Annotated in this window: 52 protein-coding genes and 1 tRNA gene (1 of these 53 running past the window's edge); 21 read left to right on the plus strand and 32 right to left on the minus strand. The window is 68.3% G+C overall.

The features are described from left to right. From D0C15_RS06795 to D0C15_RS06805, 3 genes are all read right to left on the minus strand, one after another. On the minus strand, positions 1-646 hold the beginning of the coding sequence (locus tag D0C15_RS06795; RefSeq protein WP_116041791.1) for a 2-oxoacid:acceptor oxidoreductase subunit alpha. 1,283 nt of this gene lie to the left of the window's left edge; only the first 646 of its 1,929 coding nucleotides appear in the window; the start codon lies at positions 644-646; the stop codon falls past the left edge of the window. Between the two features lie 132 nt (positions 647-778). After that, positions 779-1,573 carry an enoyl-CoA hydratase gene (locus D0C15_RS06800; protein ID WP_116041792.1) on the minus strand — a complete coding sequence of 265 codons (795 nt, stop codon included), beginning with the start codon at positions 1,571-1,573 and terminating at the stop codon, positions 779-781. 36 nt (positions 1,574-1,609) lie between these two features. Next, positions 1,610-2,056, minus strand: coding sequence for an Lrp/AsnC family transcriptional regulator (locus D0C15_RS06805; protein WP_116041793.1), 447 nt, complete (start codon positions 2,054-2,056; stop codon positions 1,610-1,612). Positions 2,057-2,130: 74 nt separating this feature from the next. On the opposite strand from D0C15_RS06805, the gene ddaH reads away from it, so the two are divergent. Continuing rightward, on the plus strand, positions 2,131-2,979 hold the full coding sequence (gene ddaH, locus D0C15_RS06810; protein WP_342768555.1) for a dimethylargininase: 849 nt from the start codon (positions 2,131-2,133) through the stop codon (positions 2,977-2,979). Between the two features lie 38 nt (positions 2,980-3,017). Here the strand turns inward: ddaH and D0C15_RS06815 are convergent, their stop codons facing one another. From D0C15_RS06815 to D0C15_RS06830, 4 genes are read right to left on the minus strand one after another with little or no spacing between them, the layout of a single operon-like run. Then, positions 3,018-3,899: a metal ABC transporter permease gene (locus tag D0C15_RS06815; protein ID WP_116041795.1), complete on the minus strand. Its 882-nt coding sequence runs from the start codon at positions 3,897-3,899 to the stop codon at positions 3,018-3,020. Beyond that, entirely contained in the window at positions 3,896-4,798 is a 903-nt protein-coding gene (locus D0C15_RS06820; RefSeq protein WP_116041796.1) for a metal ABC transporter permease, read from the minus strand. The genes D0C15_RS06815 and D0C15_RS06820 overlap by 4 nt, the downstream gene beginning before the upstream one ends. Continuing rightward, positions 4,795-5,559, minus strand: a complete 765-nt coding sequence (locus tag D0C15_RS06825) for a metal ABC transporter ATP-binding protein (protein WP_116041797.1) — start codon at positions 5,557-5,559, stop codon at positions 4,795-4,797. The genes D0C15_RS06820 and D0C15_RS06825 overlap by 4 nt, the downstream gene beginning before the upstream one ends. Beyond that, entirely contained in the window at positions 5,556-6,563 is a 1,008-nt protein-coding gene (locus D0C15_RS06830; protein WP_116041798.1) for a metal ABC transporter solute-binding protein, Zn/Mn family, read from the minus strand. Before D0C15_RS06830 ends, D0C15_RS06825 begins: the two co-directional genes overlap by 4 nt. Before the next feature lie 208 nt (positions 6,564-6,771). On the opposite strand from D0C15_RS06830, the gene D0C15_RS06835 reads away from it, so the two are divergent. From D0C15_RS06835 to D0C15_RS06885, 11 genes are all read left to right on the plus strand, one after another. Then, a complete protein-coding gene (locus D0C15_RS06835) occupies positions 6,772-8,007 on the plus strand; it encodes a class I SAM-dependent methyltransferase (RefSeq protein WP_116041799.1) in 1,236 nt (411 codons plus the stop codon). Continuing rightward, positions 8,004-8,798 (plus strand): sugar phosphate nucleotidyltransferase, encoded by a 795-nt coding sequence (locus tag D0C15_RS06840; protein WP_116041800.1) that lies wholly within the window; start codon positions 8,004-8,006, stop codon positions 8,796-8,798. Before D0C15_RS06835 ends, D0C15_RS06840 begins: the two co-directional genes overlap by 4 nt. After that, complete coding sequence (locus tag D0C15_RS06845) at positions 8,798-9,466, plus strand: PIG-L deacetylase family protein (protein ID WP_116041801.1); 669 nt, start codon at positions 8,798-8,800, stop codon at positions 9,464-9,466. The genes D0C15_RS06840 and D0C15_RS06845 overlap by 1 nt, the downstream gene beginning before the upstream one ends. A 5-nt stretch (positions 9,467-9,471) precedes the next feature. Beyond that, on the plus strand, positions 9,472-10,494 hold the full coding sequence (locus D0C15_RS06850) for an NAD-dependent epimerase/dehydratase family protein (protein WP_116041852.1): 1,023 nt from the start codon (positions 9,472-9,474) through the stop codon (positions 10,492-10,494). A gap of 14 nt (positions 10,495-10,508) precedes the next feature. Further along, positions 10,509-11,774, plus strand: a complete 1,266-nt coding sequence (locus D0C15_RS06855; RefSeq protein ID WP_245975607.1) for a DUF4910 domain-containing protein — start codon at positions 10,509-10,511, stop codon at positions 11,772-11,774. Further along, positions 11,771-13,150 carry an MATE family efflux transporter gene (locus D0C15_RS06860; protein WP_425455364.1) on the plus strand — a complete coding sequence of 460 codons (1,380 nt, stop codon included), beginning with the start codon at positions 11,771-11,773 and terminating at the stop codon, positions 13,148-13,150. The genes D0C15_RS06855 and D0C15_RS06860 overlap by 4 nt, the downstream gene beginning before the upstream one ends. Beyond that, a complete protein-coding gene (locus D0C15_RS06865; protein ID WP_116041803.1) occupies positions 13,147-14,103 on the plus strand; it encodes a glycosyltransferase family 2 protein in 957 nt (318 codons plus the stop codon). The genes D0C15_RS06860 and D0C15_RS06865 overlap by 4 nt, the downstream gene beginning before the upstream one ends. After that, positions 14,100-15,329 (plus strand): polysaccharide pyruvyl transferase family protein, encoded by a 1,230-nt coding sequence (locus D0C15_RS06870; RefSeq protein ID WP_116041804.1) that lies wholly within the window; start codon positions 14,100-14,102, stop codon positions 15,327-15,329. The genes D0C15_RS06865 and D0C15_RS06870 overlap by 4 nt, the downstream gene beginning before the upstream one ends. Beyond that, the gene (locus D0C15_RS06875) at positions 15,326-15,895 is read left to right on the plus strand and encodes a dTDP-4-dehydrorhamnose 3,5-epimerase family protein (RefSeq protein WP_116041805.1); all 570 of its coding nucleotides are present in this window, start codon (positions 15,326-15,328) and stop codon (positions 15,893-15,895) included. The genes D0C15_RS06870 and D0C15_RS06875 overlap by 4 nt, the downstream gene beginning before the upstream one ends. Beyond that, positions 15,892-17,217, plus strand: coding sequence for a glutamate-1-semialdehyde 2,1-aminomutase (locus D0C15_RS06880; RefSeq protein ID WP_116041806.1), 1,326 nt, complete (start codon positions 15,892-15,894; stop codon positions 17,215-17,217). The genes D0C15_RS06875 and D0C15_RS06880 overlap by 4 nt, the downstream gene beginning before the upstream one ends. A 63-nt stretch (positions 17,218-17,280) precedes the next feature. Beyond that, entirely contained in the window at positions 17,281-18,774 is a 1,494-nt protein-coding gene (locus tag D0C15_RS06885; RefSeq protein WP_116041807.1) for a right-handed parallel beta-helix repeat-containing protein, read from the plus strand. Here D0C15_RS06885 and D0C15_RS06890 read toward each other — a convergent pair. Then, positions 18,749-19,438: a phosphatase PAP2 family protein gene (locus D0C15_RS06890; RefSeq protein ID WP_245975608.1), complete on the minus strand. Its 690-nt coding sequence runs from the start codon at positions 19,436-19,438 to the stop codon at positions 18,749-18,751. The genes D0C15_RS06885 and D0C15_RS06890 overlap by 26 nt on opposite strands. 126 nt (positions 19,439-19,564) lie before the next feature. On the opposite strand from D0C15_RS06890, the gene D0C15_RS06895 reads away from it, so the two are divergent. Next, a complete protein-coding gene (locus D0C15_RS06895) occupies positions 19,565-19,816 on the plus strand; it encodes a PqqD family protein (protein ID WP_116041808.1) in 252 nt (83 codons plus the stop codon). Beyond that, the gene (locus tag D0C15_RS06900) at positions 19,797-20,252 is read left to right on the plus strand and encodes a lasso peptide biosynthesis B2 protein (protein ID WP_245975609.1); all 456 of its coding nucleotides are present in this window, start codon (positions 19,797-19,799) and stop codon (positions 20,250-20,252) included. Before D0C15_RS06895 ends, D0C15_RS06900 begins: the two co-directional genes overlap by 20 nt. Positions 20,253-20,683: 431 nt before the next feature. Here D0C15_RS06900 and D0C15_RS06905 read toward each other — a convergent pair whose 3' ends face one another. From D0C15_RS06905 to D0C15_RS06970, 14 genes are all read right to left on the minus strand, one after another. Further along, a complete protein-coding gene (locus tag D0C15_RS06905) occupies positions 20,684-21,670 on the minus strand; it encodes a nucleotidyltransferase family protein (RefSeq protein ID WP_162829928.1) in 987 nt (328 codons plus the stop codon). A gap of 131 nt (positions 21,671-21,801) precedes the next feature. Further along, positions 21,802-23,037 carry a glycosyltransferase gene (locus D0C15_RS06910; RefSeq protein ID WP_116041855.1) on the minus strand — a complete coding sequence of 412 codons (1,236 nt, stop codon included), beginning with the start codon at positions 23,035-23,037 and terminating at the stop codon, positions 21,802-21,804. 11 nt (positions 23,038-23,048) lie between these two features. Continuing rightward, complete coding sequence (locus D0C15_RS06915) at positions 23,049-24,281, minus strand: O-antigen ligase family protein (RefSeq protein ID WP_116041810.1); 1,233 nt, start codon at positions 24,279-24,281, stop codon at positions 23,049-23,051. Between the two features lies 1 nt (position 24,282). Continuing rightward, on the minus strand, positions 24,283-25,797 hold the full coding sequence (locus D0C15_RS06920; protein WP_116041811.1) for a right-handed parallel beta-helix repeat-containing protein: 1,515 nt from the start codon (positions 25,795-25,797) through the stop codon (positions 24,283-24,285). A gap of 28 nt (positions 25,798-25,825) precedes the next feature. Continuing rightward, positions 25,826-27,838 carry an alginate lyase family protein gene (locus D0C15_RS06925; RefSeq protein WP_116041812.1) on the minus strand — a complete coding sequence of 671 codons (2,013 nt, stop codon included), beginning with the start codon at positions 27,836-27,838 and terminating at the stop codon, positions 25,826-25,828. Then, the gene (locus D0C15_RS06930; protein WP_116041813.1) at positions 27,838-30,069 is read right to left on the minus strand and encodes a bi-domain-containing oxidoreductase; all 2,232 of its coding nucleotides are present in this window, start codon (positions 30,067-30,069) and stop codon (positions 27,838-27,840) included. Before D0C15_RS06930 ends, D0C15_RS06925 begins: the two co-directional genes overlap by 1 nt. Then, on the minus strand, positions 30,066-32,051 hold the full coding sequence (gene asnB, locus D0C15_RS06935; RefSeq protein ID WP_116041814.1) for an asparagine synthase (glutamine-hydrolyzing): 1,986 nt from the start codon (positions 32,049-32,051) through the stop codon (positions 30,066-30,068). The genes D0C15_RS06930 and asnB overlap by 4 nt, the downstream gene beginning before the upstream one ends. Before the next feature lie 37 nt (positions 32,052-32,088). Continuing rightward, complete coding sequence (locus D0C15_RS06940; protein ID WP_116041815.1) at positions 32,089-33,666, minus strand: Wzz/FepE/Etk N-terminal domain-containing protein; 1,578 nt, start codon at positions 33,664-33,666, stop codon at positions 32,089-32,091. Further along, positions 33,663-35,063 (minus strand): GumC domain-containing protein, encoded by a 1,401-nt coding sequence (locus D0C15_RS06945; protein ID WP_211323105.1) that lies wholly within the window; start codon positions 35,061-35,063, stop codon positions 33,663-33,665. Before D0C15_RS06945 ends, D0C15_RS06940 begins: the two co-directional genes overlap by 4 nt. Before the next feature lie 112 nt (positions 35,064-35,175). Next, entirely contained in the window at positions 35,176-36,393 is a 1,218-nt protein-coding gene (locus D0C15_RS06950) for a glycosyltransferase family 4 protein (RefSeq protein WP_116041816.1), read from the minus strand. After that, positions 36,383-37,696, minus strand: a complete 1,314-nt coding sequence (locus tag D0C15_RS06955; protein ID WP_116041817.1) for a nucleotide sugar dehydrogenase — start codon at positions 37,694-37,696, stop codon at positions 36,383-36,385. Before D0C15_RS06955 ends, D0C15_RS06950 begins: the two co-directional genes overlap by 11 nt. A 77-nt stretch (positions 37,697-37,773) precedes the next feature. Next, positions 37,774-39,030: a BtrH N-terminal domain-containing protein gene (locus D0C15_RS06960; RefSeq protein ID WP_245975610.1), complete on the minus strand. Its 1,257-nt coding sequence runs from the start codon at positions 39,028-39,030 to the stop codon at positions 37,774-37,776. Positions 39,031-39,130: 100 nt separating this feature from the next. Further along, positions 39,131-40,003, minus strand: coding sequence for an LLM class F420-dependent oxidoreductase (locus D0C15_RS06965; protein ID WP_116041818.1), 873 nt, complete (start codon positions 40,001-40,003; stop codon positions 39,131-39,133). Between the two features lie 68 nt (positions 40,004-40,071). Beyond that, the gene (locus tag D0C15_RS06970; protein WP_116041819.1) at positions 40,072-41,034 is read right to left on the minus strand and encodes a YncE family protein; all 963 of its coding nucleotides are present in this window, start codon (positions 41,032-41,034) and stop codon (positions 40,072-40,074) included. Positions 41,035-41,206: 172 nt separating this feature from the next. Between D0C15_RS06970 and htpX the strand changes: the two genes are divergently transcribed. Next, positions 41,207-42,073: a zinc metalloprotease HtpX gene (gene htpX, locus D0C15_RS06975; protein ID WP_116041820.1), complete on the plus strand. Its 867-nt coding sequence runs from the start codon at positions 41,207-41,209 to the stop codon at positions 42,071-42,073. A 4-nt stretch (positions 42,074-42,077) separates the two neighbouring features. On the opposite strand, the gene rfbA is transcribed toward htpX, so the two are convergent. The 3 genes from rfbA to D0C15_RS06990 form a co-directional block, all read right to left on the minus strand. Further along, positions 42,078-42,959 (minus strand): glucose-1-phosphate thymidylyltransferase RfbA, encoded by an 882-nt coding sequence (rfbA, locus tag D0C15_RS06980; protein ID WP_116041821.1) that lies wholly within the window; start codon positions 42,957-42,959, stop codon positions 42,078-42,080. 80 nt (positions 42,960-43,039) lie between these two features. Continuing rightward, positions 43,040-44,203: a sialidase family protein gene (locus tag D0C15_RS06985; RefSeq protein WP_425455365.1), complete on the minus strand. Its 1,164-nt coding sequence runs from the start codon at positions 44,201-44,203 to the stop codon at positions 43,040-43,042. 611 nt (positions 44,204-44,814) lie between these two features. Then, positions 44,815-45,306 carry a YajQ family cyclic di-GMP-binding protein gene (locus D0C15_RS06990; protein ID WP_116041822.1) on the minus strand — a complete coding sequence of 164 codons (492 nt, stop codon included), beginning with the start codon at positions 45,304-45,306 and terminating at the stop codon, positions 44,815-44,817. Positions 45,307-45,426: 120 nt separating this feature from the next. Between D0C15_RS06990 and D0C15_RS06995 the strand changes: the two genes are divergently transcribed. Further along, positions 45,427-45,508 (plus strand) — tRNA-Tyr (locus tag D0C15_RS06995). 102 nt (positions 45,509-45,610) lie between these two features. Here D0C15_RS06995 and D0C15_RS07000 read toward each other — a convergent pair. Continuing rightward, a complete protein-coding gene (locus D0C15_RS07000) occupies positions 45,611-46,246 on the minus strand; it encodes a cob(I)yrinic acid a,c-diamide adenosyltransferase (RefSeq protein WP_116041823.1) in 636 nt (211 codons plus the stop codon). A 28-nt stretch (positions 46,247-46,274) separates the two neighbouring features. On the opposite strand from D0C15_RS07000, the gene D0C15_RS07005 reads away from it, so the two are divergent. After that, positions 46,275-48,071, plus strand: a complete 1,797-nt coding sequence (locus D0C15_RS07005; protein WP_116041824.1) for a BCCT family transporter — start codon at positions 46,275-46,277, stop codon at positions 48,069-48,071. Positions 48,072-48,097: 26 nt separating this feature from the next. Here the strand turns inward: D0C15_RS07005 and D0C15_RS07010 are convergent, their stop codons facing one another. Continuing rightward, a complete protein-coding gene (locus D0C15_RS07010) occupies positions 48,098-48,715 on the minus strand; it encodes a flavodoxin family protein (RefSeq protein WP_116041825.1) in 618 nt (205 codons plus the stop codon). Between the two features lie 61 nt (positions 48,716-48,776). On the opposite strand from D0C15_RS07010, the gene D0C15_RS07015 reads away from it, so the two are divergent. Further along, positions 48,777-49,010, plus strand: coding sequence for a DUF6480 family protein (locus tag D0C15_RS07015; RefSeq protein ID WP_116041826.1), 234 nt, complete (start codon positions 48,777-48,779; stop codon positions 49,008-49,010). A gap of 56 nt (positions 49,011-49,066) precedes the next feature. On the opposite strand, the gene D0C15_RS07020 is transcribed toward D0C15_RS07015, so the two are convergent. Genes D0C15_RS07020 through D0C15_RS07035 form a run of 4 tightly spaced genes read right to left on the minus strand, consistent with a single transcriptional unit; the run spans position 49,067 to position 52,654 of the window. After that, complete coding sequence (locus tag D0C15_RS07020) at positions 49,067-50,302, minus strand: ABC transporter permease (protein WP_116041827.1); 1,236 nt, start codon at positions 50,300-50,302, stop codon at positions 49,067-49,069. Next, positions 50,290-50,994, minus strand: a complete 705-nt coding sequence (locus D0C15_RS07025) for an ABC transporter ATP-binding protein (protein ID WP_116041828.1) — start codon at positions 50,992-50,994, stop codon at positions 50,290-50,292. The genes D0C15_RS07020 and D0C15_RS07025 overlap by 13 nt, the downstream gene beginning before the upstream one ends. After that, complete coding sequence (locus tag D0C15_RS07030; RefSeq protein ID WP_116041829.1) at positions 50,991-52,106, minus strand: peptidoglycan-binding protein; 1,116 nt, start codon at positions 52,104-52,106, stop codon at positions 50,991-50,993. Before D0C15_RS07030 ends, D0C15_RS07025 begins: the two co-directional genes overlap by 4 nt. After that, a complete protein-coding gene (locus D0C15_RS07035) occupies positions 52,103-52,654 on the minus strand; it encodes a hypothetical protein (RefSeq protein ID WP_116041830.1) in 552 nt (183 codons plus the stop codon). The genes D0C15_RS07030 and D0C15_RS07035 overlap by 4 nt, the downstream gene beginning before the upstream one ends. 142 nt (positions 52,655-52,796) lie before the next feature. Between D0C15_RS07035 and D0C15_RS07040 the strand changes: the two genes are divergently transcribed. The 3 genes from D0C15_RS07040 to trxA all read left to right on the plus strand — a co-directional run bounded on the left by D0C15_RS07040 (position 52,797) and on the right by trxA (position 55,121). Next, positions 52,797-53,456 carry a response regulator transcription factor gene (locus D0C15_RS07040; RefSeq protein ID WP_116041831.1) on the plus strand — a complete coding sequence of 220 codons (660 nt, stop codon included), beginning with the start codon at positions 52,797-52,799 and terminating at the stop codon, positions 53,454-53,456. Further along, positions 53,453-54,637: a sensor histidine kinase gene (locus D0C15_RS07045; protein ID WP_116041832.1), complete on the plus strand. Its 1,185-nt coding sequence runs from the start codon at positions 53,453-53,455 to the stop codon at positions 54,635-54,637. The genes D0C15_RS07040 and D0C15_RS07045 overlap by 4 nt, the downstream gene beginning before the upstream one ends. A 112-nt stretch (positions 54,638-54,749) precedes the next feature. Continuing rightward, positions 54,750-55,121 (plus strand): thioredoxin, encoded by a 372-nt coding sequence (gene trxA, locus D0C15_RS07050; RefSeq protein ID WP_116041833.1) that lies wholly within the window; start codon positions 54,750-54,752, stop codon positions 55,119-55,121. Between the two features lie 8 nt (positions 55,122-55,129). On the opposite strand, the gene D0C15_RS07055 is transcribed toward trxA, so the two are convergent. Continuing rightward, positions 55,130-55,834, minus strand: coding sequence for an IclR family transcriptional regulator (locus tag D0C15_RS07055; protein ID WP_116041859.1), 705 nt, complete (start codon positions 55,832-55,834; stop codon positions 55,130-55,132). Between the last annotated feature and the right edge of the window lie 92 nt (positions 55,835-55,926).

A 55,926-nucleotide genomic window follows, 5' to 3' on the forward strand; every position in this document is an offset into this window, starting at 1 on the left:
TGGCCTCGGCGATGTCCGGCTTCTTCGCGAACTTCTCCCGCAGGAACCGCTCGGTGCCCTCGGTCGGCCGGTGGTACATCCAGGACAGCAGCCCGAGCGCGAACATGTTCTTCGCGCGTTCCGCGTCCTTCTTCGAAAGACCGGTCTCCTCCAGTGCGCCCCTGGTCAGCGTCGACATCGCGACGCGGTGCACCTCGAACGCCGACAGCGAGTCGTCCTCGAGCGGATCGCTGTCGTAGCCGACCTTGCCGTTGTTGCGCTTGGTGAACTCGTCGGTGTTCACGATGATCGTTCCACCGCGCGGGACGTCGGCGACGTTCGCCTTCAGCGCGGCGGGGTTCATCGCGACCAGCACATCTGGCCGGTCGCCGGGCGTGAGGATGTCGTAGTCGGCGAAGTGGACCTGGAATGAGGAGACACCGGGAATCGTGCCCTGTGGCGCCCGAATCTCCGCAGGGAAGTTCGGCATCGTGGAGAGATCGTTGCCGAATGCCGCCGCTTCGGAGGTGAATCGGTCGCCGGTCAGCTGCATGCCGTCACCGGAGTCACCTGCGAACCGGATCACCACTCGATCCAGCTGGCTCACTTCGGTGGGGCGGCTGGCCGACAGTGCACCGCTGCCGCTGCCGTTAGCGCTCGTGCTCATGGGTCAGAGAATCCCTCTCTCCCGACTTGGGCGCACCACTGCCCATACCTCGAGATTACGTGCTGTTTTTCCCGCGCGTGCGGCGGTGTGACCCGGCTTACCTGTAACTCATGGTAACAGTCAGCCCTGTGTTCACCGCTGTGAGCCTGGCCTCCGTCCGCCGGAATCGTCTCCACTGATGCGAGATCGCAGCTCGGCCAGCCGTGCGGTGAACTCCGGCGAGTCGAGTGAAACCAACTGTGGCGCCAGCTCGGTGTCCACGGCATCCGCGTGTTTGCGCAATTCCCGGGTCGTGCGCATCGAGGCCTTGATCGTCGTGACCAGATCGCGCGGTGCCTCAGCGGCGGGCCGCGCGAGTTCCCTTGCGGCCGCCAGCAGCCGGTCGTGGTCTCCTTCGACCACCCGCAGTACCAGTCCCGCCCGTTCGGCGGCGCTGGCGTCGAGAATCTCGCCGAGCAGCGTCATCGCCGTGGCCTGCTGGCCGCCGACAGCGCGCTGCAGCATCCAGGTCATCCCGCCGCCGGGGTGCAGGCCGAGTTGCAGGAAGCGCGCGTCGAACCGGGCTCGCGGGCCGGCGAGACGCACGTCGGCGGCCAGTGCCAGGTTGAGCCCGGCTCCGACGGCGGCGCCACCGATCGCGGCGATCGTCGGCAGTGTGCAGCGTGCCACGGAGAGGAAACCCTCGTAGATGGCCCGCAGGCCTTCCTCTTTCGCCTCGCCGAGCGCGCTCAGGTCCGCTCCGGCACAGAAGGCGGGCGGAGTGCCGGTGATGATCACCGCACGGCACTCGTCGTCGCGTTCCGCGGCGGCAACGGCCTCGGTGAGCTGCGCGGACAGGTCGAGGGTGAGCGCGTTGCGCCGGTCCGGGGCGTCCACGGTGATCACCGCGACGCCGCCGGAGTGCTCGCTGAGGATGCGTTCGGTCATCGGCCCATCGTGGCCCATCTCCACTCGGGGCCGGCGTCAGGCCTGCGGATTCGGAGGTCGCTCGAGCAGGGTGGAGAGCACGACGGTCGAAACCGTGCGGTCGATGATCTCCAGTCCGCGCAACCGCTCGAGCGCGGTCTCCAGGTGGTGGATGTCCGCGGCCCGCAGGTGCACGATGGCGTCGGCGGCGCCGGAGACGGTGTAGGCGGCCACCACCTCAGTGAGCGGTTCCAGCCGGGCCCTGATCCGGGCGGGGGCGACGTTTCCCTGGCAGTGGACCTCGACGAACGCCTCCGTTCCCCAGCCGAGCGCCTCCGGATCGACCACCGCGGTGAACCCGCGCAACACTCCCGCGTCCAGTAGCCGGTCGACCCGTCGCTTCACTGCCGGGGCCGACAGGCCGACCACCTTGCCGATCTCCGCGTAGCTGGAGCGGGCGTTGGCCACGAGGCACGAAATGATTCTCTGGTCGATTGCGTTCACACGCAATGTTTAGCACGTGGGTGCGCAAGAGACAGAGATTGCTTGCACAGATCAGGTCTCATACATTTCGAATCATGACGGCTCTCGTATCTTCGGACGTTCGTGTGCCCACGCCTCGCCACTACCTCATGTGCCCGCCGCGGTACTTCGCCGTCGACTACGTGATCAATCCCTGGATGGACCCCACCCAGCCGGTGGACCGCGAACTCGCCCTCGCCCAGTGGACCCGCCTGCGCGACGCCTACTCGAGCTTCGGGCACACCGTGGACGAGATCGAGCCGCAGCCCGGCCTGCCGGACATGGTGTTCGCGGCCAACTCCGGCACGGTCATCGACTCCCACGTGCTCGGCTCCCGCTTCCGGGCACCGGAGCGCGCGGCCGAGGCAGAGCACTTCCGCCGCTGGTTCGTCGAACACGGCTACCGCGACGTGACCATGCCAACCAAGATCAATGAGGCGGAGGGCGACTTCGCCTGGACCGGGCGGTTTCTGCTCGCCGGAACCGGCTTCCGCACCGATCCCGAGGCGCACGCCGAGGCGCAGGAGGCGCTCGGGGTCCCGGTGGTGTCGCTGCGACTGACCGACCCGCGGTACTACCACCTCGACACGGCGCTGTTCGTCCTCGCGGAGGCGACCGACTCCGCGCCCGCACAGGTCGCCTACTACCCGGGGGCCTTCTCGCCGGGATCTCGCCGCGTGCTGTCCAGGCTGTTCCCCGACGCGGTGCTCGCCGACGAGGCGGATGCCTCCTGCCTCGGGCTCAACGGGGTGTCCGACGGCCGCAACGTGGTCCTGCCCGTCGAGGCCACCGCACTGGCCGCCCGCCTCGCCGAGAAGGGATACGAGCCGGTCCTCGTCGACATCTCCGAGCTGCGCAAGGCCGGCGGCGGCCCCAAGTGCTGCACCCTGGAGATCCGCAAGTAACCCCTGCCCCAGTTCGCACTTTCCCGGGAAAGCGCGAGTCAGGCGGCGCGGAGGCGGCGGAGGGCTCGCCAGGCGAGGCCCCGGCGCGGCGCGAGCAGCAGGGCCAGCAGGAACACCACGGCGCTGCTGAGGCCGATCATGCCTGGGATCGACGTGTCGAACTGCACCGCGGCGCGATGCCCGGCCAGGGAGCTGACCCAGCCGACGGCCACGGCCGCCACCAGCATCGCGGGAACCCGGTTGACCAGCAGGCGCGCGGTGGAGGCGGGTACGACGAAGAACGTGATCACCAGGATCGCGCCCACACTGTCGAACGCGACCACGGCGAGGGCCGCGACCGCCACCAGCAGGATCTGCCCGACCGCGCGGCCGCGCAGGCCGCCGAGTTCGGCGAAGTCGGGATCGAACGTGCTCGCCTGCAACGGCCGCCACAACAGCACGACGAGCAGCACGGTCAGTGCGGCGGCGGCCCCGGTGATCACCAGCGACGTGGGCACCGCCACGCCCGCCAGGTCCATCGTGCGCAGCGGCGCGAACGTGATGTCGCCGTAGATCGCCGAGTCGAGGTCGATGTGCGCCCCGGACGCGAACTGCCCGATCCCCAGAATGCCCAGCGAGAAGAGCGCGGGAAAGACCAGCACAAGCGCGGCGTCCGAGCCGACGATCGCCGTGCGCCGGATCCACTCGAAGGCCGCGACGCATGCGACGCCGAACGCGGTGGCGCCGAGAACGGTCACCGGCGACGTTCGTTCCCCGGTGAGCAGGAAGACCGCCACGATCCCCGGCAGCACGGCGTGACTGACGGCGTCCGGCAGCAGGGCCTGGCGGCGCAGGACGAGGAAGGTGCCCAGTAGCGCGCACGCCGTCGACAGCAGCCCGGCGATGAGGATGATCATCAGGTCGTCCGCGGTGAAGATCATGTGGACGCGACCTCCCTCGCGGGGGACTCCCTGCGCCTGCGAGCCCTGGCGAGCACCCCGCGCCGTGGCGCGAACACGATCGACAGCAGGGCGATCAGGGTCGCCAGCAACACGATGACCGGACCCGCGGGCAGTTCGGCCCTGCCGGAGACGACCCCGCCGATGACACCGCACAGCGCGCCGAGCACGCCGGACAGCGGGACCAGTCCGCTCAGCCTGGTGGTGAGCTGTCGCGCCGCCACCACGGGGGCCACCAACAGGGCCACCATGAGGATCGCGCCGACCGTGCGGACGCCGAGCACCACGGCCAGTGCGAGCAGACCGGTGCTCGCGGCGTCGACCGCCCACGTGGGGACTCCGGCGACCGCGCTGAAGCCGGGATCGAACGTCGCCGAGCGCAGCACGCGGAAGCCGATCGTCACGACGGCGAGGGCGAACAGGCCGAGAACCAGTGCGATCACGATGTCCCGTTCGACCATCCCGGCGGCCTGGCCGAGCAGGTAGTAGTTAAGCCCGGACTGCTCGCTGTTGCCGCTGCCCGCGATATGGGTCAACAGCACGATGCCCAGCGAGAGGGAGATGGACAGCACGACGCCGATCGCCGCGTCCGAACGCATCCGACCGACGCGCTCCAGCCCGATCATCAGGAACGCGGCCAGGGCGGCGGCCACCGCCGCACCGACGAGCAGTGCCTCCGGAGCCTTCGTCCCGGTCACCAGGAAGGCGACGGCGATACCCGGCAGGGTGCCGTGGCTCATCGCGTCGCCGAACATGCTCCGCCTGCGCAGTACCACCAGCGGGCCGAGGGCGCCGGCCACGAAACCGACGACCGCCGTCCCGACGACGACCACCGCGTCGGGATAGGACAGTGGCAGCCACTCCAGCAAGGTGCCGATCATGTGCGCAGGAAGAGCGGCGTGAGGCCGAACGCGCGCTCGAGGTTCGCCGGGGTCACGACGGACCGGGCAGGTCCGTCGGCGACCACGGTGCCGGACAGCAGGATCGCGTGGTCGAAGCGTTCCTGCACGATGCGCAGGTCGTGGTGCACGGCGACGACCGAGCGCCCCTGCTCGCAGAGACCGCTCAGCACGTCCAGCAACGCCGACTCGGTGCGTGCGTCCACGGCGGTGAACGGCTCGTCGAGGATGACCAGGTCCGCCTGCTGGGCGAGGGCGCGGGCCAGGAACACCCGCTGACGCTGGCCGCCGGAGAGTTCGTCGATCGGCTGTTTCGCGAGGTCGAGGACGCCGACCTCGTCCATCGCCGCCGCGACGAGCGCGTCATCGTGTTTAGTGAGGCGGCGCAGCCAGCCACGGTGGGGGAAGCGGCCCATTTCCACGACCTCGACTGCCGTGATGGGAAAGTCCTGGGCGACGGTGTCCTGCTGCGGCACGTAGGCCACCCTGCGGCGGACCTGTTTCAGCGGTTCACCGAGCAGGCGCACCCGGCCGCGGACCGCTGGCATCAACCCGAGCGCGGCCTTGACCAGCGTCGACTTGCCCGCGCCATTCGGCCCGACCACCGCGGTCAGCAGGCCCGCCGGAATCTCCAGGGTGACGTCGTCAAGCACCGTCCGGCCCCCGTAGGAGGCGCTGACTCCCGTGAGTGCCAGCGCCGGGGCCGATACGGCGTCCGCCTTCCCCTGTGCCGTCATCGTCATGTCAGCCCCGCAACGAGTTGGGCGGCGTTCGCGCGGATCATGCCGAGGTAGGTCCCTTCCGGTGTGCCGTCGTCGCCCGCGGAATCGGAGTACAGCTCGCCACCGATGCGGACCTCCTTTCCCTGCTGCCGTACGGCCGCGAGCACCGAGTCGAGCATCTGCCGGGGTACGCTGGTCTCCACGAACACCGATGGGACCCCGCTGCCGGCGATGCGCGCGGCGACCCTGCCGACATCGGTTGTCGTCGCCTCGGACTGTGTCGAGATCCCCTGGATCGCCACGACGTTCATGCCGAACGCCCTGCCGAAGTAGCGGAACGCGTCGTGTGAGGTGACGAGCTGCCGGTGCTCCGGGGGGATCTGCTCGACGGCCGCGCGGACCTCATCGGAGAGGGCGAGCACCTGTGACCGGTACTGCTCGCCCCTGTGCCGGTAGTCAGCGGCGTGTTTCGGATCGAGCTCCGCCAGCTGATCGGTGACCGCTTGCACGACGTAGGCCCACAGTTCGGGGTCGAACCACACGTGCGGGTCGTACTCCTCTTCCGGCGCCGCGTCGGCGGGCGGGCTGAGCAGCAGGTCTCGTGGAATGGTGGCCCCGGCGAACAACACCGGCCGCGATCGCCCGATCTCCTCGAGGGTCCGTTGTAGTGAGCCCTCGAGGTACAGCCCGACCGCGAAGACGGCGTCGGCCTGGCGCATTTCGCGCAGGTCACTCGCCTTGGCCTGGTACAGGTGCGGGTCCACGCCAGGTGGCATGAGCCGCACCGTCTCGATGTGCGGGCCGCCGACCTGGCGCACGGTGTCGTCCAGGAAATTCGTCGTCGTCACGATCCTCGGCTTCCCGGTCGTCGCCGATGCCGTTTCGTTTGCCGAGCGCACCGCCTGAACGGTGACGAGGGTCAGCACCAGCACTGCCGTCGCGCAGAGTGCGACGACCGAGAGCGCCTGTCGCCTCCGCGCACTGCGGCGGGCTCGGGCACCGTGCCGCCTGTCCGCGGTGTCCATCGACGACCTCCAAAGTTCGCTGCGCCGAAATTCAGTATACGGGCAAGCGAATACTGGTACGCAAGGCTGGTCGGGTGCCGAGTGCCCGCCAGGTCTCGATTGGGAGTCGGTCCGCTGTCGCTCGCCGTGGCCGTGTAACGAGCCTTCGGCGGGCGGCGAATCAGGTGTTGCACCACATCGCACGTTCGGCGAGCCCTGGAGTGGCTTGATGACAGCATGCAGACTCTGCGGTTCGACGAACCTGGCAAGCGTCGTCGATCTCGGGGCGACCCCGCCATGCGAGCGTTTCCTCACCGCGGAGGATCTCGAGCAGCCGGAGGTCACCTACCCGCTGCATCTGCGGCTCTGCGCCGACTGCAGGCTCGCCCAGATTCCGCCGTTGATCACACCGGAGGAGACGTTCACCGAGTACGCCTACTTCTCGTCGTACTCGGCATCCTGGGTGCGGCACGCTCAGGAGTTCGTATCGGAAGCCGTTCAACGGCTCCAGCTCGGCGCGGATTCGTTCGTCGTCGAGGTCGCGAGTAACGATGGGTATCTGCTGAAGCACGTCGCGGCACAGCGAATCCGTTGCCTAGGGGTGGAACCGTCGGTGAACGTCGGGCAGGCGGCACGCGACGCCGGAGTGCCCACGGTGACTGCCTTCCTCGACAGGGAGACCGGGGAGGCACTGCGTGCCGAGCACGGGCCAGCAGACCTCGTGGTGGCCAACAACGTCTACGCGCACATCCCGGACATCATCGGCTTCACCCTCGGACTCAGGTCGCTGGTCGGCGACCGTGGCTGGGTGTCCATCGAGGTCCAGCACCTGCTCACGCTGGTGCGGCAGAACCAGTACGACACGATCTATCACGAGCACTTCCAGTACTACACCGTCGACTCCGCCACCCGGGCACTCGCGCTCGGCGGGCTGTCCGTTGTGGACGTCGAACTGCTCCCGACGCACGGCGGGTCGATTCGGCTGTGGGCCAGGCCCGACGAGGTGGCAGGCGAGCCGAGCGGGCGGATGCTGGATGTGCTGGCGGAGGAGAAGGCCGCCGGGCTGCACGAGCTCTCGGGCTACACCGAGTTCGCGGCGCGGGTGGCGCGAGTGCGCAGGGAACTGCTGCAGTTCCTGACCACGGCCGCCGAACGTGGCGAGACCGTGGTCGGTTACGGCGCCCCGGGTAAGGGAAACACCCTGCTCAATCACTGCGGGATCCGGCCCGACCTCTTGGCCTACACCGTCGATCGCAACCCGTACAAGCACGGCAGGTTCACTCCGGGAACCCGGATTCCGGTGCTTCCCACCGAGCAGATCGCCCTTGACCGGCCCGACTACGTTCTCGTGCTGCCGTGGAACCTGCGCGACGAGATCACCGAACAACTGTCCTATGTACACGATTGGGGCGGCAGGCTGGTCTTTCCCATACCGGCTCTCGACATCGTGGGGATCCAGAGATGAAAGTTGTCCTGTTCTGTGGTGGTTACGGCATGCGGATGCGTGGCGGCACCCAGCCGGATGTGCCGAAGCCGATGCAGATGGTCGGACCGCGCCCGTTGATCTGGCACGTCATGCGTTACTACGCGCACTTCGGACACACGGAGTTCGTGCTCTGCCTCGGCTACGGTGCCCACCACGTCAAGGACTTCTTCCTCAACTACGAGGAGACGACGTCCAACGACTTCATCCTCTCCGGTGGCAGGGCCCGGCTGCTGTCCACCGACATCTCCGACTGGTCGATCTCGTTCATCCAGACCGGAATCGAGTCCGCGATCGGCGAGCGTCTGCGCCGGGTGCGTGACCATCTCGAAGGCGACGAAATGTTTCTCGCCAACTATGCCGACGTGCTCACCGACGCACCGCTGGCCGAGATGATCGAGCGGTTCGAGAACTCGGACGCGGGTGCTTCGATGATGGTCGTCCCCCCGCAGTCGTCGTTCCACTGTGTGGAGATGGACGAGGGTGGAATGGTCGGTTCGATCACCGCGGTCAGCGAGATGCCGCTGTGGGAGAACGGCGGATACTTCGTGCTGCGCCAAGAGATCTTCGACCACATCCCGGAGAACGGTGACCTTGTGGCCGACGGCTGCGGGGAACTCGCGAAGCGCGGACGGCTGCTCGCCTATCCGTACCGCGGCTTCTGGAAGCCGACCGACACCGTCAAGGAACGCTACGCGTTGGACGAGGGGTATGCCCGGGGCGAACGCCCGTGGGCGCTCTGGGAGAACCGCCCAGCCACTGCGAGCGCCTGATGATCGGGTTGCGGGCAGGCGTGGTGAACAGCATCGTCGTGCTCGGCGCGCACTGTGACGACATCGCGATCGGTGCGGGCGGCACATTGCTCACGCTCTGCTCGGCCGTACCCGGAATCCGGGTCGACGCACTCGTCCTCTCCGGTGGTGGAACCGAGCGGGAGGACGAGGAGCGCGCAGCGCTCGCCGCCTTCTGTCCCGGCGCGGACCTCGAACTCACCGTGCTGAAACTGCCGGACGGACGGCTGCCCGCCCACTGGGACGAGGCGAAGGACGCCATGGAAGAACTGCGGTCACGAACGGACCCGGATCTCGTTCTCGCGCCACGCACCGAGGACGCGCATCAGGATCACCGTGGCCTCGCCACCCTGGTGCCGACCGCGTTCCGGGACCATCTCGTGCTCGGCTACGAGATCGTCAAATGGGACGGCGACCTCGGCAGGCCCGTCGCCTACCAGCCGCTCACCACGGAGGTAGCCGAGCAGAAGGTGCGGCTGCTGCAGGAGCACTACCCCTCGCAGCGGCACCGTCCCTGGTACGACCGAGAGGCGTTCCTCGGACTCGCGCGCATCCGGGGCATCGAATGCCACGCGCACTATGCGGAGGGCTTCTCCGTGACCAAGGCGGTTCTCGATCTGGGAACGGCGCTTCACGCCAGGAAGGGATGAAGACCATGCGTGTGTTGCTGACCGGGCACCAGGGTTACCTGGGCACGGTAATGGCTCCCGTGCTCGCTGCCGAGGGCCATGACATCACCGGTCTCGATTCCGGGCTGTTCGCCGAATGCGTTCTCGGTGACGCACCACTGGATCCACCGGGACACCGCGTCGACCTGCGCGACGTCACCGCGACGCAGCTGTCCGGAGTGGACGCCGTCGTGCACCTGGCCGCGCTGTCCAATGATCCACTCGGCGCGCTCGCTCCGGATCTGACCTACGACATCAACCACAGCGCATCGGTTCGCCTGGCGCGTCTGGCCAAAGACGCCGGTGTGCGCCGGTTCCTGTATGCCTCGACCTGTTCGGTGTACGGCGCTTCCGGCGATGCTGGATTGGTGGGCGAGGACGCGCCACTGCGACCGGTCACCCCGTATGCCGAGTCGAAGGTGCGGGTCGAGGACGATCTGCACGAGCTGGCCGACGACGACTTCACCCCGGTGTTCCTGCGCAACGCGACCGCGTTCGGGTTCTCGCCCCGTCTGCGGGCCGATATCGTGCTGAACAACCTGGTGGGTCATGCCTGTTTGTCCGGCGAGGTACGGGTGTTGTCGGACGGTACGCCGTGGCGGCCGCTGGTGCACGCCGCCGACATCGCACGCGCGTTCGCGGCGGCGCTGACCGCACCCAAGGAGTCCTTGCACGACCGGGCGTTCAACATCGGGACCGAGCGCAACAACCTGACGGTCGCCCAGATCGCCGACGAGGTCGTGGAGGCGGTGCCCGGCTCGCGGCTGGTGATCACCGGGGAGGCCGGTGCGGACCCGCGTTCGTACAGGGTGGACTTCTCACGTTTCCGCGGTGCTGTCGCCGGCTTCGACTGCGCATGGTCGGTGAAGGACGGTGCGGTGGAGCTGGCCGAGGCGTATCAGCGGTTCGGACTCACCAGGAACGGATTCGAACAGCGGTTCACCAGGCTGGCGTGGCTGAAGAACCGGACCGAGGCAGACGTCGTCGACGACACGCTGCGACACAGCTGATGGACGGCGGACGGATGCACGATCTGGTGCGCCGGTTGTACCCACTCTGCCGGAGTATCACCGGCGACGGGGTTCGCCGGACGTTGGACATCGTGTCCGAACAGATTCCACTGCGGGTACACGAGGTGCCGACCGGGACCCCCGTCCTGGACTGGACCGTGCCGCGGGAATGGAACATCCGGGACGCCTACATCGCCGACGGCGCGGGAAACCGGGTGGTGGATTTCGCCGAGTCCAGTCTGCACGTCGTCAGCTACAGCGTGCCGGTCTCGGCGACCATGACGCTGCAGCAGCTCCGGCCGCACCTGCACACCCTGCCGGAACATCCCTCGTGGATCCCCTACCGGACGAGTTACTACGCGCCGGACTGGGGATTCTGCCTCGCGCAGAACACGTTGGACGCCATGCCGGAAGGGGACTACGACGTCCACATCGACTCCACACTGGCCGAAGGGCTGCTGACCTACGGCGAGTACGTCGTGCCAGGACAGGTCGCCGACGAGGTCATCGTTTCCTGCCATGTATGCCACCCCTCGCTGGCCAACGACAACCTCGCCGGCATCGCGGTCGCGACGGCGCTGGCCACGGGTCTGTCCTACCAATCCCCGTACTACACATACCGATTCCTGTTCATCCCCGGAACCATCGGATCCATCACCTGGCTGGCGCGCAACTTCGAGCACGTGGCGAGGATCCGGCACGGACTGGTGCTGGCCTGCGCTGGCGATCGTGGCGCGCTTACCTACAAGCAGAGCAGGCGCGGGGACGCGGAGATCGACCGCGTGCTGCGCCATCTGCTGCACTCAAGCGGTCGTCCGCACGAGATCGTGGAGTTCTCGCCGTACGGCTACGACGAGCGGCAGTTCTGCTCGCCTGGGTTCGACCTCGGCGTCGGTTCCCTGACCCGCACCCCACACGCCGGCTATCCGGAGTACCACACTTCGGCCGACAACCCGGACTTCGTCTCGGCCGAAGCCATGGCGGACACGCTGGCGACCTGTAGCGAAGCGTTCTCCATATTGGACCGTAATCGGACGTATGTGAACTTGAGCCCGTACGGGGAACCGCAACTGGGCAGGCGGGGACTGTACGACTCCCTGGGCGGGCGTAGCGATGCGAAACAGGCTCAGCTGGCGATGCTCTGGGTACTCAACCTCTCCGACGGCGAGCACAGCCTGCTCGATATCGCCGAACGCGCCGCGATGCCGTTCGATGCCGTGGCCGCTGCGGCGGACGCACTACACGAAGCCGGGCTGCTCAAAGGTGCGGAAGGGACATGAGCGAGGGGCATCAGCCGGAGACCGGCAACTCCGGCCCGCGAACAAAACGGACCGGGCGGCATCGCGTCGTCGCGCCGCCGGGCGCTAAGCGGGCGGTCGCGGGTCGGATCAGCTGGGGCCTCGCGGATCAGGCCGTGTCCAGTATGACCAACTTCGCCGTCGGCATCTACGTGGCGCGCACCCTCGGTGTCACAGAGTTCGGTATCTTCACGCTCGCCTGGGTGACCTACGGCCTGGTGCTCAACATCTCCCGTGGTCTCACGACCGACCCACTCGTCGTCCGCTTCAGCGGCGTCTCCGCTGCCTCCTGGCGCGCCGGAGTGGCCAGGTCCTCCGGGACGGCGTCGCTCATCGGTCTCGTGTCCGGTGCGGTGAGTGTGGTCCTGGGGCTGCTCATCGGCGGCGGGATCGGCGCTGCGTTCGTCGCGCTCGGTCTGGTGTTCCCCATGCTGCTGTTGCAGGACAGCTGGCGGTTCGCCTTCTTCGCGGCGGGACAGGGGCGCAAGGCCTTCGTCAATGACCTGGTGTGGGGCGCGGCGCTGATTCCCGCACTGGTGATCGCCGCCCAGCACGGGAGTGTCTTCTGGTTCGTGGTGGCCTGGGGCATCTCCGGTGGTGTCGCCGCCGGGTTCGGCTACTTCCAGACCGGTGTGATCCCTTCGATGGCGGCGGCCGGTGCGTGGCTGCGGCAGCAGCGAGACCTCGGTCCGCGCTACCTCATGGAGAACGTCAGCAACAGTGGTGCCTCCCAGCTACGGATGTACGGGCTCGGCGCGATCGCGGGCCTCAGCGAGGTCGGGGCGATCCGTGGCGCGGAACTGTTGCTGGGACCGTTCCTCGCGGTGCTGATGGGCCTCAGTCTGGTCGCGGTCCCAGAGGCCGCGCGAATACTGCGGCGGGCACCACACAGGTTGCCGAGGTTCTGCCTCCTCCTCGGTGGCAGCCAGGCCGCTGCCGCACTCGTGTGGGGCTGCACCCTGTTGCTGATTCCGGACTCGGCAGGCGAGTTCGTGCTGGACTCGGTCTGGGAGCCCGCTTCCACACTGATCCTGCCGGTCACACTGTCCGTCACCGGTGCGGGACTCGTCGCGGGGGCGGCCTCCGGACTGCGCGCACTGGGCGCCGCACGGCGCAGCCTGCGCTCCCAGCTGATCGCGTCTTCGGGCTACCTCGCGGGCGGACTCGCCGGGGCGAGTGTGGCGGGCGCTCTCGGCGCGAGCTGGGGCTCCGCGACCGCCATCTGGTGCGGCGCCGCGATCTGGTGGTGCCAGCTCAGGATCGCGCACCGCGAGCACGAGACCGCCACAACCGACCGGTTCGAAAGAACCGACGAACGTACGGCGCAGGCCGGCCGCGACGAGATGAGGACACCATGACCGACGTCCCGAGACTGAGTATCGGACTCCCCGTCTACAACGGAGCGGAGTATCTGTCCGAGGCGCTCGATGCCTTGCTCGGCCAGAGCTTCCAGGATTTCGAGCTGATCATCTCCGACAACGCGTCCTTCGACGAGACCGAGAACATCTGCCGGCGATACGCGGACCAGGACTCCCGGATCCGCTACATCCGACTGCCCAAAAACATCGGGGCGTCACCGAATCACAATCTCGTCTTCACCGAGGCGAGGGGGGAGTACTTCAAATGGGCCTCCCACGATGATCTCTACGGCCGGGAACTGCTGCGGCGCTGTGTCGAGATACTCGACGCGGATCCGCAGGTGGTGCTCGCCCATTCCTGGAACGCCGTCATCGACAGCACCGGCGCGGTCATCGAGCCGTTCGACTACAGCATGGCAACGGACTCGCCCCACGCGCCGGAACGGTTCCGCGGCCTGCTGTTCGCACCGGGCGGAGACGATTTCTACGGAGTGATCCGCGCGAACATACTGCGCCGCGTCGCCCCACTCGACAGCTACCACCACGCCGACCGGACGATCGTCGCCGAGATCGCGCTGCACGGCCGGTTCCAGCAGGTCCCAGAACTGCTGTACTTCCGCCGCGATCACCCCACCCGTGCCGAGCGCGCGAACCCGACCAAACGCAGCCGGTGCGCGAACCTCGATCCGCGCCGTGCTGATCCGGTCCGGCATCCCACCGTCCGGCTGCTCGGCGAGTACGTGTTCGGATTCGCCCGCATGATCCGGCGCGCGCCGCTCACCTCGGCGCAGCGCCGGGAGTGCTACCTGTACCTGGCGCAGTGGTTGCTGAGCCGGGCCGTGCCCTGGCGCGAGAAGAACGCGGTGCCCGAGCCGGTTCCCCCGGTCGAGCTCGACACGCTGTCGGGCACCGTCGACGCTGTCGTCCCCGGCAGGCACGGGCGAACTCCGTGAACGGCCGGCGCATCGGCCTGTTCGGCCTGTTCGGTTCGGGCAACCTCGGCAACGACGGTTCGCTCGAGGCGGTGCTCACCTATCTGCGCCGGGAGTACCCGGACGCGGTTCTCGACTGCCTCTGCCCGGAGCCAGGGGAGGTGACCCGCCGGTTCGGGATCGCGTCGACTCCGCTGCACTGGTACGACTCACGGGCTCCGAAGGCCGGCGGAGTCTCGCACGCGGGTCTGAAGGTCCTCGGCAAGGTGTTCGATCTGGTGCGCACACTGCGCTGGACGCGGCAGCACGACGTCGTGATCGTGCCGGGCATGGGCGTGCTGGAAACGACCCTGCCGTTGCGGCCGTGGGGGTTCCCCTACGCCCTGTTCCTGTTGTGCGCATCCGGCAAGCTCGTCGGTACCAAGGTCGCTCTCGTCAACGTCGGGGCCAACGTCATCTCCCAGCGGCTCACCCGGTGGTTGTCCACCTCGTCCGCGCGCCTGGCCCACTACCGTTCGTTCCGCGACGAACTGTCCCGGCAGTCGATGCGTGAGATGGGTGTGGACACGTCGCGGGACGTGGTCTACCCCGATCTGGTGTACGCGCTCGACACCCCCGATGCTGCGCCCTCCAGGAGCGGAACGATCGGTGTCGGCGTGATGGACTTCCACGGCGGCAACGACGAACGGGAGAGCGCCGGGGAGATCCACTCGGCCTACGTCGGCGCGATGACGCGATTCGTGCACCGATTACTGGACGCGGGCCACGGGGTCAGGCTGTTCACCGGCGACCGGGTCGACGAGGTCGTCGTGGCGGAGATCCTGGCCGACGTGCGACGCGGCAGGTCTGAAACGGACCGTTCCCGGGTGGTCGCGGAACCGGTGGACTCGCTCGCGGAACTGATGCGGCAGATGACATTGGTGGACATCGTGGTCGGTACCCGCTACCACAACGTGGTCTGCGCCGTGAAACTCGGAAAGCCGACGATCTCGGTCAGCTACTCGGCGAAGAGTGACCAGATCCTGATCGACATGGGCCTTGGCGAGTTCTGTCAGTCCGCACGAGCGGTCGACGTCGAACTGCTGATGAAACAGGTCGGTGTGCTGGCGAAGCAGGGAGAGCAGCTGCGGTGCGCGATGCTGGAGCTCGGCACGGAGTACTCCAGTGAACTCGAGCGGCAGTTCCGGAAACTGTCCGATGTGCTCTTTCCCGTAGCCGAGGCCGCCGAGATCGAGGAGCCGCGATGAAGCTCACCAGGGTTCCGGCGATCGCCGGTGCCTGTCTCTTCGAGCCCACGCCACACGTCGACGAACGGGGTTTCTTCTCCCGCACCCTGGACCGAGACGTGCTGCGATCGGCCGGGATCGACCCGGACGGTTTCGTGCAGGACTCGTTGTCCCGGTCGGCCCTCGGCGTGCTGCGCGGTATGCACCTGCGGACGGGCACGGGTGAGGCGAAACTGGTGCGTTGTTCGGCGGGTGAGGTGTTCGACGCCGTGGTCGATCTGCGGCCGGGCTCGCCGACCTACCGCAACAAGGAGTACTTCGAACTGTCCGGGCGGACCCAGATCACGCTCTACGTCCCCGCGGGCTGTGCGCACGGATTCCAGGCGCTGACCGACCCCGCCGATGTGTCGTACCGGATCGACAGGGCACACGATCCGGCCGAGGACGTCACGATCTCGTGGGCCGATCCCGAGCTCGCCATTCCGTGGCCACTGCCCGTGGCGATGATGTCGGAGCGGGACAGGCAGGCGCCCTCGCTCGCCGAGGTGCTGGACCGGCTACACGACCGCGCCGAGGCGCCGTCATGACCACGCCGAGCCCACCGCTGCCCCGCTCGGCGGAGGCGAACGCCCGCCTGCACGCTCTGATCCCGGGCGGCGCACACACCTATGCCAAGGGGGATGACCAGTACCCGGAGGGTATGGCACCGGTCATCTCCCACGGCCACGGCGCGTACGTATGGGACGTCGACGGCAATTCCTATATCGAGTACGGCTCGGGTTTGCGTTCGGTCAGCCTCGGCCACGCCCATCCGAAAGTGCTCGAAGCCGTGCGCCGCGAACTCGGCCGTGGGGCGAACTTCGTCCGGCCGAGCATTCTGGAACTCGAGGCAGCGGAACGGTTTCTGGCGACGGTGCCGACCGCGGAGATGGTGAAGTTCGCCAAGAACGGCTCGGACGTCACCACCGCCGCCGTCCGGCTCGCCCGAGCCGTGACCGGCCGCCCGCTGGTGGCGATCTGCGGCGATCAACCGTTCTTCTCCACCGACGACTGGTTCATCGGTACCACCGCGATGTCCGCGGGTGTTCCCGAGCCGATCACACAGCTGACTCGCACGTTCCCCTACGGCGATCTGGCCGCCACAGAGGCCTTGCTGCGCGAGCACGACGGACAGGTGGCGTGCCTGATGCTGGAGGCCGCTGGCCAGCAGGAGCCACCCCCTGGTTACCTGGCCGGCCTGCGGCAGCTCGCCGACCGCTTCGGCTGCATGCTGATCTTCGACGAGATGATCACCGGCTTTCGCTGGTCCCCGGCGGGCGCCCAGGGGCTGTACGGGGTAGTGCCTGATCTGTCGGCGTTCGGAAAGGCACTCGGTAACGGATTCGCGGTCTCGGCCCTGGCAGGCCGGCGGGATCTGCTGGAGCAGGGCGGTCTGCGGGACTCCCGTGAGCGGGTGTTCCTGCTTTCCACGACCCACGGTGCGGAGACCCATTCGCTGGCCGCTGCCATGGCCGTGATGCGGACCTATGTGGAGGAAGACGTCACCGCGCGTCTGCACGCCCTCGGCGAGCGGCTGGCCAAAGGCGTCAGAGAGGTCGCAGACGCGATGGGAGTCGGCGGACACGTCCTCGTCCGCGGTCGCGCGAGCAACCTGGTCTTCGACACCCTGGACGGCGATCTCCGGCCGTCACAGGAGTACCGGACGCTCTTCCTGCGTCAGCTCATCGCGGGCGGCGTACTCGGCCCGTCCTTCGTCGTCAGCAGCGCGCTGACCGAGGAGGACATCGACCGGACGGTGGACGTCGTCGGGCAGGCGTGTGCGGTCTACCGTAAAGCACTGGATGCGGGGGATCCGTTGGCATTGACCGGAGGCAGGCCGGTCCGGCCGGTTTTCCGCCGCTTCGCGTGACAGCTGCTTTTCAACGCTTTCGGGTGACGTCGAGAAGCGGGACCACTGCGTAAATTGTCCAGAATGGCCAGACGATGTGTCGCCTTCCTGCTCGCCCTCTGCGTCGCGCACACAACGGTGCTCCCGGTGTGGGCGAGCACCGCGGACGGGCCCGGCCCGACCGCGGCCTGTGACAACCAGCCCACCAACCACGTAGCCCCGCCGGAAGGTGCCGTGACCGTCCGGCCCGAGGTGGACAACGACCTCCAAGCCAGGACTTCGGCCAGTCCCCCGGGGACCGCGTTCTGGCTCGCTCCCGGGAAGCACACCCTGGGCGAGGACGAGTTCGGCCAGGTCATTCCCAAGGAGGGCAACGTCTATCTCGGGGCTCCCGGCGCGGTGCTGGACGGCCGAGGGCTCAATCGCTTCGCCTTCACCCAACGCGCCGAGAACGTGGTCATCGACGGCCTCACGATCCAGGGGTTCGTCGCACCACAGGACCAGGGCGTGGTCAACCACGACTCCGGTGACGGCTGGGTGATCGAGAACAGCACGATCCAGCACAACCGTGGCGCGGCCCTGATGGCCGGCGCAGGTCAGGTGATGCGGCACAACTGCCTGCGCGAGAACGGCCAGTACGGCATCAATGCTTACCAGGCGGGAGACCGGATCTCCGGGATCGTCGTCGAGGCCAACGAGATCGTCGGCAACAACACCGACGACTGGGAGACGAAGGTGCCCGGCTGCGGCTGCAGTGGCGCCATGAAGTTCTGGGCCGTCGACGGTGCCGACATCAGAAACAACTGGGTCCACCACAATCACGGTGCCGGGCTGTGGGCCGACACCAACAACAACGACTTTCTGGTGGAAGGCAATCTGTTCGAGGACAACGAGGCCGAGGCGGTCTTCTACGAGATCAGCTACAACCTCGTACTGCGGGACAACACTTTCCGCCGCAACACTCTCGTGCAGGGCAAGAGGTTCGCCGAGCGCGGCGACAACTTCCCGGTCGCGACCGTCTACCTGTCGGAGGCGGGCGGAGAGCCCCGGGTGCCCGCCCGCACCGATCGGATCGAGATTCACGGCAACGTCTTCGAGGACAACTGGGCAGGCATCACCCTGTGGGAGAACGCGGACCGTTTTTGCAACAGTCCGGCCAATACCTCATCCGGCTACTGCACGAAACTGGTGGGCGCCAAGGAGGAATGCACAAGGCCGGATATCACTTCCGCCCCCTTGTACGACGACTGCCGGTGGAAGACCCGGAGGGTGGACATCCAGGACAACACCTTCCGGTTCGACCCCGCCAACGTCGGCTGTGCCGGTGAACTGTGCGGACGCATGGCGGTGTTGTCCAACTACGGCACCTATCCCGACTGGTCTCCCTACCAAGGGCATGGGGTGGCGGAGGCGATCACGTTCGGCCAGGACAACCGCTGGCACGGAAACTCCTATTCGGGGCCGTGGCGGTTCCTCGCCCACGACACGTCGAGAGCGCTGACCGTCGAGCAGTGGCGGGCGGCGCCCTACGAGCAGGACACGTGCAGTTCGTTCAGTGGTGCGGCACCGGCCTGTTGAGCCGTTGCCGGTACCGATCGAGCACCCTGTCGAGCACCAGCGCCGTCAGCGTGGTGACCGCCAGTGCTGTGCAGTAACCACCGATGGTGTCGGTGGGGTAATGGACGCCCAGCGCGACCTGCGACCACGCCATCTCCGCGCCCGCCACCACCGTTCCCGCGAACATCAGCGCGATCGCGGGAGCCAGGGGGATCCCGAACACCTGGACTACGAGGAGCAGGAAGACGACCGCCAGCGCGGTGGCCATCGCGGTGTGCCCGCTCGGGTACGACAGGTGCTCACCGTTGATCGTGCGGCCGAACACGGGTTTGAGCAGCGTGGTCGTGAGCACTGTCAGCGCGGGACCCGCCAGCGCGAGCACGGCGAGCCGAAAGCGGTGCAGCGTGAGGCAGAGGGCGGCAAGGACGGTCACGAGGATCGCCGCGCCGACCGGCTCGCCGCCGAAGTCGACGAACACCGCCAGCGCCAGAGCTGGCTCGGCTGGATCACCGGCGGCCGCCATGAGGGACCGATCCAGACCGCCGGGGGTGCTGTCTCCTGAGTAGTACGACCCCAGCGAAACCAGCAGCAGCGCGGCAAGTGCGGTCAGCGCGACGAGCGGTACGCGCAGGGGAGGGAGAAGGGCGGGCGGCGCGCACCCGCGGCCGACGGCGAGGCTGATCACGAGACGTTCACCTCTTCCGAATCGGTACGCGCCCCGGTTTCGTTTCGGTGTAGGCGGCTGTTCGGCGTAACGCGGGCACTGCGGGCGAATTCATCTGCAAGCAGCGGGAGAAGAGGACACGGGACCATGCACCTGCGATCCGCCGACATCTCCGCACGCACGATCGGTGGCGAGACGATCGTGCTGAACCTGACGACGTCGCGCTACTTCACCATCACCGGAGTGGGCACGAGGGTTTTCGAACTGCTCGCCGAGGACGTCACGCTGGACGAGATCGTCGAGACCATCTCCGGGGAGTACGAGGTCGAACCGGAGACGGCCCGGCGAGACATCGAGCTCTTTCTCGATCGGCTCCGCGATGCCGAACTCCTGCGCTGACCGGGCGCCACGCTTGTCCCTGCGCGGGCGTGTCCGGCTCGCGCTCGAGTTGCTCCGTGCCATCCCCGCGATGCTGGTGATCGAGATCAGCCTGCGTACCGGTGACCTGCCGACGACGTGCCGGAGGCTGCGGGTCGGTTGTGATCTGGCGAGCGCCGAACCCGCTGCCGGACGCAGGGCCGTCCTGCCACGACGGACACGTCCAGCCGTGCGTGCGGCCTGTCTGGTCGTGTCCCACTGGCCCGCGGGCGACACCTGCCTGCGCCGTTGCCTGCTGATCGGGCACCGGCTGCACCGGCTGGAGCCGGTGCTGCGTATCGGCGTGCGCCGCGATGCCGCAGGACGGTTCTCGGCTCACTCCTGGCTGGAGATCGACGGTGCGACCCTCGACCCCGCCGCCTCGGCGTACGCGGCGCTCGGATCGGCAGGGCGGTGAGCTTCCACTATCGCGGGTACGGTCTCGCCATCACCAGTGACACCGAGCTTCCGAGCTTCCGCTGTCCCCGGCACCGCCGTGGTCCTCCCCGGATTTCGTGTTGCGATGCGGCGAGGACACCGCCGTGCCCGCGCAGCGTCCCGATGGCGAGCTGCTGGCCACCGTGGACCGCGGCGACGGCAGTGTCTTCTATGTGCTCGTACGGCAGGACAGCCGGACGATTCTGCGGTACCCGGGCGCTACGAGAGAACTGGCTCTCCGGCTTCCCGCACGCGCCGTCGATGGCGTTGCTGCAGCAGGCCTGGCTGGCCTCGGACAGGACGGTCCGGAGCGCCTGAACTGCCAACTCGGGCCCCGGAAATGCGAAGTCGGGCCCGGGAACTGCAAACTCGGGCCCCGGAACTGCAAAGTCGGGCACGGGGACTGCGAAGTCAGTTTCGGCCTTTTCGGGCTTCGCGGAGTGCGAAGCGGAAGCGGGACAGCGCCGAGGTGTGCCTGCCCATGGTGTACTCCCTGTCTGGCAGGGCCAGGGCCCGTAGGTAGGCCGCTTTGGCGCGCAGGGTCGGGAGTGCGGGCACCGTCGCGAGTGCTTGCGCGGCGAAGGTCTTCTGCGCGTGGGTGTGCAGGGCCAGCCTGCCCTCCTCCTGCCGGTTCGGTACGTACGCCCGCGCCCAGTCGATGACCGTGCGGGCGGAGCCCACATCGCTGGAAGCGACGCCGAGCAGCCGGACGGCATCGGCGACAGCGGCGGCGACCACCGCCGCGACGCCCCAGCGTTCCGCCGTCCGGATCAGGGCGGTTGCTTCGGTGTCGGTGCGGGGCAGCAGTTGCGTGACGTCGCGAAGTGAACCCAGCCGCAGCGGCCAGTCGCCCAGCGCCGCGTGGTAACACGCGTGCAGGAACCGGTGCGGACGCGACAGTGCGGTCAAATCCCGGCCGCCGAGCTCGAACGTCTCACCCGCCTGCCACAACTCGTCCAGGTCGACGAGTACACCCCAGGGGCCGAGTACGAATGTCCGGTGTAGATCCAGCTCGTACCCCTTCGCGTTGCGCAGCGTGGTCCCCTTGTCGAACCGCCGATCGAAGCCAGGCCGGGGTTGCGCGAGGGTGCGGGCGAAACCCGCTTCGGTCAGCACGGCGACCGCATGGTCGAAGTCGCCGGCGCGAACGAGGACGTCGAGGTCGATGAACGACCGCAGGGCCGGTTGCGGGTAGTCCAGATGCGCGAAGGAACTGCCTTTGAGCACCTTGTACTCGATACCGGCCGAGGTCAGCAGATCAACGACGCCGATCAGTTCGGCTTCCAGGGACAGCACCCGCAATAGGACGCAACGGTGTGCGTTGCGCGCCTGCTCGGCCTGCTCCGCGTTGACCGGCAGCGCCCCCGCACCGGCAGCGGCCCGCAACTGGCCGAGCACGCGATGGGGTTCGGGCGGACTCCAGCAGCCCGGCCCAGGCGCATTCGTCCAGTGGCCGCGCCGGGAACGGCCGAACGACGTGTGGGAGCGGGTACCCGGCCACCGCGAGGAGCGCGGCGGGGTAGTTGTCCTCACCACACAGTCTGCGTGCCACGGCCGTCCGCCTCTCTCCCGGTGCTCGCCGCGAACTCGCCGATCGCGGCCTCGTAGCCCGCGATCAGCCTGCGCAGCCCGACGGCCGGGGTGAACCCCGCCTCGTACCGCCGTCTGGCCGCGGCGCCCAGCTCACGTGCGGCCGCTGGATCGGCGAGCACCCGGTGCAGGCAGCCGGCCAGGGCCTCGGCATCCCCTGGCTGGTGCAACATCCCGGTCCGGCCGTCCGCCACCAGTTCCGCGAACGACCCGTGTTCGGCCGCGATGGCCGGAACACCGGCCGCCATCGCCTCCACGACAACGAGGCCGAAGGTCTCCAGCCACATGGACGGTGCCACGATCGCCACTGCCCGAGCCGTCAGATCGCGGCACTGGGCCTGGTCCCGCAGGCCCAGATACCGGACGTCGTCGCGACCTTCGGCCCATCGCCGCACCTCGTCCCGCAGCGGACCGGTACCTGCCAGCACGAGCGGTACCCGAGGCGCGGCCCGGGTGCACAACGCGTCCCAGGCGCTCATCAGCAACCGCAGGCCCTTCTCCTCGGTGAGCCTGCCGAGATAGAGCACGTGCTCCCCGGGGCCCGCGGACACCGGGCCCGGATCGGGGACGAAGTTGTGCTTCACCGTCAGCCGGTGAGCAGGCATCCCCGCCTGAACGAGGATCCGGCGCTGGGCTTCGGAAATACAGAAGAACCGGGCCACATCGGACCACCAGCGTCTGCGGTTGAGCGCCATGCCGATCGCCAGCGGGACGGTGGCGGGACGAGAACCCCGATAGCAGCCGTTGCGGACCGATGGCAGTGGCGAGCCGCCGACGCAGTCGGTGCACACCCTGCCGTCGCGGTACAGCGTTCCCGGCGCACAGACCATCGTGTAGTTGTGCAGCGTGGCGACGGCGGGCACGCCCGCGTCGGAGCAGGCCGCAAGCACCGATGGCGACAACAGCGGGAACGTGTTGTGAATGTGCACGACGTCGGGCCGTCGTTCCCGCAGCACCGAGGTGAGTTCGGCGCGCACCGCGGGGTTCCACGGGACGCGCAGGGGCACCGTCGCCTTTCGAAACAGGGACATGGCGGCGATGTCGTCACTGCGCCGCTCGAACGACTCGACGTGTTGCCCGGCCTCGGCCAGCAACGCGGTCTCCTGGTCGACGACATTGTTCTCACCACTCGGCTGTTCCGAGCGGTATCTGTTGTGCACCACCAGGATGCGCAGCGGCCGATCACTCATTTCAGCACCGGTTCCTTCGGCAGAGGTCGTGCCAGCAGGGCGCAGGCGACGGCGAGGTGCAGCAGGTACGGCGAGGCGTCGCCGAGCCCGGCCTCGGTGTAGGAAGTGGCGAGGCAGTAGACGATCAGAAAGATCGCGCAGGACCTGGAGACCGAGGGCGGGCGCAGCGCCGCGACGACGACGAGGGTCACGAGAAGGGTCACCAGGATCGCGATCCCCGCGTAGCCCTGCTCGTGGTAGACCGCGAGCCAACTGCTGTCGATCGGCAGTCCGTCGAACGACTTGTCCGTCAGGCCGACCCCGAACAGATACTCGTTCGTCGTCCTGGGCGCGGCGAGCAGGGCGTCCCAGACCTTCGCCCTGCCGGTGAGGTTCGTGAAGTTCTCCTCGGTCTGGCCGCGCTGGAACCAGGCCTGCAGGGCGGGACCGGCGGCCACCGCGAGCATACCGGTGGCCGCGACGGCGAGGGCGAACACTCGGCGGGCGCGGCTGCTGGTCAGTGCGAGGGAGAGACCACCGGCCAGCAGGGCCGCGAGAAGACCGACGGTGGCGGTGCGGGTGTGGCTGAGCAGGAGCATGCCTACGGCCGGAATCGCGATCAGTGCCGTGCTGCGGCCATCGGCGCGCCTGCCGAGCCACAGCAACAGCGTGAGGCCTGCGGTGACGGCGGCGTACTGCCCCACCTGCGGAGCCGTCAGCGGCCACAGCGCGCCGACGAGCCGTCCGCCATAACTGTCCGGAAAGGCCAGTCCAGGGGAGATGAGTGCGCCGAGTCCAACCGAGAGCAGCACCACGCCGAGCACCCGGATGTGCTGGCGTACGAAGGTGAGCGAGCCGTCCCACCACCGCGTGAGCAGCCACAGTGTGGCGATGAACAAGGCGAAGCGGGCGCAGCGGAACAGTGCGCCGAAGCCGGACTCGAGGCTCACGCTGGCGAGCACGCTCACCAGTAGCAGCAGGGTGAGCAGGAGCAGGTAGGCGCTCGGCCGCACCCGCAGCCGTGGGTTGAGCAACACGGCCAGAGCGAACGCGAGCACCAGCGCGCCCATGGTGAGCACCTGGATGACCAGGCGCGGGATCTCCACCACCGTCACGGCGCCGGTGGAACCGAGGGTGTTCAGCACCAGCAGCGCCCAGATCAGCCCGACCTGCCGGGGTGTGCCCTTCAGTTCGTCCTGGGGCGCGCCGGTGCGCATACCCCGCTTTGTGCCGATCTCGTTACCGGCCATCTCAGCCACCCCCGACCGTGGTGAACGTGCTGCCCTGGTCCTGCCGGTAGGGCGGTGTCTGCCACTGCTCCGGTTCGAGCACCTCACTGGTGTCGTTGGGCATGAACGTCCACGGCCCGGCATAGGTGTTGTCGTGCCATACGTTGTCCTGCTCGAACGTGATCGCCTGCTGGACCGTCTCCTCCACATAGGGCGACCAGTCCGGGTAGGTGCCGAAGTTCGCCAGCAAAGCCATCCGGCCGCAACTGGAGGTGCAGCCCACGACGGCCGGGTCGACGGCGAAATGGTTGCCGTGGATCTGCACGCGCTGGGTTTTCCACCTGCAGTCGTCGTACAGCGGTCGCGTGTCGATTCCTGGCGTGGAGCATTTCGCCGGATCGTCGACGAGCAGGGTGCAGCTGCCACTGGAGGTGTTGGCCGGGCTGTTGCAGAATCGGTCGGCGTTCTCCCAGAGGGTGATGCCGGACCAGTTGTCCTCGAGCAGGTTGCCGGTTATCTCGATCCGGTCGGTGCGGGCCGGTATCCGGGGTTCGCCGCCCGACTCGGACAGGTAGATCGTCGCTGCGGGGAAACTGTCCCCCCGCTCGGCGAACGCCCGGCCCTCCACCCAGTTGTTGCGGCGCAGTGTGTTGTCCCGGATCACCGCGTTGTAGCTGGTCTCGTAGAAGATCGCGGTGCTGTCGTTGTCCTCGATGAGGTTGCCGGTGATCAGGAAGTCATTGTTGTTCGTGTCGGCCCACAGGCCGGCTCCGCGATTGTCGTGCACCCAGTTGCCGACCACGTCGGCGCCGTTCACCGCCCAGAACTTGATTCCGCCCGTGCAGCCACAACCCTCTATCCGCCGCTCCCAGTCCTCCGTGTTGTTCCCGACGATCTCGTTGCCCCGCACCACCAGATCCGTGATGGTGTTGCCCGCCTTGTAGGCGTTCATGCCGTACTGGCCGTTCTCCCGCAGGCAGTTGGCGAGGACTCGCTGACGGGCGCCCGCCATCAGCCCGGCGCCGCTGTTGTGCTGGATCGTGTTGTGTTCGATCGTCCAGCCGTCGGCCGAGTCGTGGTTGACCACGCCCTCGTTGTGCGGCGCGACGAAGCCCTGGACCGTGAGGTGGCGGATCGTGACGTCGGCGGCCTCACCGGAGAAGGCGTACTGGTTGACCTTCCTGCCGTCGAGGACGGCGCCGGGCGCACCGATGTAGGTGTTGCCCCGCTTGGGCAGGACCTGCGAGAAGCGGCCTTCGCCGAGGAAGTGGCTGCCCGCGGCGAGCCAGAAGGTCGTGCCTTCGGGATTCGCCTTCGTCTTGGCGACGAGATCGCCAGGTATGGCGGGATCCACTCGCACCGCGCCCTCCGGTGCTTGCGCCGGCGACGCCCGCTGCGCCGAGCAAGCGGCGGATTTTTCGGCCGGTGCGGGGGGATCGGGCGTCTGCTCGGTGGCCGAGCAGGCCGTTGTCAGCAGCAGGGACAGGACGCCGAACGCCACCAGCCCTCGGGCTGGTCTCGGTTGGCCGATGCGCATGGCGATCGTCTCTTCTCGGAGCGGACGGCTACTGCTGGAAGCGCAGTACGGTGGTCAGGGGGCAGGCCTCCGCCCGGCTGATCCGGCCGGTGCCGAGCAGGGTGAAGGTGGGCTCCTTACGGCCGAAGCCGGGCGAGTACCAACCGAGCGGCGGGTTCGTCTCGCCTCGGTGTGCCGACCACGAAAGCGTCCTCGGCAGTTCCAGCACGGCGCCCTCCCCGCCGCCCCAGTTCAGCTGTGCGACATTCGCCGACAACTCCATCTCGACCCGTGGACCGAGGTGGAACGCGAGCCTGCACTCTCGCCCGCCTGCCCTGACCTCGTCGAGGATGCGCAACTCACGCTCGGCGTGATCGAACTCGACTGTGCGGCGGTGGATCGTGGGGTGACGCCTGCGCGAGTACCCGTTGTGCTGTGCGCGCCAGCGGGCGAGCCACTGCTCCGAGCCCCGCACCGTATGCGCCGGAGGCACCGTTTCCGCCGTCAGCACACGGCTGCGGGCGTGCCGCGTCCACAGGAAGGGACCGCCCGATGTGGACTGATCCCGCCCTGCGAGCTCCAGGGTGTTGTGGCCGACGGTGGAGCGAAAGTACGACCGCCACTTGGGTTCACCGTGATAGCAGTACGTTCCGGGATCGGCGAGGATGTCCACGCCGTCGTGGCGCACCTCGACCGACAGCGCGTCGGCGTGTGCGTGTGCGGCGATCGAAAGGAACCCGTGCGGGCCGCCATCGCAGCGGCACCAGATCTCGCCGAGCGGATCGGTGCTGGGTGTGCGCAGGATCGTCAGTCCGGCGTCGGAGAAATGGTCGGGCCTGCGGGCGGGCCGGTTCGCTCCCAGGTCCGCGGGTAGTGCGTGGGTGAGCCCGGCCAGTAGCGTCGTGCGCACGTCGGAGCCCTGCGCCGCGGGCCACCAGCGCAATGGTCCGAAAAGGACCCCGCCGGTGGCCACCAGAGACGCCCAGCGTTCGGTGCCCTTACCGTCCAGGACCAGGCCGTGGCCGTCGTCGGCGTCGCCCTGTCGTGGCGGCTTCAGCCGCGCGTCGAGGACGGCGGCGAGCGCATCGGTCATCCGTAGCAGCACTGACCAGGTGGACTCCGGAACCTCGACGCCCGCCGCCTTCGCCTCCACGGCAGCCGCGATTCCCAGTTCGAGCACAAGTCCGTGGTACTCGGTCGCGAGCTCCCGGTTGAGCCCGGACTCGAACGTGTTGTGCCTTAGCTGCGCGTCCAGCAGCCGCAGTGCGGTTGTACGCCACCGCGCCGATTCCGGGTACCAGTCGAAGGCACAGGCGGCAGCGAGCTGTCCCGCGGCCTCCGCGATCACATGATTGTTGGCCGAGGAACCCCGGCTGGGGAAGTCGGCGAGCCAGCGCTGGTGCTGCCGGATCTGGTGCAGGGCCTCAGGATTCTCCTCGAACAGGCCCGGGGCGCCGGACCAGCCGTCGAGCAGCCTGCGCACCCAGACCCAGGAGAGCAACCGGATTCCCAGCTCGATCCCACTGACCCAGTGCACCCCGCGCAGCGGCGGGTTCGCCGCCCACCACGATTTGAGATGGTCGGCCACCCGCTCGGCGAACCGGGCGTCCCCGGTGTGGGCGTAAGCCGCGGCGAGGACTGTGAGGTGCTGATGGCGTGATGGTTCCCAGATCTGCTTGATGTCGCCAACCGCCTCCTCGTCCCGGTACGGGATGTCGAAGGTGCAGGCGTCGGTGGGCGCCCGCCTGCCGGTGCGCGGGTCGAACGACCAGTCCGGGGCGAGCAGATCGTCCCTGACCACACCGAAGTACTCGGCCCGCCCGTCCATCAGCTCCTCCGCCGTGGCGAGCAGGCGGGCGGCCGATTCGGGAGCGACCCCGGCGATCACCCCCGGTTCCAGGACGGCGTTGAACTCCCGGTTCTCCCGCCAGGGCTGACCCGCCAACGCCGGTGCGTCCATCGTGCGCCGCCACCGGCGCCTGCGCAGGACGTCGACCGCGCGGCCTGCGACCTCACTGGGGCCCATCCGGGACAGCCGCCGCAGGTACCAGCCGGGCGACATCATCTCGGTGTCCCGCTGCTCACGAGTGCGGTCGCGGTGCGCGTGGTGCCGGTCGGGGTGTCGAGGCGTACGGGCACGCCGGTGGCCAGACTCGTTCGCACCGCGAGTGTGGCGAGTGTGGTCCTGACCAGTGACGCCACCGGGACGGGCATCGGCGCCCCGGTTCGCACCGCGTCCACGAACGCGTCGAGTTCCGCGCGCTGTCCCTTGTCCCTTCCCCGCGGCAGTTTCGGCGCGCTCGAGCGCTTCCGGACGAAGAACGAGGCACGCTGGAAGTCGTCGAACCGCAGCACCTTGCCGTCGGCGATGACATCCAGGGTCTCCTTGGGGAAACTGGCGGAACCTCTGGTGGTGTAGGTGATCGTCGCGGTGGACCCGTCGGGGTAGTGCAGCATGACTTGCAGGTCCTCGTGGGTGGCCGTGGCCAAGGCGAACACCGAAACCGGGTCCTCGTCGAGCAGCCAGCTGACGGTATCGATGAAGTGGCCGCCCTCGCCAGCGAACCGGGACCCCTCGGTGTCCTGTCTGCCGTACCAGCTGCCCTGCTCCAGCCGTCCCGCGTTGACCAGGTAGCGGACCGTCGCGGGACCGATTCGCCTGCCGAAGCGCCCCTTCGCCTTACCCAGCAGTGGCGCGAAGCGGCGGTTGAAACCGACCTGCAGCCGGTCGTTTCCGGACTCCTCGATCGCGGCCAGCACACCGTCCATTTCGGACGCGGTCAGCGCGAGTGGCTTCTCGACGAATACGGCCTTGCCCGCCAGCAGCGCGCGTCGCGTCAGCTCCGCATGCGAACTGTGCCTCGTCACGACAAAGACGGCGTCCACGGCGGGATCATCGAGTACGGCGTCGACATCGGTTGAAGCCGTGGTGAAGCCGAACTTGCGCTGGGCGTTGGCCGCGGACAGGGCAGATGTCGTCACGACCTGGCTCAACTCGACATCCTCGCGCTCGGCCAGATGTGGCAGCAGCATCGAAGAGGCGTAATTGCCCGCTCCGACGAACGCGACCCGCACCGGCGAGCTCTTCGGCCGTGCTGCGGGCAGTCCGTTGCCGTACCCGAGGACCGGCAGCCGGGTGGGTGCGGCGCTCGCCGGTTCCGCCGACGCGACTCCACTCGGGTAGTCGAACAGCACGGCGACGGCCTTCAGTTCGCCGTCGTTGAGCTGCCGGTAGGTCTCGACGGCGTCGGCGAAGTCCGCCACATGCGAGATCAGCGGCTCGATCTCGACCCGTCCGGTGGCGACGAGGTCGAGGAAGCATTCGAGGTTGCGCCGCTCGGTCCAGCGGACGTAACCGATCGGGTAATCCCGGCCGTCCAGTTCGTACTCCGCGTCATAGCGGCCGGGGCCGTAGGAGCGGGAGAAGCGGACGTCCAGTTCCTTTTCGTAGTACGCGTTCCATGGAAGGTTGAGGGTGCACTTGCCGATGTCCACCACCCGGCCCCGGTCCCGGCTCAACCGCGCGGCCAGTTCGACCGGCTCGTTGGTGTTGCCACCCGCGGCCAGGTACACCTGATCGACGCCGTGGCCGCCGGACAGTTCGCCGACGGCGGCGTCCACCACCGCCGAACCGGGGGCGGCGCAGACCAGCGCTCCGAGCCGCTCGGCCAGTGCGCAACGGTCCGGGTCGGGATCCACACCCACCACACGCACACCCGCCGCGGACAGCAGCTGCACCACCAACTGACCGATCAGCCCGAGGCCGATGACCAGCGCCAGTTCGCCGAGCTGCGGCTCACCGCGCCGGACACCCTGCATCGCGATCGCGCCGACCGTGCCGAACGCGGCGTGGCGCGGGTCGACCCCGTCGGGCACGCGGGAGTACAGGTTGCGGGGTACCCAGTTGAGCTCGGCGTGCAATGCGTGCTCGTTGCCCGCGCAGGCCACCATCTCGCCCACCGCGACGTCCGCGCCAGGACCTGCCTGCTCCACCACGCCGCATAACGAGTAGCCGAGCGGGGTGTAGGAATCCAGCTTGTTGTTCACCTTGCGATAGGTGGCAGCAAGGCCGTTGCCCGCCACGCTCTGCATGACCTTGGCGACCTGATCCGGCCGGGCTCGCGCCTTGCCGAGCATGGACATGCTCGCCTCGGAGACCTTCATCATCTCGGTCCCGGTGGAGATCAGCGAGAAGTCGGTGCGCACCAGCACCCCGCCTGGTTTGCACGCGGGTTCAGGGACGTCGACGAGGGTCAGCTCGCCACTCTTGTAGTTCTGCACGACCTGCTTCACTGCTGCTCCTCGTAGTTCCCTGTCTCGCGCTTTCCCGGGAAAGCGTGCACTACACTCGGGGATTCGCCCGCGCCGGCGGCCATGGCACCGCGGTACCAGTACTCCAGGGTCAGGATGTGCCAGAGATGTTTCGACCTGTCCTGCATGCCCGCGGCGTCCTCGGCGACCAGCTTCTCCAGCGCCTCGCGGCGCAGAAAGCCGGAGTTCACCAGTGCCCCGTCGTGGATGACCTCCCGCACGAGTGGTGCGAGGTCGCGGCTCATCCAGGCCCGTAGCGGAGCGCTGAAGAGACCCTTCGGCCGGTGCACGATCTCGTCGGGCAGAACCCCGGACGCCGCCTGTTTCAGCGCGACCTTTCCCTTGCGGCCCACGATCTTGCGGTTGCCCGGAATCGCGAACGCGGCCCTGACGACATCGACATCGACGAACGGCACCCGCACCTCGGTCGAGGCGGCCATACTCGCCCGATCGGTATAGGCGAGGTTCAGCCCGGGCAGGAACATCCGGCTGTCGGCCAGGCACATCCGGTTCACGGCATCGGTAAGTGTGTTGTCGTGGTAGGTGTCGGCATGCTCGGTCAGCACATCGTCGACGGCTCCGGCCAGATCGGGATTCAGCAGTTCGAGCAGCTCCGGCCGGTCGTACATCGTGTAGCTACGCCGAAACGCCGTCTCCTCGGGCAGTTCGGCGAAGGAGAGGAAACGCTTGGCGAATCGAACAGATCGGTAGCCCCTGCGGGCGGTCGCGACCGGTAGCCGGTCGACCATCGCGGCCACCGGGCGCCGCACCAGGCCGGGCAGGCGCTGGTAGCGCACGCCGAGCAGGTTCGCCAGATGCTTGCGATACCCCGCGAACAGCTCGTCGGCCCCCATCCCGGACAGCAGCACCTTGACGCCGGCCTCCCGCGCCGCCGTGCAGATGAGGAATGTGTTGATCGCGGCGGGATCGCCGATCGGTTCGTCCAGGTGGTACGTCATCCGGGGCAGCAGATCCAGCACCTGCGGCGCGATCTCGATCTCGTGCAGGTCGATACCGAACCGGGCGGCCACCTGCCGTGCGTGGCGCAGGTCGTCGGGCATCGCCTCGAACTTGGCGTCCTCCGCCCGGAATCCGATCGTGTAGGCGGAGATACCGGGCTGGTGCTGTGCGGCGAGGGCGGTCAGGTAGCTGGAGTCCAGGCCACCGGACAGGAAGGTCGCGACCGGCACGTCGGAGAGCAGGTGCCGTCGCGTCGATTCGGCGACGATCGCCGCCAGGTCCGGCTGTGCCGCCGGGTCCCGCGCGGCCGCCGCACCCTCGTTCGCGACGTCGCGCAGCGAGAAGTACTGCCGCTGCTCGGTCCGTCCGTCCGGGCGCAGGCGCAACCAGGTCCCCGGCGGAAGCTTCTCCGCCTCCCGGAAGGAGCAGCGACTGTCCGGAACCCAGTAGTAGAGCAGGGAGGCCACCATCGCCGTCTCGTCCAGCCGCATCGAGCCGCCCAGCTCACCGGCCAGTGCCTTGAGTTCCGAGGAGAAGACGAGCCCGCCGCCACGCCGGAGCAGGAACAGGGGTTTGATACCGAGCTGATCGCGCGCCAGCACCAGTTCCCCGGTGCGTTCGTCGAATACGGCGAACGCGAACATGCCGCGCAGACGGGGCAGGCAGTCGGTGCCCCAGCGCCGCCACGCGGCCAGCAGGACCTCGGTGTCGGACCTGCCGCGGAAGCGCACACCCGCGCCCTCGAGTTCGGCGCGCAGCTCCGGCGCGTTGTAGAGCTCGCCGTTGTAGGTCAGCGCCAGACCGTCGGCGACCATCGGCTGTGCGCCTGCCGCCGACAGGTCGATGATCGACAGTCGCCGGTGGCCGAGGTTGACCTCACCGTTGCCCGCACGATGGGAGTAGCGACCGGTGCCGTCCGGGCCACGGTGCGCGAGGATCTTGGTGAGCCGGTCGGTGAGCGCGCCCCCGTCCGGCCACAAGTAGGTGCCTGCGATGCCGCACATTGCTGTCCCGCCCTCCTGACTGTGGTGCCACTGGCGCTCACCCGGTTCCCACGTTGCGCACACTGCCCGGGCCCACCGGAGGAAGTCGTCTGGTCGGCAGCTCCCCGTCGTGCCCGCCACTGCCGTTGCCCCCGCTGCCGTTGCGGCTTTCCGTGCCGCCCGCGGGAAGCGCGCCCCGCCCACGCAGCGCGGTGTGCAGTCCGTCCCACAACGTGCCGTCGGACTCGTCGCGAGGGTCGGGACCCACGAGCACGACACCGATGATCGGGACACGGCTGTCCGCGAGCTGCCTGGCGACGGTGTGCAGCCAGGTGGAGTTCGCGTGCCCCGCGCGCACCACCAGCAGCGTCTCGCCGCCGAGCCCGCCGAGGTCGGTCCAGGGTGTGCCGGGCGCGACCGAGCCGACGCCGATCAGCTGCCGCTGTCCAGGAGGTGATGTGCCGCGCTCTCCCGCCACGGCGTCGGCGAATGCCACGACCCGGATGGGTTCCGCCGCCGCGACCCGTGCGGCGAGGTGCTGATCGGGAAGGTCGTCGAGGACGGTCACCGGACCGTCGTCCGCGAGCGTCCTGGCGATGTCCAGCGCGAGATCCGCGGTGCTGCCGGGGCAGCCGATCTCCAGTAGCGACACCGGCCCGCCGCCGGGGCCGTGCGCCCGGACCAGCCTGGCGAGCGTCGCGGCGGTTCGTTTCCGCCGTGCGACGGTGGTGGAGCGGCGCCACAGGTTCGCCGGACCCCTGTGCGGGATGGGCAGCTGGGCGACCACGGACGCCCCGAGGTGGGCGGAGATCTCCCGCCGCAGTACGGGCCGGTCACGGACGACACCGCCCACGACGGTCAGCGTGAGGCCTGCGGCAAGGCCGAGGACCAGACCGATCAACGCGTTCAGCGCACCGGTCGAGAGCGGCGAGTTCGCTGTCACCCGAGGGGCGTCCACGATCTGAGTGCCCGCGGCGACCCGTGGTGCTCCGATGCCCGCCTCGTCGGCGCGCCTGCCCAGTTCGGACACCTGGGCCGCGAGTTCGGCCCTCCTGGCATAGAGGGTTTCCAGCTGGGGCGCTGTCTCGGTGCCGAACTCGGCCTCCGTCGAGGCGATCGCGGAGTCCACACTGGATAGTTCTTTCTGGAGGCCGTCGCGTTGGTCGGTGAGCGCCTTCGCCTCCGCGTCGGCTGCGGCCTGGACCCGCTGTACGTGATCGGCGATGAAGGCCTCGGCCAGCGCGATGGCCCGGGCCACCGCCTGCTCGTCGCTGGAACCCCGAACCGTCAGTTGCAGCACGTTGCCGGTGACCGCGGTGCCCTCGTAGGTCTTCAGGAAGTCCTCGGGACGGTCCGAGGAGCCGAGTCGTTCCAGCGCCGCGGCCGCGACCCTGGTCGTTTCCAGCAGCGCGATGTCCGTGCGCATGAGGCTGCCGCCGTCGGAGGGCTGGTCATCCTCGTGGACGACAAGCAGCTGCGTGACGGCCGTCGGGGGCGCGGGCAGCAGCACGGCCACCGCCGCTCCGAGTAACAGGCCGAGCAGCCCGAGTGACAGCCAGACGCGGCGTCGCCTGCGCACGGTGACGAGTAGCCGGTGCAGGTCCACTAGCGGTTGAGAACCGGTGCCAGTGCTCATGCGGAACCCGCCATCGCCGTATCGGAGGCGACGGCCGGCTCGGTCGCTACTGTCGCCCGGTCCTGGCTTCCGCCCGCTGCGCGATGGGTCACGACCGCACCGAGGACGCGGTGTCCCGCATCGGCGCAGGCCTCGGCGATACCGACGAGCTCCCAGGCCGTCCTGCTGCCCGAGGTGAGCACCACGACCGCCCCGGAAAGGTGCCCGCCCTCGGCGACCGTCGGCCGCTGCGCGGTCACGCCGGCGACACGCAGCACGATCCGCGCCTTGGGGTCGGCGGCAGCGGCGGCGGACAGCCGTTGCGCGGCCCGGCGCGCCGGGAGGTCGTCCTCGGGGACCAGCACGAGCACCTGCGCGGGCGTGCCTGCCGTGGCCCGCAACCGGTCGAGCACCCGCTGGTCCCGTACTTCCTGGGCGGGTACGCCGAGCGCGGCACGGACCTCGGCGTTCCACGGCCGGTGGCCGAGTACGAGCCCGCGGACGCCGGCCCGTAGCCCGCTGGACTCCTCGGGACTCCCGCCTTCCGGCACGTCGATGCCACCGAGCAGTGGCGAGCCGAGCGCCGCGCCGATGTCCGGCTCCGTCCGCAGTCGCCGGTCAGCCCTGGCCGCCACGTAGTGCGCGGCGATACCGCCCAGGACGAACAGCACCGCGCCGCCGAGGACCAGCTGCATCAGGGTGGGACTGGCCTGCTCCGTCGGCCGGGGAGCGGGCCCCATGACGACCTGCTTCGACTGGCTGGAGGTCTCCTCGGCCTCGGTCAGTGCGGTCATCGCGTCGCGCAGCGCGGAGCGTAGGGCCTCCAGCTCCGTGCTGATCTGGACGCTTTCCACCGTCGTGCCCTGAACCGCGATCGAGTCGTGCAACTCGGTGATGCGCTCGTTCGCCGCGACCACCCGCTGCTGGAGTGTCTCGCGCTGCTCGGTCAGCAACTGCTCGGCGGCGTCCCCGCTGTTGCCCGCTAGCTGGGTCGAGAACGTGACGTACTCAGCGGCGGCCTGGTCGGTGAGTTGCTGTGCCCGCTCCGGAGTCGCGGCCATGCCGCTGATCTCGATCACGTTGCCGTCGACATTCTCAGCGGTCACCGAGTCCGCCAGATCGGCTCCGCCGACGCCCCACGCGAGCGCGGCGGCCGTGCGGTCGAGGACCACGGAACTCGTCGCGATCTGGGTCTCGGTGAGGATCTGGTCCGGCTCGCGCGGGCCCTGCAACAGGATGCTGGTCGAGGTCGCATAGCCGGGGGAGAGCACCATTGACGCCCCGGCGCCGGCCAGCGCGCCTGCCACAGCCAGTAGGACGAGCAACCGCCACCGCCTGCGCAGGATCCGCCCGAGTACGGGCAGACGCACCAGGTCGTCGGACACCTCCTGAGCGGTCAACGTCGAAGTCTCCCTCACGTCTCGGATCCCGAGCGGTTTTCCTCTCCAGTCGCGCCAGCGGCGGCATTGGTTACAGCTGGCTCGCGGAGTTGTTCAAAAAGAAACCGGGAGTTACCGACTCCTCCGCCGTTCATTGGCAGGCGGCGTCGTAGGCCGCGAGCAGCGCCGTAGCGGAATGTGTCCAGGACAGTGGCCCCGCGATCCGCTCCTGGCCGAGCGCGCCCATCCGTGCGCGCTCGCCGGGGTCGTCGAGTAGCCGGTCGACGAGCTTCGCGAACTCCAGCTCGTCGTTGGCGGGTGCGTACACGGCCGCCTCGCCCGCGGACACCCGAGCCTCGCGCAGGTCGAACGACACGATCGGCCGGCTCATCGCCATGTACTCCATGATCTTGTTCATTGTGGACACATCGTTGAGCGGATTCTTCGGATCAGGGGAGAGGCACACATCCGCGGTGGACAGATAGCGGACCAGTTCCGCATCCGGAATCCGGCCGGTGAACTCCACCCGGTCGGCGAGTCCGAGTTCGTCCGCGAGTTCCACCATCGCGTCGAAGGTGTCGCCGGATCCGACGAACACCGCATGCCAGTCCTCCCGGCCGAGGTCGTCGCGCAGATGGGCGAGTGCGCGCAGGGCGTAGTCAACGCCGTCCTGCGGTCCCATCACCCCGAGATAGCAGAGCAGGTGCTCCCTGCCGTTCTTCAGCCCGGCCTCGGCAGGAACAGGTCGGAACCGCTCGACCGCGGGGGCGCTGCGCACGACGAAGACGTCCGCAGGACGCTTCCCGCCCCGGCTCAGTGCGACGGCGCGGTAGCTTTCGTTCGTCGAAATGACCACGTCGGCCGTGCGATAGGTCCACCGTTCCAACGCGCACACCGCGCGGTAGAGCAGGTCCTTACCTCGGCCGAACCGCGAGAGGTACAGCTCGGGGACCAGGTCGTGCTGGTCGAAGACGAAGCGGGTGCCCTGCCGCCGCAACATCAACGCCACCAGAAACAGCAGGTCCGGCGGGTTGCAGGCGTGTACGACGTCGATCCGGCCGAGCGAGCGCACCCTCCTGGCCAGGCGGAAGGTGTGCCGGATCGCGCTGCCGTACTCCTGCAGGTAGCCGGCAGGCCCGCCGGTGGCGGCTCGCAGGGGGTAACGATGGATGTGCACCCCATCGATCTCGGCCTCGGTCTCCGTGTCCCGCTTTGTCCCCAGGGGACAGATCACGTGCACGTCCCAGCCCGCGTCGCGCAGTGTGGTGCACTCCTGCCACACCCGCCGGTCGAACGGGACGGAGAGGTTCTCGACCAGGACGAGTGCCCTGCGGCCCGCGCCGCTCTCAGCTGCTTTCTCACCAGGCAAGGCCGACGTATCCTTCCTCGGTCCGGCGCCGCTCGGCGTCGGGCATACGGACAAGGTCGATGAGCGTCGGCCCCTCATGGGGCAGCGCCGCCAGCACCACCGGGTCGGTGCTGCCGACCAGGCACACCTCGGCATGGTCGAGCACTTCGCCGACGGAGCCGACAAGCAGCTGCCCGAGATGCGGCAGCTTGCTCTCGATGTACTCGCGGTTCGCGCCCATCAGCCGGGACATGCTCACGTTCGAGTCGTAGATGCGCAGGTCGTAGCCCTTGCCGAGGAGCCGCTCGGCCAGTTCCACCAGCGGGCTCTCCCGCAGATCGTCCGTCCCCGGTTTGAACGAGAGGCCGAACAGCCCGATCCGGCGTTTCCCGGTTCGGGCGACGAGCTCGAACGCCCGCCGCAGGTGCTCCTCGTTCGAGGGCAGCACGTTCTCCAGGATCGGTACGGAGACGTCGGCGCGGTGCGCGGCGTACACGAGTCCGCGCAGGTCCTTGGGCAGACAGGAGCCCCCGAAGGCGAACCCGGGACGCAGGTAGGCCGGACTGATGTTGAGTTTGCGGTCGGCGAGGAACACGTCGATCACCCGGTGCGAGTCGAGCCCGAGCGCCCTGCAGACAGCGCCCAGTTCGTTCGCGAAGCCGATCTTCAACCCGTGGAAGGCGTTGTCGGCGTACTTGGTCATCTCCGCCACCGGGATCGGCACGCGGAACACCGCACCCGGCAGCCCCTCGTACAACCCGGCCACGGCGTCACCGCTGGCCGCGTCGAGTTCGCCGATGACCGTCTTCGGCGGATCAAGAAAATCCCGGACGCTACTGCCCTCGCGCAGGAACTCCGGGTTCACCGCGACGCCGAAGTCCACACCGGCTGTGCGGCCCGAGGACTTCTCCAGGATCGGTACCAGCAGGTCCAGGCATGTTCCCGGCAGCATCGTGCTGCGGAAGACGACGGTATGCCGCCGGTGCTGCCCGGCGAGCGCGGCGCCGATCTGCTCGGTCACCCGTTCCAGATACGCGGTGGACAGACTGCCGTTGGGCGCGGAAGGGGTTCCGACACAGACCAGGGAGACGACACTGTTCGCGATCGCTTCCCCGACGTCGGTCGTGGCCCGTAGCGCACCGCTGCGCACGACCTCCGCCGTCAGCTCACCGATCCGCTCCTCGACAACCGGCGCCTTGCCCGCGCGAACGAGCTCGATCTTGACCGGGTTGACGTCCACACCGACGACCTGGTGCCCGCGACCGGCAAGACAGGCGGCGGACACGCACCCCACGTAGCCCAACCCGAAGACGCTGATCTCCATCAGGGCTCCCCTCCGCTGCCCGGCAGGCAGTCGCGTCGATTCCTGATTCGCCTGCCGGGCGGCGGTTGTTACGGGGGTTACCGAGTGGTGACCTGGGAGAGTGCTGCGATGGCGTTCGTCTCGGCGGCGTGAATGTCGCGCAGCCTGCTGCCGAGTTCGGTGAACAGCGACCGCGCCTGACGTTCGGTGAAGGGGTCCTCCGAGTCGTAGTGCTCCCGCAGCCGCCACAACTCGGTGCCCGCGTCGGCCGCGGCCTGTTGTCCCGCGTCGCCCGCCGACACGCCTTCCCGAACGCGTGCTGTCAGCCCCCGCATCCAACCGAACTCGGGCAGGTCCTCCGGCAGTGCCGCGTCGGCGAACTCGCGCCAGCGCGTGCTGATGTCCCGCCAGCTCGCCGCGTGAGCTTCCAGTTCAGGGGCGTCCAGCACGGAGGCGGCCTCGGTGAGGCCGTCGGCGAAGAGGTCGCGAAGGTGACCGCCACCCATCCCCGCGGGGTCGACGCTCTCCCAGATCGACAGCAGCGCGCCGACCAGTCCACGGCGGTCGGCGAATACGCAGGGCCAGCCCTTCGCCGCGCGTTCGTCGGTCAGCAGCGTCGCCCATTTGCGCCACGCGGGCAGCGCGAACGACGTGGATTTCGCCGACAGCCGCCGCGTGCAGTCGGCCAACCCCGATCTGACCGCGTCGGCTAGGCGGTCAGGGTCGAGTTCGCCCGAGCGCACGACCGCGAGCAGGTTCTTCGCCGAGCCCACCCTGCCCCGCGCCTTGTCGAGTGCCGCGCGCTCGACGGTGAGCGGTTCGAGGTTGCGATCGTCGAGGTAAACCCGGTCGCCGGACTGGGCGTAGGCGACGACGAGATGCCCGCCCATCCCTTCGGCGGCCTCCGGCAGATACCAGTAGCCGAGCGGGAAGCGGTCCGGGTGCACGATCGCGGGGTCGCCGTCGGCGAGTGCGCCGGACAACCGCTTCGCCGCACTCCGCGCCCCGCCGGTGGTGTGCAGGTCGACGCGCAGACCGAGCCGTTCCACTGTGGACTTCAGCCAGGGCTGTGTCTGTTGCCATTGCGAGCGGAACCCGAGCACCAGCGGTTTGCTGCCGTCGCGAGTGAACTCCCACAGCACGTAGCCGGCGCCGATGCCACCGGAGGCGAGAAAGACAAGCGGCTCCGTGACTTGCGCGCCGTGGTGGTTGAGGACGTTGGTCAACGCGGCCACGTCCGGCTGCCGCCCGCCACGCAGCCGGTACTCATGGTCGGTGCCGGGTGTGTCGTCCTGCTCGCCGCCGCTCATCTCACCTGCCCTGTCCGAATGCCGCACTGGATCGCGTACCAGCATGCCGGACAACGACGAGGACGCGCTATCAGGGCACTTTCCCGGGAAAGTGCGACGCGCCGAACTCGCACTTTCCCGGGAAAGTGCGAGTTCGGGGTGGGCGCTAGAATCCGGCGGCTACGGCGATGACCTCCTTGCCGAACCGCTCGATCCGGGAGGTGTCGTGTACCCGCGGCATGTATCCGAGCGCCGCATCGACGCCGAGCCCGGACAGCCGCTGCAGTTCGGTGAGCAGCTCGTCGGTCTTCTCACCGTCTTCGCCGGTGTCCATCGGCTGGTAGACGGTCTTCGTGATTTCCTCGTAGGCGCGTCCCTCACGCTCGCAGTGCTCCCGCAGCACGTCGAGTTTGTGTTCCAGGTCGGGGGTGTTGAACAGATTGCAGGCCTGCGCGTACTTCGCGACGAAGCGCAGGGTCTTCTTCTCGCCACCGCCGCCGATCATGATCGGCGGGTGTGGCCGGGAAAGCGCCTGCGGCACGTTCAACATCCGCTCGGCACGGACATGCTTACCGGTGAAGGGTTCTTCGGTGTCCTCCCACATCCGCAGGCAGTACTGCAACGCGTCTTCCAGTAGTTCAAATCGTTCCTTTGTAGACGGATACTCGAAACCGAGGCCCTTGGCCTCCTCCTCGTTCCAGCCTGCTCCAACGCCCAGGATCGCGCGGCCGCCGGACAGAACGTCCAAAGTGGTCACCGCCTTCGCGAGCAGGCCGGGGTGGCGGTAGAAGGCACCGGTGACCACTGTCAGCAGCTTCGCCCGCTCGGTGTGCGCGGCGAGGAAACCGAGGGTCGTGTATGCCTCCAGCATGTCGTTCTCGGCGGGCCCGACGACCGAGATCTGGAAGAAGTGGTCCATCACAGCGAGGTAGTCGAACCCCGCCTCGTCCGCGCTCCGGGCGACGGTGGCGAGTTCCCGCCCGAGTGCCGTGGGGCCGTTCGGCCAGGTGAAGTCGGGGATCTGCAGCCCAAGTCGCATCTGTTGTCCGCTCCGGTTCTGGTGATTCGTCTCGTCTTTCGCCAACGTACCTCCGGAGCTGCTCCAGCTCAGAGATCGCGGATGACGGCCAGTGCATCGTGCAGTGGATCCGTCAGGAAGACCGTGCCGTCGCGTTGGTTCACCGCGATCCGGCCGGGATTGATCCCGAGCGAGACGTGGCTGTCGGGCTCACCGGTCCCGCCGTTGATCCTCGTGACGCCATTAGGCCCACCGTTCGTGTAGACATCGCCGCTCACCTCGTGCACGGCCACCGCCGAACCCGCACTGCGCAGCGGGATCGTCGCGATCTGTTGCCGCGCGTCCCCGTTCACCACGGAGAGGTGGTGGATGCCGGCGTTGGCGACGTACACGGTGTTCGTGGCCACATGGACCGCGGTGCCGGCGGGCACTCTGCCGACCTGTACCCGATCGACGACGGTTTCCTTCGCGGTGTCGAGAACGACGAGCTCGTCGTCATCACCCGCGGTGAAGTACGCCAGTGCCCGCTCTGGATCGATGGCCGCGCCGGTCAGTTGCGAGTCGTGCGCGGAGATCGTCCCGCGGACGGCATCGGTGTCCCCGTCGATCATGGTGACCTCGCCGGTCCGAGCGCTGGCGGCGTAAACCGTGCCGGTCACCTCGTCCACGGCCAGTGCTGAAGCGCCCTCGCCCGCGGCGAGTGTCGTCAACACCGTGCCAAGGGCGGCGTCGAGCACCGTGACGGTGCCACCACTCGAGTTACTCGCGTACAGCTTGCCGGTGATCTCGTTCACCGCGATGTCGCTCACCCTGCCGCCGATCGGGACCGTGGCCCGGACGACCCCTCGTGCGCCGTCCACGATGGAGATCGAACCTTCGCCACTGTTGCCCACATAAACCGTGTTGGTGGTGGAGTCCACGGCGAGGGCGAATGGACGGTCGCCGACGTGCACCCGCAGCACATCGGCGGCGACCGCGGGAACAGCAGGCGGTAGGGCAAACACGGCGCCGAAGACCGCTACGACCAGTACCGCCACGGTCGGTCCGCGCACGCTGCCTCCCCCGGACGGGTGGGTGTCACGCCACTGCCGCCGACGGTAACCCGATCTTCGCCCGCACGCCTGTTGTGCTGCGCGAACGCCCGGGTGAGGATCGGAGGTGGAACTCTGACCGGCTGCCATACGTTGTCATCAGCGGGGACGTCGCGGATTGGGAGGCGCAGGAGTGCACAGGCATCAGAACGGGTTGAAGACCGCGCTGTTGCTCGGCCTGCTCAGCGCCATCATCGTGGGAATCAGTGCCGTGTTCGGCAGGGGAGCGCTGTTCATCGGCCTCGCGGTGGCGCTGGGTATGAACGCCTACGCCTACTTCAAATCGGACACGCTCGCGCTGAAGGCGATGCGTGCGCGGCCGGTCTCGGAGGCCGAGCAGCCCGCGATGTACCGGATCGTGCGGGAGCTCGCCACATCGGCACGACAGCCGATGCCCAGGCTGTACGTCAGCCCCACACAGGCGCCCAATGCCTTCGCCACCGGCCGCAATCCGCGTAACGCGGCGGTGTGCTGCACCACCGGGGTGCTGGAACTGCTCGACGAGCGGGAGCTGCGCGCAGTGCTCGGCCACGAGCTGTCGCATGTCTACAACCGGGACATCCTCATCTCCTGCGTCGCGGGTGCACTGGCCAGTGTGGTCAGTGTGGCGGCCTACATCGCGATGTTCGCGGGAATGTTCGGTGGCAACAACCGGGAGGGTGGCAACCCTCTTGTCATGCTGCTGCTGGTCCTGATCGGACCGATCGCGGCGGGTATCGTGAAGATGGCGGTCAGCCGATCCCGTGAGTACGAGGCGGACGCGTCCGGTGCGGAACTGACCGGTGACCCGCTCGGGCTGGCTTCGGCGCTGCGCAAACTGCAGCGCGGGACACAGCTCGCGCCGCTGTCTCCGGAACCGAAGGTCGTTTCCCAGTCACACCTGATGATCGCGAATCCGTTCCGCCCCGGCGAGCGGCTGTCGCGGCTGTTCTCCACGCACCCCCCGATCGAGGACCGGGTGCGCAGGCTCGAGCAGATGGCCGCCGGCTGGAATCGCTGATCGCTCAGCCGAGGGCCCCCGCGGATCTGGCCACGGCCATCACGTACTCCCCGTAGCCGGACTTCGCGAGCTTCTCGCCCAAGGCGAAACAAGCGTCCGCGTCGATGTAGCCCATCCGCAGCGCGATCTCCTCGAGACAGGCGATGCGCACACCCGTGCGGTGCTCCAGTACCTGCACGAACTGGGCTGCCTCCAGCATCGAGTCGTGGGTACCGGTGTCCAGCCAGGCGAAGCCGCGACCGAGGTCGAGCAGCCGCGCACGGTCCTGGCGCAGGTACGTCAGGTTGACGTCGGTGATCTCCAGCTCGCCCCGAGCCGATGGCGTGAGCGAGCGGGCGATGTCGACCACCTGGTTGTCGTAGAAGTACAGCCCGGTGATCGCCTTGTTCGACCGAGGGTGCTCCGGCTTTTCCTCGATCGAGACCAGCTTGCCCGCATCGTCCACCTCGCCGACACCGTAGCGCTGTGCGTCCTTCACCGGATAGCCGAACAGTGTGCAGCCGTCCAAGGTGGACACCTCCTGCTGCAGCCTGCCGGAGAAGCCCTGCCCGTAGAAGATGTTGTCCCCGAGCACCAGTGCGACGTCGTCGTCACCGATGAAGTCGGCGCCGATCAGGAAGGCCTCGGCGAGACCGTTGGGACTGGCCTGCTCGGCATAGCTGAACTGGAGGCCGTACTGCTCGCCGTCACCGAGCAGTTTGCGGAAGCTGGGCAGGTCGGCAGGGGTGGAGATGATCAGAATGTCGCGGATCCCGGCGAGCATGAGCACCGAGAGCGGGTAGTAGATCATCGGTTTGTCGTAAACCGGGAGCAGCTGTTTCGACACGGCCTGTGTGATCGGATGCAGCCGAGTTCCGCTGCCACCGGCCAGCACGATGCCCCGCATGTGTCGCTCCCTTTGTCGACCCCTGGATGATCCGCGACCCACACTATCGGGTGGCTCTGGAGGCTTGGTCGACCTCGTGTTCAGAAGGCGGGGCCCTTGGCGAAATAGGCCCGGCAGACCCGGTCGGAGTCGAAGTCGGCGGCGATCTGCAGCACGTTGCGCCCGCCGTCGACGGGCAGCAGCGTCGAGCTGTAGTTCGTGCACCAGTTGTCGTACGGCTTCGTGACGTGGACCGGTGCGGGCAGTTCGTACCAGTCGCCGGCCCCGAAGTTGTCGTTGGCGAGCAGGGTGCGGCCGTTGCCGCGCAGCGGCGTGCCCTTCGCGTTGACGTAGATCTGGCCGACCATGAGCAGGCGTGTTCCGCGCGCGCCGCCGGGGAACAGGGTGACGGTCTGCGCGTGCTGGAAGTGCTTGCCACCGGCCGCACTCACCCTGGTGCCGGGCTTGCTCGGGTCCCCGAAGTTCGCCCCGTCGGCGGAGATCTTGAAGTACGGGTCGCAGAAGCGGTCACCGTAGTTACAGATCTCGTAGGCGAAGTAGTAGCGCCCGTCCGGCAGCTTTCGCACGATCGGCATGCCCGGGCGCACGCGGTGTGGCGAGATGGCCATGGTGCGCTGCTTTGTTCCCCAGGTCAGGCCGTCGGTCGAGGCGACCCGGTTGAGGACCTGTGCGTGCTTCGGGGACTCGGTCTCGTCGGCGTAGTGCAGCCACAGTGTGCCGCCGGCGTCGACGTTGAACTCAGGCTCCCAGACGCCGTCGTGGTTGTGCGACCTCGCGGCCTCGGATAGGTAGGTCCAGTCGCGGCCGCCGTCGCGGCTCGCCCAGACCTTGATGCCGATCCGCCGGTTGGGGCCGGACTGGTGGCCGTAACTGGCTGCCCAGAGCAGCGTGCCCGCGCGCAGCGCACCGACGCGTTCGGGCAGTTCGTAAAGGGTGCCGCAGCACATGCCGCCCCTGCCCTCGGGATCGCGGATCTCGCCGACCTGGCGGAACGAGCGGCCTTCGTTACGGCTCTCGTACACCGGCGCGTAGTGCCCCGCCCGGTCCTGGCTGTTGACCACGGCCAGAATGCGCCCGTCCCGCCCGAACCCGCTGTGCTCCAGCCGGATCAGCCGTGGATAGGCGCCCTGCCCCGGGTGCAGCAGCGTCCGCCCGTTCTCCTCGGCCCCAACCGGCGCGAGCAACCCCGCCGTCAACACCAGAGACAGCCCCAGCACCAGCCCTCGAAGACCCCGGCGAACCACCCGCGCCCCTTCCCCTAAGCAACCGCACGATTACACCACGAACGCACGACTTTGCAGTTCCGGAGCCCGACTTTGCAGTTTTGGAGCTCGAGTTGGCAGTTTCGGAGGGCCGAGTTGGCAGTTCACGCGCGTTCCGCCAACGATCGAGCAGGCCTGCTTTGTACCCCTTCGAGTGATTGCGGCGGCAGCAGTTTTCGGGGTGCCAGATTCTGGACAATCTGCTGATCATGTGGTGGATGAACCGCCTTTGCCCGAGAGCCGGCCGGAGCAGGAACGGAGCCGTGCTCGGGTATCGGCCGGTTGTCGGCGGAGTGCGTCACCGCACCAACCGGTTCGTGGGTCCATCCAAGGGAGCTGTGGTCCGGATGCTGTGCGGTCTGACGCACGAGGTCGGTTCCCGGCCGAAGTCGCCTCATATTTACGACTGTTCGGCCTGCGAAGAGGTGCACGCGGAGCGAGGTAGCTGGGCGACGCCTACGCGGGCGACGTGACCGTTGAACAGCGAAGCCACGACCAGCGACCGGACGGCTGAGCGATGACCCGCCCCGAAGCGAACGGGGACCCCGGCGACGACAGGTCGGCCGGGGCCTGCGCCCCTGGGTCGCCGCCGGTTACCGGTAGTTGGTGAACTGCAGCGCGATCTCGAAGTCCTTGTTCTTCAGCGTCGAGATGACGTCCTGCAGATGGTCCTTCTTCTTGCCGGACACCCGCAGCTGATCACCCTGGATCTGCGCCTGAACGCCCTTGGGGCCTTCGTCGCGGATGTACTTGGCGATCTGCTTCGCCTTCTCCGACGAGATGCCCTGAATGATCTTGCCGTTGAGCTTGTAGACCTTGCCGGAGATGACGGGCTCGTCTGCTTCGAACGCCTTCAGTGAGATGCCGCGCTTGATCAGCTTCTCCTTGAAGACCTCCACAGCGGCCAATGCGCGCTCCTCGGTCTCCGACTCGATCGCGATCGCCTCCTCGCCGGACCAGTCGATCTTGGTGCCGGTGCCTCGGAAGTCGAAACGGGTGGACAGTTCCTTGCTCGCCTGGTTCAGCGCGTTGTCCACCTCCTGGCGATCGACCTTGCTCACCACGTCGAATGACGGATCCGCCACGTGCTCCCACCTCGTTCGTCGGCCTGTCGGGTCGGCCCAACCCTAGCTCCGGTCCGGGGGTGGTCGTTGGGCCGCCACCGTCTTATGTACGATAGTTCGTGGCTGGGCGCGCCCGGCCATGGCGAGTTGCCCGAGCGGCCAAAGGGATCTGACTGTAAATCAGACGGCACAGCCTTCGAAGGTTCGAATCCTTCACTCGCCACACCAGCCGAAACGCCCCGATGACCTGCACAAACAGGCCACCGGGGCGTTTCTCGTGTGTGCGGCTGTGTCCGGCTATGCGCGGTGCCGAACCCGCGAAGCGTCACTCCTGCGTCGCGGCTTCCTCGTCCGTGCTGGGCAGCAGTCCCACGCGGGCCGTCAGCCCCGGCTGCCAGAGGGTGTCGCCGTGCTCGGCGTTGGCCGTACGCGCGAGCACGAAGAGCAACTCGGACAACCGGTTGAGGTAGCGGCCGGTGCGGACATTGACATCGCCACACTGGTCCACCGCTGACCAGGTGGCGCGCTCCGCACGTCGCACGTCGGTATAGGCCCGGTGGAGCATGGCGCCGCCGAGGGTGCCGCCCGGGATCACGAAACTACTCAGTTCCGGCAGCTGAGAGCTGAAGTGCTCGCACGCCTCCTCGATCCGCCGGACGTAGTTCTCGTCGATTCGTGACTGCCGGTCGTCTCGGTCCTTCAATGGCGTACCGAGATCGCCTTCCACCTCGATGAGGTCGTTCTGCAGACGAGCCAGCACGGTCACGACGTCCTTCGGGAACGCGCCGCTGGCGAGCGCGAGGCCGAGAGCCGTGTTCGCCTCTTCGCAGGCGGCGTAGGCAGCGATCCTTGGATCCGTCTTCTCGACGCGACTGCGGTCGCCGAGAGTGGTAATGCCCTCGTCACCTGTTCGCGTGTACCGAGGTGCTCCGGTCTCAGCAGCTTGTTCGTGATCGGCCATAACCCGAAAGCGTAGCCATCGAGCCACGATGTTGCTGACGACGTGGTTTCCCTTCCAGCCCAATGGGTACACCGGCCACCGTTACGAGGTCACCGGACTGAGCGAGTACCGCGGCGAGGGAGTCATGGCAGACGCGACAGAGAAGCCACGTATCGATCGGGTGGTATTCGGTACCTCGTTGGGCTTCATCGTCGCCTTCTGCATTGTCGGCGCGGTCTTTCCCACCGCCGTCGGCGAGGTCGGCTCGGCTGTCCTGTCCTGGCTGGTGGTGGACCTCGGGTGGATCTACGTGCTGGCCGCGACCGGTTTCGTGGTTTTCGCACTGTGGCTCGCGTTGAGCAAGTACGGCCGTATTCCCCTGTCCCGCGACACTGAACGCCCCGAGTTCTCCACCGCGTCGTGGATCGCCATGATGTTCAGTGCCGGAATGGGAATCGGGCTGATCTTCTTCGGCGTCGCGGAACCCATCGCGCATCTCACGGAACCCGCACCAGGCCTGGACGTCGCCCCCGAATCGCAGGACGCGACACGGCACTCCATGGCCTACACGTTCTTCCACTGGGGACTGCACCCCTGGGCCATCTACGCCGTGGTGGCGCTGGCGCTGGCCTACTCGACGTTCCGAAAGGACAGGGGCAATCTGATCAGTTCCCCGTTCCAGTCACTCGTGCGGGACAAGGAGGTCGAGCACACGTGGTGGGGACGGTTCGTCAACATCTGGTCCATTGTGGCCACTAAGTTCGGCGGTGCCACCTCGCTCGGCCTCGGTGCACTGCAGATCGCCGGTGGCCTGGCGCTGTTCACCGATCTCGGCGGCGGCTTCACCGAAGGCCGCGGTTCCAAGGGCTCGGCCTTCTTCGTCATCATCGTCCTGGTCACCCTGGCGATCATCTCCGCGGTCAGCGGTGTGAGTCGTGGCATCAAGTGGCTGTCGAACACGAACATGGTGCTCGCCGCGTTACTCCTGCTCTTCGTGCTGATCGTCGGGCCGACGGTGTTCATCTTCGACCTGATCCCGGCCTCCATCGGGGCCTACCTCTCCAACCTCGTGCCGATGAGCTTCTCTGTCCCGCTGTTCGGCGGCGCCGAATGGTTCTCCAGCTGGACGATCTTCTACTGGGCGTGGTGGATCTCCTGGACACCGTTCGTCAGCACATTCATCGCCCGTATCTCCCGCGGCCGAACGATTCGTGAGTTCGTCTCCGGGGTGCTGCTCGTTCCCACCGCGGTTTCGGCGCTGTGGTTCACCGTGCTCGGCGGTGCGGGAATGGACCTCGAATTGAACGGGGCCGACATCTCGGGCAGCGGCAGCACAGCCCAGCAGTTCTTCACGGTGCTCGAGAACTATCCGGGCTACACCGTCACCGGCATCATGGTGATGGTCCTCGTGGCCATCTTCTGGGTCAGCGGCGCCGATGCCAGCGCACTCGTGCTGGCCACGCTCTCCTCGCACGGGGCACGTGAGCCGAACAAGTACCTCGTCGCGCTGTGGGCGGGGCTGAGCGCGGCCGTCGCCGCGGTGCTGCTCTATGTCGGCGGCCTTGGCGCACTGCAGACCTTCACGGTCATCGTCGCCGCGCCGTTCGTCGTCGTGATGATCGCGTTGTGTTTCGCCCTCATGGTCGATCTGCGACGCGACCCACTCCGGGAACGTCAAGCCCTGCCTGTCCGGCGCGGCCACGTACCGCCGAACGACGAGGCGGAAGCCGAGCAGGCCGGCAACGGCGAGATCCCACAGGCGTCACCGGCGAAGGCGACGGCCCCGCCGTGGGCGGGCAGGCCGCCGCTGCCGGCCGGTACCTCCGATGTGGACTCCTCGAAGTAGGTACGGCGGCCGCACCGGCTGCCCGGTCAGTCCGCAGGATACTGCTCCTGCTTGAGCAGGCGGGCCAGGTGTGCCGCGTTCGCCGCGAGGGACTTCGTCGTCGACGCCACCGCCTTCGGCGTCTCCTCGAGGTCGATGTAGTCCTTCGGGTGCATCGCCTCCCCGTTCCAGTACGTGCCACCCTGCGCCGGGATCGTGAAGCCGATGTCGTTGAGCGCCTGGAACGTGTCCGCGACGATCTTGTGCGCGCCGTCCTCGTTACCCACCACGGCCGCGACCCCGACCTTGCCGTACATCGACGGCCTGCCCTGCTCGTCGGTCTCCGACAGTTCCGCGTCCAACCGTTCCAGTACTCGCTGCGCGATGCTGGACATGTGCCCGACCCACGTCGGTGTCGACAGGATCAAGATGTCCGCCAGCCGCAGCTTCTCGCGCAACCACGGCCACTCGTCACCCTTGCCCATGTCCGGCTTTACGCCGGGATGGATGTCGTGGTCCACCACGCGCACGCACTCACCGTCGACACCGTGTGTACCGAGGGCGTCGAGTACCTGTTGTGCCATCAGTTCACTGCTGGATTCCGCAGGTGTGGGCTTCAGGCTGCAGACGAGGGCCAGCGCCCTGAGGTTGTCGTTCGAAGTCATGGCTGCGGGTACCCCGCCCGCTCGGCGATTGAACTACCGGATCGAGGGGTACCCGCCCTGCATGACTGCGCTACCGCCGGATCCCGATCCGAAGGACACGGCAGGCCTCGAGCCCGGTGGGGGAGTCAGGCCGGGCGACACACCGCCGGACTCCGGCCAGGTGTCCGGTGTCAGCCATCAGGAACCGCAACGGTCCAAGGCCGGTCCGATCATCGGCATCTCCGCCGCCGTGCTGGTCATCCTGATCGGAGTCGGCTTTTTCGTCGCCTACCTGTTGAACATCCTCGGCAACTGAGCACAACGCGGCCACCGGCCCGGTGAGGCCCCCGACAGACCCCACCGGACCGAGGCTCAGGCGAGTGCCTCCGTCGGCGTGAGCCGCGAGGCCCGTACCGCCGGATACGCCCCCGCCACCGCGCCGATCAACGCGGCCGCCGCGACGCCCCCGAGCGCCGCCGCGATCGGAATCACCACCGGCCACTGCTGGCTCAGCGCATATCCCGCCGTCACCAGCACGCCGAGCAGTACCCCGCTCACCCCGCCGAGCAAGGACAGCAGCACCGATTCGGCGAGGAACTGCCCTCGGATCTGTCGTCGCGTCGCGCCCAATGCCCTGCGCAGTCCGATCTCCCGGCGCCGTTCGAGCACCGAGATCACCATCGTGTTCGCGACCCCGACCCCGCCGACCAGCAGCGCGACCCCGCCGAGTCCGAGGAACAGTGAGCTGTAGGCCGAATCGGTCAGCTCCTTGGCGGCAAGCGCGTCCGAAGGCCTGCTGACCTCCACCTCGTTCGGGCGCTGCGGGTTCAGCGTCGCCCCGAGAACCCGCTGGACGTCGCCGACCGCATGCTCCTCGGCCCGTACGTACACCGTCGTCGGGTGCTCGTCGAAACCGAGATGCTTCGCCGCCGCACCCCACCCGACCAGCGCGGACCGGTCGATCTCCGGCGCAAGCGTCACCGGATCGAGGATGCCGGCGACCGTGAACCACCGGCCGCCCAGCCACACCTGTGGCGGCGATTTCGGGTCGATCTCGCTGATACCCAGCCGCGACGCGGCCACGGACCCCAGCACCACCACCGGATACTCCGAGTTGGCCGTGTTCAGGAACGTCCCGTCGTGCACCGTGCCCTCCAGCACGTCCAGCAGGTCCGGCCGCGCGGTCACCACCGAGATCCCCGACGTCTCCTGTTCGTCGATCAGGTTCGTCCGCCGGACCGTGGCGTCCGTGGCGCCCACCTCGGCGACGCCGTCCACCGGGCCGATCCGCCGCACCCGGTCGGTGACGTTCTGCGGCAGCTCGGCATCCGCACCGAACAGGGTCTGCCCGGGCCCCGCGCGCAGCAGGTTCGTGCCCAGCGCCTCGAGCTGGTCGTTCAGCGCCTGCTTGCTCGACGCGGGGATCCCGACGACGGCGACCACGGCGGCGATCCCGATCGCCACCCCGAGCGCCGAGAGGAACGCGCGGACGGGCCGGGTCCGCAGCCCGTGCATCCCCAGCCGCAGCACGTCCGAGAGGCCCAATCTGCGCGGGGAGGGCAGTGGATCCGGCGTGGTCGCGGGCCGCACCGGCGTCAGCGTGGACATATCGCCTCCGCCCCTGCTGGACTGCCGGTATCGGCCTGCACCGTTCCGTCGAGGACGTCGACGCACCGGGGCAGGCTCGCCGCGATCTCCCGGTCATGGGTGATCACCACGATCGTCGTGCCGTCGGCGTTCAGCTCGCCGAGCAACGCCAGCACGTCCGCGCCGGTCCGGCTGTCCAGGTTCCCGGTCGGTTCGTCGGCCAGCAGCACCGAGGGCCGGTTCACCACCGCTCGCGCGATCGCGACGCGTTGCCGTTCGCCGCCGGAGAGTTCGCCGGGCAGATGCTGAGCCCGGTGTCCGAGTCCGACCCGATCCAGTGCCGCCGTCGCTCTGGACATCCGCTTGCGCGCCGGCACCCCCGCGTACAACAGTCCGGTCGCCACGTTCTCGGCCGCCGTCAGGCCGTCGGTCAGGAAGAACTGCTGGAACACGAACCCGATCCAGGCCGAGCGCAGCGCCGACAGCTTCCGGTCAGTCAGGGTCGCGACGTCGTGCCCGCGCAGTTCCACCCGGCCGGTGCTCGACCGGTCGAGTGTCCCCATGAGCTGCAGCAGCGTCGACTTGCCCGAACCCGATGGCCCCACGATCGCGAGCAGCTCGCCGCTGTGCACGGTCAGGGAGATGTCCCGCACGGCCTGAACCCCGCCCTGGTACGTCTTGCTCGCCGTGCGGACCGCCAGTACCGGGGTCATGAGGTCGTCACCACCGTCATGCCCTCGGCGAGCCCTTCGCCGCTGATCTCGACCTGTCCCTCGGCGAACAGGCCCGGTTCGACCTTGACCAGCCGCGTGCCGCCGCCCTCGACGACCTCGACCGCGTGACCGCCCTCCCGCAGTGCGAGCAGCGCGCCGATCGGCACGGTGAGCACGCCCTGCCTGGTGCCGCTGGTGAACGTCACGGTGACGGGCACGGACGCGAGGTCGCCGGCGGCCTTGTCGTCGGTGAGTTCGATGACCACCTCGAGCTTCGCTTCCTGGTCGCCTGGGGCGCCATCACCCTCGCCCTCGGGAGCCTTCGGGGTCGCCTTCGTGACCTTGCCCTTGCTGGTGCCGCCGTCCGGTAACTCGACCGTCACCTCGGCGCCCGGCTTGGCGATGTTCTGCCGATCCAGGTCCAGTTCCGCGGTTACCAGCCTTCCGGTACCGGTCAGCCGCATCAGCTCACCCGCGGCCGGACCGCCGAGCTGCGCCGTGACGTCCGCGATCCGGACCGGACCGGAGCGAACCACGACGTCCCCGGGGGCGATCTCGCCCGTCTCCGGCAACCCGAGGGACTCCTGCCACTGCCGCAAGGCGCGTGCGGTCGCCCAGGTGAAGTGCTCGTCCGGCTCGCCGAAGCCACCGAACCCGAGCTCCACCAGGTTCTTCTCGACCAGCTCGAAATCCGCGCCGTCGTCCACCCCGGACTCCAGCGGCCGGTACAGCGGAAGGTCGCCGTAGAAGAGGGGTACCGGTTCGGCGCCCACTTCGTAGAGCAGCCCACCGCGTTCGACCACGTCACCAACCGCGGGCAGCCGGGTGAGTGTGCCCTCCTTGCGGCCGGACAGCGGACTCTGCGGCCCGTACCCGAGATCCCCGGTGACGCTTTCGGACTCGGCGAGATCCTGTTCGGTGATCTGGACGGTCGCCGTCTCCGGTCCGGCCGAGGGCGGTGGTGGTGCGTCGGCGAAGGCGTTGCTCAGTACCACGCTCGTCCCGATTCCCACCACGGTCAGCGCCACGGCCGCACCGATGGTCCACCGCAAGCGTTTGCGCCGACGTATCGCTGCAGGTCCTACTGCTTCGTCGGTTTCGTGCTCGCTCATCCGATCGTCACCGAACGTCCGCCGGCGGTCCCCATGCCACACGCTTCGACGGCCTTCTCGAACTTCTCGTCACCCGGCTCGACGGCGATCCCCATGCCGGGGTTCTCCTGCGTCGGGTCCTTGACGTCGATGCCGTGCTCACGCAGGCACTTCGCCTCCTCACGTAGTTTGTCCAGCTCCTCGGGGCTGATCTCGGGACGCTCCCCGCCATTGGGCAGCAGCGCACGGCATGCCTCGTCGGCCTTCGCCAGCTTCGAGTTGTCCTCGCCCGCTTTCGCCCCCGGTATGGCCACCATCGCTCCGGAATCCGGGTCCGGGTCCGGCATGTCGACGCCGTGCTCGCGCATGCAGCCCGCGAACTCGCGCATCGCCTCCTGGATGTCCTCCTCGTTCAGCTCCTCGCCGGTACTCGCTCCGTTCGTCCCGGAGTCCTCCGAGCTGCCGCCGACCGAAGCCACATCGCTGTTCGGTTCCTCGCTCCCGCATGCGGCCAGCGGCAGTAGCAGCGCTGCCGCGGCGAGCACGCCGGCGATCGTCGGTTTCCGCATTTGATCCGTCCTCTCGTGTCGCTTGCGACTCGATGTCTACGGATCGGGTGATCTCGGCGCGTTAAGCGCGAACGCTTATCGCGCGCTTATCCGGTAGCGGTAAAACTGAGCTGGTCAGGGCGTCGAGCGGAAGGGGAGCAGCGTGCGGGTGCTCGTCGTGGAGGACGAACGCTTGCTCGCCGACACCGTCGCAGAGGGACTGCGCCGGCTGTCGATGGCCGTCGACGTCGTCTACGACGGTGCGGCCGCGGTGGAGCGGGCGGGTGTGCACGACTACGACGTTGTCGTGCTCGATCGGGACCTGCCGCGACTGCACGGCGATGAGGTCTGCCGGGCGTTTTTGCTGGCCACTGGTGAGGTGAAGGTGCTCATGCTCACGGCGGCGGGCGAGGTGGAGGATCGCGTGGCCGGTCTCGGCCTCGGCGCGGACGACTACCTGACGAAGCCGTTCGCCTTCACCGAACTGGTCGCGCGGATACAGGCACTCGGCAGGCGGGCACGTCCCGCGCTGCCACCCGTGCTGGAGCAGGCCGGGATCGTGCTCGACCTGCCCCGCCACCAGGCGTCTCGCGACGGCCGGTTTCTGCCGTTGTCCCCCAAGGAGTTCGGTGTTCTGCACGTCCTCATGCGCGCCGAGGGTGCGGTCGTGAGCCCGGAGGAACTGCTGGAGAAGGCCTGGGACGAGCACGCCGACCCGTTCACCAACGCCGTCCGCGTCGCCGTGATGACCCTGCGCCGCAAGCTCGGTACTCCCACGGTCATCCACACCGTGTCCGGTGCCGGCTACCGGTTCGGCTCGTGAGGGTCTCCGTCCGGGCCAGGCTCACCGCGCTCTACGGCGGGCTGTTCCTGCTCGCCGGGCTCGGCCTGCTCGGGATCAACTACCTGCTGGTCGAGAGCCGGCTGCCGGAGGCGCCCGGCTTTGTCGCCCAGCGCGCGCAGACGGTGCAGGGCACCGATGTCACCGGGACGGCGCCCGCGGTCCCCGCCGAGATGATGGAAAACGGGGAGGCACTGCGGGTACGGGCCGACGAACTCGCCGTCGTCATCCAGTCGGTGGAGGAGTACCGCGCCTCGACTCTGAGTACCCTGCTGTTGCAGTCCGGTGTCGCGCTCGTGGTCGCCGCGGCGCTCGCGGTAGTGCTCGGCTGGCTGGTCGCGGGGCGGGTGCTGCGGCCCGTGCACGAGATCACCGTCACCGCACGCCGCCTCGGCGCCGAGAACCTCGACCGGCGTATCGAACTGGACGGGCCGCAGGACGAACTCAAGGAGCTCGCCGACACTTTCGACGGCATGCTCGACCGCCTGGCCTCGGCGTTCGACAGCCAGCGGCGGTTCGTCGCCAATGCCTCGCACGAGCTGCGGACACCGCTCGCCGTACAACGCACCCTTGTGGAGGTCGCGCTGGCGAATCCGGACGCCACGCCCGAGCTACGCAGGCTCGCGACACACCTGCTGCACAACGGCGAGCGCAGTGAACGGCTGATCGACGGACTGCTCACTCTCGCGCGTAGCGACCGAGGCCTCGCGCAGCGGGCGCCGGTTCGCCTCGACCAGGTGACGGACCGGGTCCTAAGAGGTGTCGGTGACCTCGCCGGCGAACGGCACGTGACCGTACGGGAGACGTCGCGACCGTGCACCGTATCCGGCGACCCGGTACTACTGGAGCGACTTGTCGACAATCTGGTGCGCAATGCCGTGCACTACAACGTGCCGGGTGGTTCGGTCACCGTCGAGGTCGGCGGCGATTGCTCGCTAGTGGTGACCAACACCGGGCCGGAGGTGCCGGAGGACGAGGTCCCCGGACTGTTCGAACCCTTTCGCAGACTCGGTACCGAGCGAGTGGCGGACGTCGTCGGAGCCGGACTCGGATTGTCCATTGTGCGCTCAGTAGTCCGTGCCCACCACGGTGATATAGCCGCCGAACCGGGACCTGGAGGTGGCCTGCGAGTGGAGGTACGGCTACCCCCGATCGCCGGTTGACGGAATTGTGGGGCGGCTGGAAGTGTTCCCCCGGTATGAGCGACTCGCACCGTGAGCAATTCGGGTACGGCACTGAGCGATGTGCGGCCCGCCGTCGAGTGAGGCAAAGGACATGAGCACAGTCGAGCTGACCACGGACAACTTCGACGAAGTCGTCTCCGACAACGACTTCGTCCTGATCGACTTCTGGGCTAGCTGGTGCGGTCCCTGCCGGCAGTTCGCCCCCGTCTACGAGAAGGCTTCGGAGAAGCACGACGATGTCGTCTTCGCCACGGTCGACACGGAGGCGCAGCCACAGCTCGCGGCGGCCTTCGACGTCAAGTCGATCCCTACGCTGGCGGTGATCCGCGACAAGGTGCTGGTGTTCGCCAACCCCGGCGCACTGCCGGAGAACGCGCTCGAGGACGTCATCGGACAGGCCCGCGACCTCAACATGGACGAGGTCCACAAGGAGATCGCCGAGGGTCAGACCAAACAGGACTGACGCTCGCCTTACCGGCTCGGGCCGAGGGAACGCGAGATCCCGCGGGCGGCGGCCTGCACGAGCGGGGCCAACGCCAGCGGTTGCGCGCCCTCGGCCCGCACCACCAGCGAGACCGCGGCGACGACGTCACCGCCCTCCCTGATCGGTGCCGCCACCGAAAGCGCATCCGTGGTGACCTGGCCGTTGCTGACCGCGTATCCGTCTCGCCGCGTCGCGGCCAGCATCGAACGCAGCCGCTCCGGATCGGTGACGGTCTTGACCGTGTAGGCGTGCATTGGTGCGGAGAGTGCCTGTTCCTGTACCTCGGCGGGAGCGTGCGCGAGTAGCGCGAGGCCCACCCCGGTGGCGTGCAGGGCGAACCTGCCGCCGACCCTGGTGAGCACGGGAACGGCCTGCCTGCCCGCGATCCGCTCGACGAACACCAGTTCCAGGCCCTCCCGCACGGCGAGCTGCACGTTCTCGTGGGTCACCTCGTACAGGTCCTCCAGGAACGGCATCGCCACCTCCCGTAGCCGCAGCCCGCGAGGGGCCAGCGACGCGACCTCCCACAACCGCAGTCCCACGCGGTAACGACCTTCGCCGTCGCGTTCCAGCGCGCCCCACTCCAGCAGCTCCCTGGCCCGGCGGTGTGCGGTCGGCAAGGAGATCCCGGCCCGCCGCGCCAGTTCGCTCAGCGTCAGCGCCGGGGTGGCCGGGGTGAAGGCGGCCAGCATCGCGAGCACCTTGGCCGTGACCGACCGCCCGTCTTCCACCCCACCCTCCACTCCGTCTTGCACCCCACCCACTCCCACCCCACCCCCTCTCA

The sequence above is a fragment of the Amycolatopsis palatopharyngis genome, assembly GCF_003385185.1.
GTDB classification, from domain to species: domain Bacteria; phylum Actinomycetota; class Actinomycetes; order Mycobacteriales; family Pseudonocardiaceae; genus Amycolatopsis; species Amycolatopsis palatopharyngis.

What these genes read in the sequence shown, in the direction of transcription:
- D0C15_RS06800 (WP_116041792.1), bottom strand. Translation starts at nt 1,573, where the DNA reads ATGACCGAACGCATCCTCAGCGAGCACTCCGGCGGCGTCGCGGTGATC.
- ddaH (WP_342768555.1), top strand. Translation starts at nt 2,131, where the DNA reads ATGACGGCTCTCGTATCTTCGGACGTTCGTGTGCCCACGCCTCGCCAC.
- D0C15_RS06815 (WP_116041795.1), bottom strand. Translation starts at nt 3,899, where the DNA reads ATGATCTTCACCGCGGACGACCTGATGATCATCCTCATCGCCGGGCTG.
- D0C15_RS06820 (WP_116041796.1), bottom strand. Translation starts at nt 4,798, where the DNA reads ATGATCGGCACCTTGCTGGAGTGGCTGCCACTGTCCTATCCCGACGCG.
- D0C15_RS06825 (WP_116041797.1), bottom strand. Translation starts at nt 5,559, where the DNA reads ATGACGATGACGGCACAGGGGAAGGCGGACGCCGTATCGGCCCCGGCG.
- D0C15_RS06830 (WP_116041798.1), bottom strand. Translation starts at nt 6,563, where the DNA reads ATGGACACCGCGGACAGGCGGCACGGTGCCCGAGCCCGCCGCAGTGCG.
- D0C15_RS06835 (WP_116041799.1), top strand. Translation starts at nt 6,772, where the DNA reads ATGACAGCATGCAGACTCTGCGGTTCGACGAACCTGGCAAGCGTCGTC.
- D0C15_RS06840 (WP_116041800.1), top strand. Translation starts at nt 8,004, where the DNA reads ATGAAAGTTGTCCTGTTCTGTGGTGGTTACGGCATGCGGATGCGTGGC.
- D0C15_RS06845 (WP_116041801.1), top strand. Translation starts at nt 8,798, where the DNA reads ATGATCGGGTTGCGGGCAGGCGTGGTGAACAGCATCGTCGTGCTCGGC.
- D0C15_RS06850 (WP_116041852.1), top strand. Translation starts at nt 9,472, where the DNA reads ATGCGTGTGTTGCTGACCGGGCACCAGGGTTACCTGGGCACGGTAATG.
- D0C15_RS06855 (WP_245975607.1), top strand. Translation starts at nt 10,509, where the DNA reads ATGCACGATCTGGTGCGCCGGTTGTACCCACTCTGCCGGAGTATCACC.
- D0C15_RS06860 (WP_425455364.1), top strand. Translation starts at nt 11,771, where the DNA reads ATGAGCGAGGGGCATCAGCCGGAGACCGGCAACTCCGGCCCGCGAACA.
- D0C15_RS06865 (WP_116041803.1), top strand. Translation starts at nt 13,147, where the DNA reads ATGACCGACGTCCCGAGACTGAGTATCGGACTCCCCGTCTACAACGGA.
- D0C15_RS06875 (WP_116041805.1), top strand. Translation starts at nt 15,326, where the DNA reads ATGAAGCTCACCAGGGTTCCGGCGATCGCCGGTGCCTGTCTCTTCGAG.
- D0C15_RS06880 (WP_116041806.1), top strand. Translation starts at nt 15,892, where the DNA reads ATGACCACGCCGAGCCCACCGCTGCCCCGCTCGGCGGAGGCGAACGCC.
- D0C15_RS06885 (WP_116041807.1), top strand. Translation starts at nt 17,281, where the DNA reads ATGGCCAGACGATGTGTCGCCTTCCTGCTCGCCCTCTGCGTCGCGCAC.
- D0C15_RS06895 (WP_116041808.1), top strand. Translation starts at nt 19,565, where the DNA reads ATGCACCTGCGATCCGCCGACATCTCCGCACGCACGATCGGTGGCGAG.
- D0C15_RS06900 (WP_245975609.1), top strand. Translation starts at nt 19,797, where the DNA reads ATGCCGAACTCCTGCGCTGACCGGGCGCCACGCTTGTCCCTGCGCGGG.
- D0C15_RS06915 (WP_116041810.1), bottom strand. Translation starts at nt 24,281, where the DNA reads ATGGCCGGTAACGAGATCGGCACAAAGCGGGGTATGCGCACCGGCGCG.
- D0C15_RS06920 (WP_116041811.1), bottom strand. Translation starts at nt 25,797, where the DNA reads ATGCGCATCGGCCAACCGAGACCAGCCCGAGGGCTGGTGGCGTTCGGC.
- D0C15_RS06925 (WP_116041812.1), bottom strand. Translation starts at nt 27,838, where the DNA reads ATGTCGCCCGGCTGGTACCTGCGGCGGCTGTCCCGGATGGGCCCCAGT.
- asnB (WP_116041814.1), bottom strand. Translation starts at nt 32,051, where the DNA reads ATGTGCGGCATCGCAGGCACCTACTTGTGGCCGGACGGGGGCGCGCTC.
- D0C15_RS06940 (WP_116041815.1), bottom strand. Translation starts at nt 33,666, where the DNA reads ATGAGCACTGGCACCGGTTCTCAACCGCTAGTGGACCTGCACCGGCTA.
- D0C15_RS06955 (WP_116041817.1), bottom strand. Translation starts at nt 37,696, where the DNA reads ATGGAGATCAGCGTCTTCGGGTTGGGCTACGTGGGGTGCGTGTCCGCC.
- D0C15_RS06960 (WP_245975610.1), bottom strand. Translation starts at nt 39,030, where the DNA reads ATGCTGGTACGCGATCCAGTGCGGCATTCGGACAGGGCAGGTGAGATG.
- D0C15_RS06965 (WP_116041818.1), bottom strand. Translation starts at nt 40,003, where the DNA reads ATGCGACTTGGGCTGCAGATCCCCGACTTCACCTGGCCGAACGGCCCC.
- rfbA (WP_116041821.1), bottom strand. Translation starts at nt 42,959, where the DNA reads ATGCGGGGCATCGTGCTGGCCGGTGGCAGCGGAACTCGGCTGCATCCG.
- D0C15_RS07000 (WP_116041823.1), bottom strand. Translation starts at nt 46,246, where the DNA reads ATGGCCGATCACGAACAAGCTGCTGAGACCGGAGCACCTCGGTACACG.
- D0C15_RS07005 (WP_116041824.1), top strand. Translation starts at nt 46,275, where the DNA reads ATGTTGCTGACGACGTGGTTTCCCTTCCAGCCCAATGGGTACACCGGC.
- D0C15_RS07010 (WP_116041825.1), bottom strand. Translation starts at nt 48,715, where the DNA reads ATGACTTCGAACGACAACCTCAGGGCGCTGGCCCTCGTCTGCAGCCTG.
- D0C15_RS07015 (WP_116041826.1), top strand. Translation starts at nt 48,777, where the DNA reads ATGACTGCGCTACCGCCGGATCCCGATCCGAAGGACACGGCAGGCCTC.
- D0C15_RS07020 (WP_116041827.1), bottom strand. Translation starts at nt 50,302, where the DNA reads ATGTCCACGCTGACGCCGGTGCGGCCCGCGACCACGCCGGATCCACTG.
- D0C15_RS07025 (WP_116041828.1), bottom strand. Translation starts at nt 50,994, where the DNA reads ATGACCCCGGTACTGGCGGTCCGCACGGCGAGCAAGACGTACCAGGGC.
- D0C15_RS07030 (WP_116041829.1), bottom strand. Translation starts at nt 52,106, where the DNA reads ATGAGCGAGCACGAAACCGACGAAGCAGTAGGACCTGCAGCGATACGT.
- D0C15_RS07035 (WP_116041830.1), bottom strand. Translation starts at nt 52,654, where the DNA reads ATGCGGAAACCGACGATCGCCGGCGTGCTCGCCGCGGCAGCGCTGCTA.
- trxA (WP_116041833.1), top strand. Translation starts at nt 54,750, where the DNA reads ATGAGCACAGTCGAGCTGACCACGGACAACTTCGACGAAGTCGTCTCC.
- D0C15_RS07055 (WP_116041859.1), bottom strand. Translation starts at nt 55,834, where the DNA reads ATGCTGGCCGCCTTCACCCCGGCCACCCCGGCGCTGACGCTGAGCGAA.